55 protein-coding genes (2 of these 55 running past the window's edge) are annotated in these 55939 nt (G+C 63.0%); 18 read left to right on the top strand and 37 right to left on the bottom strand.

The annotated features are described in order from the left end of the window. From ACNAOT_RS20190 to ACNAOT_RS20180, 3 genes are all read left to right on the top strand, one after another. A protein-coding gene (locus tag ACNAOT_RS20190) for a primary-amine oxidase (protein WP_420179148.1) crosses the window boundary here: on the top strand, positions 1-360 show its end. 1626 nt of this gene lie to the left of the window's left edge; the window shows 360 of its 1986 coding nt (coding positions 1627-1986); its start codon lies beyond the left edge, outside the window; it ends in the stop codon at positions 358-360. Positions 361-380: 20 nt separating this feature from the next. Next, positions 381-848: a hypothetical protein gene (locus ACNAOT_RS20185; RefSeq protein ID WP_420179147.1), complete on the top strand. Its 468-nt coding sequence runs from the start codon at positions 381-383 to the stop codon at positions 846-848. A gap of 103 nt (positions 849-951) precedes the next feature. Next, complete coding sequence (locus ACNAOT_RS20180) at positions 952-1764, top strand: hypothetical protein (RefSeq protein WP_420179146.1); 813 nt, start codon at positions 952-954, stop codon at positions 1762-1764. Positions 1765-1768: 4 nt separating this feature from the next. Here the strand turns inward: ACNAOT_RS20180 and ACNAOT_RS20175 are convergent, their stop codons facing one another. The 14 genes from ACNAOT_RS20175 to ACNAOT_RS20110 form a co-directional block, all read right to left on the bottom strand. Beyond that, positions 1769-3082 (bottom strand): Ig-like domain-containing protein, encoded by a 1314-nt coding sequence (locus ACNAOT_RS20175; protein WP_420179145.1) that lies wholly within the window; start codon positions 3080-3082, stop codon positions 1769-1771. After that, on the bottom strand, positions 3079-3807 hold the full coding sequence (locus ACNAOT_RS20170) for an RNA polymerase sigma factor (protein WP_420179144.1): 729 nt from the start codon (positions 3805-3807) through the stop codon (positions 3079-3081). Before ACNAOT_RS20170 ends, ACNAOT_RS20175 begins: the two co-directional genes overlap by 4 nt. 84 nt (positions 3808-3891) lie before the next feature. Continuing rightward, positions 3892-5145 carry a pyridoxal phosphate-dependent aminotransferase gene (locus tag ACNAOT_RS20165; RefSeq protein ID WP_420181202.1) on the bottom strand — a complete coding sequence of 418 codons (1254 nt, stop codon included), beginning with the start codon at positions 5143-5145 and terminating at the stop codon, positions 3892-3894. A gap of 52 nt (positions 5146-5197) precedes the next feature. Beyond that, a complete protein-coding gene (locus tag ACNAOT_RS20160; protein ID WP_420179143.1) occupies positions 5198-6127 on the bottom strand; it encodes a PASTA domain-containing protein in 930 nt (309 codons plus the stop codon). Positions 6128-6181: 54 nt separating this feature from the next. Continuing rightward, the gene (locus ACNAOT_RS20155) at positions 6182-6655 is read right to left on the bottom strand and encodes a hypothetical protein (RefSeq protein ID WP_420179142.1); all 474 of its coding nucleotides are present in this window, start codon (positions 6653-6655) and stop codon (positions 6182-6184) included. After that, on the bottom strand, positions 6648-7184 hold the full coding sequence (locus ACNAOT_RS20150) for a phage tail protein (RefSeq protein WP_420179141.1): 537 nt from the start codon (positions 7182-7184) through the stop codon (positions 6648-6650). The genes ACNAOT_RS20155 and ACNAOT_RS20150 overlap by 8 nt, the downstream gene beginning before the upstream one ends. Beyond that, positions 7177-9828, bottom strand: a complete 2652-nt coding sequence (locus ACNAOT_RS20145; protein ID WP_420179140.1) for a baseplate J/gp47 family protein — start codon at positions 9826-9828, stop codon at positions 7177-7179. Before ACNAOT_RS20145 ends, ACNAOT_RS20150 begins: the two co-directional genes overlap by 8 nt. Continuing rightward, positions 9825-10259 (bottom strand): GPW/gp25 family protein, encoded by a 435-nt coding sequence (locus ACNAOT_RS20140; RefSeq protein ID WP_420179139.1) that lies wholly within the window; start codon positions 10257-10259, stop codon positions 9825-9827. The genes ACNAOT_RS20145 and ACNAOT_RS20140 overlap by 4 nt, the downstream gene beginning before the upstream one ends. A gap of 30 nt (positions 10260-10289) precedes the next feature. After that, on the bottom strand, positions 10290-10628 hold the full coding sequence (locus ACNAOT_RS20135; RefSeq protein WP_420179138.1) for a hypothetical protein: 339 nt from the start codon (positions 10626-10628) through the stop codon (positions 10290-10292). Between the two features lie 35 nt (positions 10629-10663). Beyond that, on the bottom strand, positions 10664-12184 hold the full coding sequence (locus ACNAOT_RS20130; RefSeq protein WP_420179137.1) for a phage baseplate assembly protein V: 1521 nt from the start codon (positions 12182-12184) through the stop codon (positions 10664-10666). Positions 12185-12194: 10 nt separating this feature from the next. After that, positions 12195-12953: a hypothetical protein gene (locus ACNAOT_RS20125; protein WP_420179136.1), complete on the bottom strand. Its 759-nt coding sequence runs from the start codon at positions 12951-12953 to the stop codon at positions 12195-12197. A 1034-nt stretch (positions 12954-13987) separates the two neighbouring features. After that, complete coding sequence (locus ACNAOT_RS20120; protein ID WP_159708998.1) at positions 13988-14467, bottom strand: phage tail protein; 480 nt, start codon at positions 14465-14467, stop codon at positions 13988-13990. A gap of 1 nt (position 14468) precedes the next feature. After that, complete coding sequence (locus tag ACNAOT_RS20115; protein ID WP_420179135.1) at positions 14469-15764, bottom strand: phage tail sheath family protein; 1296 nt, start codon at positions 15762-15764, stop codon at positions 14469-14471. Between the two features lie 32 nt (positions 15765-15796). Continuing rightward, positions 15797-16489, bottom strand: a complete 693-nt coding sequence (locus ACNAOT_RS20110) for a hypothetical protein (RefSeq protein ID WP_420179134.1) — start codon at positions 16487-16489, stop codon at positions 15797-15799. A gap of 116 nt (positions 16490-16605) precedes the next feature. On the opposite strand from ACNAOT_RS20110, the gene ACNAOT_RS20105 reads away from it, so the two are divergent. Beyond that, positions 16606-17016, top strand: coding sequence for a hypothetical protein (locus tag ACNAOT_RS20105; protein ID WP_420179133.1), 411 nt, complete (start codon positions 16606-16608; stop codon positions 17014-17016). On the opposite strand, the gene ACNAOT_RS20100 is transcribed toward ACNAOT_RS20105, so the two are convergent. The 5 genes from ACNAOT_RS20100 to ACNAOT_RS20080 all read right to left on the bottom strand — a co-directional run bounded on the left by ACNAOT_RS20100 (position 16998) and on the right by ACNAOT_RS20080 (position 23766). Continuing rightward, complete coding sequence (locus ACNAOT_RS20100; protein ID WP_420179132.1) at positions 16998-19427, bottom strand: HAD-IC family P-type ATPase; 2430 nt, start codon at positions 19425-19427, stop codon at positions 16998-17000. The two genes, ACNAOT_RS20105 and ACNAOT_RS20100, sit on opposite strands and share 19 nt — an antisense overlap. Before the next feature lie 52 nt (positions 19428-19479). Beyond that, positions 19480-20493, bottom strand: coding sequence for a hydroxyacid dehydrogenase (locus ACNAOT_RS20095; RefSeq protein ID WP_420179131.1), 1014 nt, complete (start codon positions 20491-20493; stop codon positions 19480-19482). Further along, positions 20490-21440, bottom strand: coding sequence for a carbohydrate ABC transporter permease (locus tag ACNAOT_RS20090; RefSeq protein WP_420179130.1), 951 nt, complete (start codon positions 21438-21440; stop codon positions 20490-20492). Before ACNAOT_RS20090 ends, ACNAOT_RS20095 begins: the two co-directional genes overlap by 4 nt. Further along, complete coding sequence (locus ACNAOT_RS20085; RefSeq protein WP_091469977.1) at positions 21437-22369, bottom strand: carbohydrate ABC transporter permease; 933 nt, start codon at positions 22367-22369, stop codon at positions 21437-21439. The genes ACNAOT_RS20090 and ACNAOT_RS20085 overlap by 4 nt, the downstream gene beginning before the upstream one ends. A gap of 83 nt (positions 22370-22452) precedes the next feature. After that, positions 22453-23766, bottom strand: a complete 1314-nt coding sequence (locus ACNAOT_RS20080) for an ABC transporter substrate-binding protein (protein ID WP_420179129.1) — start codon at positions 23764-23766, stop codon at positions 22453-22455. 276 nt (positions 23767-24042) lie between these two features. Here ACNAOT_RS20080 and ACNAOT_RS20075 point away from each other — a divergent pair, with 276 nt between their 5' ends. Both ACNAOT_RS20075 and ACNAOT_RS20070 read left to right on the top strand, forming a co-directional pair. Then, the gene (locus ACNAOT_RS20075) at positions 24043-26064 is read left to right on the top strand and encodes a hypothetical protein (protein WP_420179128.1); all 2022 of its coding nucleotides are present in this window, start codon (positions 24043-24045) and stop codon (positions 26062-26064) included. A 129-nt stretch (positions 26065-26193) separates the two neighbouring features. After that, a complete protein-coding gene (locus ACNAOT_RS20070) occupies positions 26194-27273 on the top strand; it encodes a substrate-binding domain-containing protein (protein WP_420179127.1) in 1080 nt (359 codons plus the stop codon). A gap of 15 nt (positions 27274-27288) precedes the next feature. Here ACNAOT_RS20070 and ACNAOT_RS20065 read toward each other — a convergent pair whose 3' ends face one another. After that, positions 27289-27465, bottom strand: a complete 177-nt coding sequence (locus tag ACNAOT_RS20065) for a hypothetical protein (protein WP_420179126.1) — start codon at positions 27463-27465, stop codon at positions 27289-27291. A 356-nt stretch (positions 27466-27821) separates the two neighbouring features. On the opposite strand from ACNAOT_RS20065, the gene ACNAOT_RS20060 reads away from it, so the two are divergent. Further along, entirely contained in the window at positions 27822-28655 is an 834-nt protein-coding gene (locus tag ACNAOT_RS20060; RefSeq protein ID WP_420179125.1) for an alpha/beta fold hydrolase, read from the top strand. Here the strand turns inward: ACNAOT_RS20060 and ACNAOT_RS20055 are convergent. The 9 genes from ACNAOT_RS20055 to ACNAOT_RS20015 all read right to left on the bottom strand — a co-directional run bounded on the left by ACNAOT_RS20055 (position 28539) and on the right by ACNAOT_RS20015 (position 37948). Then, the gene (locus ACNAOT_RS20055; RefSeq protein WP_420179124.1) at positions 28539-29564 is read right to left on the bottom strand and encodes a CPBP family intramembrane glutamic endopeptidase; all 1026 of its coding nucleotides are present in this window, start codon (positions 29562-29564) and stop codon (positions 28539-28541) included. The two genes, ACNAOT_RS20060 and ACNAOT_RS20055, sit on opposite strands and share 117 nt — an antisense overlap. Before the next feature lie 45 nt (positions 29565-29609). Then, on the bottom strand, positions 29610-30401 hold the full coding sequence (locus ACNAOT_RS20050; protein WP_420179123.1) for a glucosamine-6-phosphate deaminase: 792 nt from the start codon (positions 30399-30401) through the stop codon (positions 29610-29612). A gap of 35 nt (positions 30402-30436) precedes the next feature. Next, complete coding sequence (locus tag ACNAOT_RS20045; RefSeq protein WP_420179122.1) at positions 30437-31405, bottom strand: ROK family protein; 969 nt, start codon at positions 31403-31405, stop codon at positions 30437-30439. Between the two features lie 78 nt (positions 31406-31483). After that, positions 31484-32395, bottom strand: a complete 912-nt coding sequence (locus ACNAOT_RS20040; protein ID WP_420179121.1) for a Gfo/Idh/MocA family protein — start codon at positions 32393-32395, stop codon at positions 31484-31486. Further along, the gene (locus ACNAOT_RS20035; protein WP_420179120.1) at positions 32392-33279 is read right to left on the bottom strand and encodes a carbohydrate ABC transporter permease; all 888 of its coding nucleotides are present in this window, start codon (positions 33277-33279) and stop codon (positions 32392-32394) included. Before ACNAOT_RS20035 ends, ACNAOT_RS20040 begins: the two co-directional genes overlap by 4 nt. Then, a complete protein-coding gene (locus tag ACNAOT_RS20030) occupies positions 33276-34232 on the bottom strand; it encodes a carbohydrate ABC transporter permease (RefSeq protein WP_420179119.1) in 957 nt (318 codons plus the stop codon). Before ACNAOT_RS20030 ends, ACNAOT_RS20035 begins: the two co-directional genes overlap by 4 nt. 29 nt (positions 34233-34261) lie before the next feature. After that, complete coding sequence (locus ACNAOT_RS20025; protein WP_420179118.1) at positions 34262-35548, bottom strand: extracellular solute-binding protein; 1287 nt, start codon at positions 35546-35548, stop codon at positions 34262-34264. 5 nt (positions 35549-35553) lie between these two features. Beyond that, a complete protein-coding gene (locus tag ACNAOT_RS20020) occupies positions 35554-36900 on the bottom strand; it encodes a sulfatase (RefSeq protein WP_420179117.1) in 1347 nt (448 codons plus the stop codon). A 1-nt stretch (position 36901) separates the two neighbouring features. Further along, the gene (locus tag ACNAOT_RS20015) at positions 36902-37948 is read right to left on the bottom strand and encodes a hydroxyacid dehydrogenase (protein ID WP_420179116.1); all 1047 of its coding nucleotides are present in this window, start codon (positions 37946-37948) and stop codon (positions 36902-36904) included. A 133-nt stretch (positions 37949-38081) separates the two neighbouring features. On the opposite strand from ACNAOT_RS20015, the gene ACNAOT_RS20010 reads away from it, so the two are divergent. Next, positions 38082-39218 carry an ROK family protein gene (locus ACNAOT_RS20010; protein WP_420179115.1) on the top strand — a complete coding sequence of 379 codons (1137 nt, stop codon included), beginning with the start codon at positions 38082-38084 and terminating at the stop codon, positions 39216-39218. A gap of 64 nt (positions 39219-39282) precedes the next feature. On the opposite strand, the gene ACNAOT_RS20005 is transcribed toward ACNAOT_RS20010, so the two are convergent. Further along, positions 39283-41295, bottom strand: a complete 2013-nt coding sequence (locus ACNAOT_RS20005) for a hypothetical protein (RefSeq protein WP_420179114.1) — start codon at positions 41293-41295, stop codon at positions 39283-39285. 111 nt (positions 41296-41406) lie between these two features. Here ACNAOT_RS20005 and ACNAOT_RS20000 point away from each other — a divergent pair, with 111 nt between their 5' ends. Next, positions 41407-42063, top strand: coding sequence for a phytanoyl-CoA dioxygenase family protein (locus ACNAOT_RS20000; RefSeq protein WP_420179113.1), 657 nt, complete (start codon positions 41407-41409; stop codon positions 42061-42063). Positions 42064-42082: 19 nt separating this feature from the next. Here the strand turns inward: ACNAOT_RS20000 and ACNAOT_RS19995 are convergent, their stop codons facing one another. Continuing rightward, positions 42083-43015 carry an NAD-dependent epimerase/dehydratase family protein gene (locus ACNAOT_RS19995; protein WP_420179112.1) on the bottom strand — a complete coding sequence of 311 codons (933 nt, stop codon included), beginning with the start codon at positions 43013-43015 and terminating at the stop codon, positions 42083-42085. Between the two features lie 140 nt (positions 43016-43155). Between ACNAOT_RS19995 and ACNAOT_RS19990 the strand changes: the two genes are divergently transcribed. The 7 genes from ACNAOT_RS19990 to ACNAOT_RS19960 all read left to right on the top strand — a co-directional run bounded on the left by ACNAOT_RS19990 (position 43156) and on the right by ACNAOT_RS19960 (position 49927). After that, positions 43156-43899, top strand: coding sequence for a TetR/AcrR family transcriptional regulator (locus ACNAOT_RS19990; protein ID WP_420179111.1), 744 nt, complete (start codon positions 43156-43158; stop codon positions 43897-43899). Between the two features lie 17 nt (positions 43900-43916). Beyond that, on the top strand, positions 43917-44708 hold the full coding sequence (locus ACNAOT_RS19985) for an oxygenase MpaB family protein (protein ID WP_420179110.1): 792 nt from the start codon (positions 43917-43919) through the stop codon (positions 44706-44708). Then, complete coding sequence (locus tag ACNAOT_RS19980) at positions 44701-45621, top strand: DUF817 domain-containing protein (protein WP_420179109.1); 921 nt, start codon at positions 44701-44703, stop codon at positions 45619-45621. Before ACNAOT_RS19985 ends, ACNAOT_RS19980 begins: the two co-directional genes overlap by 8 nt. Positions 45622-45892: 271 nt before the next feature. After that, positions 45893-47755 carry a molecular chaperone DnaK gene (dnaK, locus tag ACNAOT_RS19975; RefSeq protein ID WP_420179108.1) on the top strand — a complete coding sequence of 621 codons (1863 nt, stop codon included), beginning with the start codon at positions 45893-45895 and terminating at the stop codon, positions 47753-47755. Positions 47756-47757: 2 nt separating this feature from the next. Further along, positions 47758-48417 (top strand): nucleotide exchange factor GrpE, encoded by a 660-nt coding sequence (locus ACNAOT_RS19970; RefSeq protein WP_420179107.1) that lies wholly within the window; start codon positions 47758-47760, stop codon positions 48415-48417. A 90-nt stretch (positions 48418-48507) separates the two neighbouring features. After that, positions 48508-49488, top strand: coding sequence for a DnaJ C-terminal domain-containing protein (locus tag ACNAOT_RS19965; RefSeq protein ID WP_091470029.1), 981 nt, complete (start codon positions 48508-48510; stop codon positions 49486-49488). Positions 49489-49498: 10 nt separating this feature from the next. After that, on the top strand, positions 49499-49927 hold the full coding sequence (locus ACNAOT_RS19960; RefSeq protein WP_091470032.1) for a heat shock protein transcriptional repressor HspR: 429 nt from the start codon (positions 49499-49501) through the stop codon (positions 49925-49927). Positions 49928-49936: 9 nt separating this feature from the next. Here ACNAOT_RS19960 and ACNAOT_RS19955 read toward each other — a convergent pair whose 3' ends face one another. Continuing rightward, positions 49937-50401: a hypothetical protein gene (locus ACNAOT_RS19955; protein ID WP_420179106.1), complete on the bottom strand. Its 465-nt coding sequence runs from the start codon at positions 50399-50401 to the stop codon at positions 49937-49939. Positions 50402-50606: 205 nt separating this feature from the next. Between ACNAOT_RS19955 and ACNAOT_RS19950 the strand changes: the two genes are divergently transcribed. Further along, a complete protein-coding gene (locus ACNAOT_RS19950; RefSeq protein ID WP_420179105.1) occupies positions 50607-50909 on the top strand; it encodes a DUF3040 domain-containing protein in 303 nt (100 codons plus the stop codon). Positions 50910-50934: 25 nt separating this feature from the next. On the opposite strand, the gene ACNAOT_RS19945 is transcribed toward ACNAOT_RS19950, so the two are convergent. The 5 genes from ACNAOT_RS19945 to ACNAOT_RS19925 form a co-directional block, all read right to left on the bottom strand. Then, positions 50935-51357, bottom strand: a complete 423-nt coding sequence (locus ACNAOT_RS19945; protein WP_091470037.1) for a hypothetical protein — start codon at positions 51355-51357, stop codon at positions 50935-50937. 87 nt (positions 51358-51444) lie between these two features. Further along, complete coding sequence (locus tag ACNAOT_RS19940; RefSeq protein WP_420179104.1) at positions 51445-52095, bottom strand: CG0192-related protein; 651 nt, start codon at positions 52093-52095, stop codon at positions 51445-51447. A 58-nt stretch (positions 52096-52153) separates the two neighbouring features. Beyond that, a complete protein-coding gene (locus tag ACNAOT_RS19935) occupies positions 52154-53758 on the bottom strand; it encodes an amidohydrolase (RefSeq protein ID WP_420179103.1) in 1605 nt (534 codons plus the stop codon). After that, positions 53755-55260 (bottom strand): sodium:solute symporter family protein, encoded by a 1506-nt coding sequence (locus ACNAOT_RS19930; RefSeq protein ID WP_420179102.1) that lies wholly within the window; start codon positions 55258-55260, stop codon positions 53755-53757. The genes ACNAOT_RS19935 and ACNAOT_RS19930 overlap by 4 nt, the downstream gene beginning before the upstream one ends. Next, positions 55257-55472 (bottom strand): hypothetical protein, encoded by a 216-nt coding sequence (locus ACNAOT_RS19925; RefSeq protein ID WP_364309050.1) that lies wholly within the window; start codon positions 55470-55472, stop codon positions 55257-55259. The genes ACNAOT_RS19930 and ACNAOT_RS19925 overlap by 4 nt, the downstream gene beginning before the upstream one ends. 164 nt (positions 55473-55636) lie before the next feature. Between ACNAOT_RS19925 and ACNAOT_RS19920 the strand changes: the two genes are divergently transcribed. Beyond that, positions 55637-55939, top strand: the beginning of a protein-coding gene (locus ACNAOT_RS19920; protein ID WP_420179101.1) for a LacI family DNA-binding transcriptional regulator. Its footprint extends 684 nt past the window's final position; only the first 303 of its 987 coding nucleotides appear in the window; the start codon lies at positions 55637-55639; the stop codon falls past the right edge of the window.

Raw genomic sequence — 55939 nt, 5'->3', positions numbered from 1 at the left:
GCTACCAAGGACCTGTGGGTCACCCGCTACTCCGACGAGGAGCGCTACCCCACAGGCGACTTCGTGAACCAGCACTCCGGCGGCGCCGGCCTGCCCGCCTACGTGGCCCAGGACCGCGAGATTGATGGTCAGGACATCGTGGTGTGGCACACCTTTGGCCTCACGCACTTCCCACGGGTGGAAGACTGGCCGATCATGCCCGTGGACACTGTTGGCTTCAAGCTCCGGCCGGAAGGCTTCTTCGACCGCAGCCCGGTGTTGGACGTGCCGGCCAGCGCTTCGGGTTTGAGCTGCCACGGTCCTGCCGCGGCCGGCGAAGAGCACAGCGAACACGGCGAACCTGCCGGGCACTGCCACTAAACCGCAGCCCGGACACAGAGATGACAACCATGACAGGACGGGTCCGGGCCTCCGGGCCTGTCCTGCACCCCCGGATCTGCGCAGCCCTCACAGCTGTCTCCTGCCTGGTGCATCTATGGCTCGCAGCCTCGGGACACCACCAGATCTGGGTCGGCGTCCTCATGATCGGCCTGGCGGCCGTCTGCATTCCCTGCACGATTCACATCTGGCGCCACAGCAGAGTCGGTGCACTTCATCAAGTGACCACGTCGGCCTTGGCCATGGTGGGCCTCCACGCTTTCCTGCTGCTGGGAGCGGGCGGTTCCGGTCACGCGCACGCCGGGGGACCGGCGTCGAACGCTGTTGATACCTCCGGCGCGGCGGGACTGCTGTTGGTGATCGGACTGGAAATCACGACGGCGTTACTCGCCGCAACGCTGGTGGCCCGCCTCCGGCGCTCGCGAATGACCGGCGCAGCCGTGGCGCCCCGACCCGCTTTGCGGGCGTGATCACTGGAACTCAACTCATCCCGGTTGCAAGGCTTTGGGAGTGGAGCCAAAGAAGGTCAGTAAGCAACTGCCCATTTGAAATCTCCGGTGCCACAATTGACCCATGGCCGCAGCGTGGTCAATTCGTGAGGGGTTCCTCGCCGGGCCAGACCCGGGTGCCCTGCGCCGCCCGCTGTTCTACGCAGCGTTGGCGGTCTTCACTGTAGTAGTCCTGGCCGAAGTGGGGATGTCCCTCCTGCTGGCCCAGACCGCCGTCGAGCCCGTCTCTGCAGCCGAGGCCGACAAACTGGGCGTTCCGCTTCAAGTTTTCCTTAGTTTGCAGCGGCCGGCCGCCGATCCTCCGGGTGCCGGAATCGGCTTTCTGGCGTTCCTCGACGGGCTGCTGCTGTTCACGGTGCTGATGCTGGGACTCAGCCTGATCATGGACTTGCGAACGTACGGGCGGGTTCAGGGCATCATCACGTTGATCGTGATGTTGCTCTGGGTGATCACGGCTTTCCTCACGGCGATGCTGGCGTTGGCGAAGCTGTTCCTGATGATCGGATTGTTCGTGTCCGCCCCGTTCGGAACTATCGCGTACTTGGCAATGTGGGGGAGCTTTCCCAAAGGCCAGGCGGCCGCGATCCTTGGATTGTTGCTGGTGCTCAAGATCGTCTTTGCGCTGCTGTTGATCCTGAGCCAGCCGAAGTTCCTTAAGGTCACGGGTCTAGTGGTGCTGCTGGTGGTTTCCGCGCTCCTTCAGGTGATCCTGGGGATCATCCACGGATTCCTGCCCGGGCCGCTGGTGTCCATCGGGGACCAGTTCTGGGCGCTGATCACCGTGGTGGTGGCGCTGGTGTGGGCTCTGATCATGCTGATCGCGTCCATCCCGGCGATCATCAACGCCCTGCGCGTGAGTGGTTCGGCGGGGGACTGAGCGGTCAACCGATCTGGCCCGGGGTGGGCGCCAATGGTCCTACGTTGAAAATGACTGGATTGCTCGTTTCACTATCGAGGGAGGCGGTCACACTGGCTCGTCCGTTGCGAAGGCCCCCAACACGACCGGAATTGCTGACGGAGACGACGAGCGGTGGACTGTGGCGCCAGGACACTGGAGCCGTGGTGCTCTTCGTTCCGTTGCTGAACGTGACTGTGGCGGTCAACTGAAGGGTCTGCTGAAGGCCGATGGAGTGCGGTCCCGACGGGCTGATGGTTATGGCCGTCGCTATCGGCTCAACTGTGACGGGCACCGTAGCTGGCCATTCCTTACCTTTGGCGTCGACGCATTGGGAGCTTACTGTCGTCTGTCCATGACCGGTGCCTGTCACCGATCCGGAAGTATTTACACTCGCGATCTTGGAATCCTTTGAAGACCACGTGGCTGTGGTGGCAGGTTGTCGCGTGCCGTCCGTATATGTGATGAAGGCCATCACTGTTTGTGTCTGGGTGTGCTTGATAGACAGAGCAGTTGGGTCGATGACGCACCCGTTTGGCTCTCCCGTTGGAGTGGTGGTGTCCGGGCCGGTGACCGTGACGGCAGCCGTAGCCTGGATGGTCCCTTCCGTGGCGGTGATGGTGGCGACACCTTGGCGGATCCCAGTCACCAAACCATGACCGTCCACACTTGCAATGTCCTTGTTGAGGGAATCCCAAATTGCAGGCTCGTTGCGGTTACCGATCGAATTATCGCTGAAGGTGCCCTGGGCCGTGAGCTGCGTCGTTCTCGCTGCAGGCACTGTGGTGTTGTCAGGAACTATGCGAAGGCTGACGAGGCTCAGGCTGGGGTCAGGATCTACGACCTGAAATTCCAAGTTGCCGGAGATCCCACTATGAGCCGCCGTTATTTGTGCAGACCCTGTCTTGGCAGCGGTGGCAACCCCGGTTGTGGAGACGGCGAGCACCTCCGGTACGTCTGAATTCCACGAAAGACCTTCTCCCAAATCCTTTGTCTCGCCGTTGCTATAGGTTCCCGAGGCCTTGAGATCGACAGTGGCGTCAGGATGGAGCCGCTGGCTTGGAGCCGTGATGGTGATCGATTGCAGAATCATTATGGGATCGGATGAGGCTGCGACAACCGCCACCACAGAGGCGGCAATCATTGCAACCGCAACAACCCCGGCAGTAACCCACGTGCGAATGATCCGCCGACGAACTGTGGACATCCCCTCCGTCAAGGCAAAGCCCAAATCCGCGGGGTGTGTTTGTGCGTCGAGAGAGGCATCGGCCAGTAATCGCTGCCGCAGCGCGTCTCTCATGGCCGGCCTTCCTCCAAGGCCAGTCGTCCGGTTGTTTCCTCGGCGCGTGCCAGCGATCTGCCGACACTCTCCGCAGGACGCCCCGTCATGCCCGCAATTTCACCGACAGTCAGGTTGGCGAACTCGTGAAGCACGATGGTTATCCGCTCCTCATAGGGGAGCTTTGACAAGGGGCTACCGCCCTGCGGCTTAATCTTCGGCCCCGTCTTCGTCTTCGTCTTCGGCGGGTCCTTTGTCTGTATCCACCGCTCATGCTTCCGGAGCAGCTCCACAAAAACGCACAACGTATAGACGCGCAATTGGGGAGTCACGGGTCCCTTCCACGCGCTGGATGCCAAGGACCATGATGCCTCGAGCAGTCTCCGGGCCGTCTCGGGGTTATCGCATAGCAAGTGGGCGCAATATTCCATATCGCCCTTCTGCCGCTCGAAGACGCTGCGCAGTTCGTTTTCGCGGTCCCTGAGTGCTGGGGCGATCTTGAGCGTAGGAATGGGGCCGAGTTCAACTTCCCTGACCATCGGCATGAAAACGCCGGCAACGAGCAGCACGATTCCAGCGCCTACCGCAAGGGGAAGACCGAAGTCCTGCACGCTGTCGGGTAACTCTTGACGCCACGAAGAGAAAACAACCACGGCTGCAACGATGACCGCGATGCCCAAGGCGGCCAGCACAACCCGTAGAGGAGTGAAAGCGCTGCGGATATGCCGCTTTGGCTGCTCGCACATGCTTTACCAGCTTAGGAATTCGCGCGGAGGAGTATCAAACAGATTTTACGTCTACCGATTGGATTTTTGAACAGATTGCAACTCTCAGCGGGAGAATTCTTCTTCCGATATCCGGTTCTCCGGGCGGTTCCGATAGGCAGCGAGGTAGGTGGAAATGCGGCGCACCGCTTCCTCAATGTCTTCCACAGCCGGCAGGATCACAAACCGGAAATGGTCCGGTGTTGGCCAGTTGAAGGCCGTCCCATGCGAGACCAGAATCTTTTGTTCCTGCAGGAGTTGCAGGACGAATTTCTCGTCGGAGGCGATGGGATAGATCTCCGGGTCCAGCTTGGGGAAGAGATACATGGCGCCGGCAGCCGGGACGCAGCTGACGCCCGGAATCGCTGTCAACAGTTTCCACGCCAGGTCCCGCTGCTCGCGCAGCCGGCCGCCAGGACGTATGAGGGCTTCGATGCTTTGGTAGCCGCCAAGGCACGTCTGGATGGCGTGCTGGGCCGGAACGTTGGCGCATAACCTCAGGGAGGCCAGCAGTTCCAACGACTCCCGGTAGGCGGCGGTTACGGTCCGGGGGCCGGTCACGGCGACCCACCCGGCCCGGTAGCCGGGCATGCGGTACGCCTTGGACAACCCGCTGAAAGTCAACACGCAGACATCCTCGGCCACAGCGGCCGTGTGGATGTGGGGCGCGTCGACGTAGCGGATTTTCTCGTAAATCTCATCCGAGAACAGCACAAGATCGTGCTTACGGGCCAGAGCGGCGAACTGCTCCAAAATGTGCCGGGGGTAGACAGCGCCTGTGGGGTTGTTCGGGTTGATGATCACGATGCCCTTGGTGCGCGGGGTGACCTTCGCTTCGACGTCGGCCATGTCCGGCCACCAGTTCTCGTCCTCATCGCAAAGATAGTGCACTGCCTGGCCGCCTGTGAGTGTCACGGCGGCCGTCCACAGCGGATAGTCCGGCGCAGGAATGAGGATCTCGTCGCCGTTCTCCATGAACGCCTGCAGGGTCATGGAAATGAGCTCGCTGACACCATTGCCAATGAAAACATCCTCGACGCCGATGGTCATCAGACCGCGCGTTTGGTAATACTGCGAGATGGCTGTGCGCGCGGAGAAGATGCCCTTGGAATCGCTATATCCCTGCGCACCGCGAAGGTGGTGGATCATGTCCACCACCACTGACTCCGGTGCTTCCAACCCGAACGGCGCTGTGTCCCCGAGGTTCATCTTGAGGATGCGGTGGCCCTCGGCTTCCATGGCTTTTGCAGCCTGGAGGATGGGACCGCGAAGTTCGTAGCGGACGTTCTGGAGTTTACTGGAGTGCTGCATCGGACGCATGGTTGATCTTTTCATGTCACCGCCCCCGCCCGGCAAACCCGTCCGAAAATTGTCACTGGCCGAGCCTGTTGGTGCACAGCTGCGGGTTGCTGAGGCAGATGTTCACTGGGTCCAGGATGATTCTGGACCGTAGCTCAGTCCGTACCAGGACCAGGGCATTGATGTTGACTTTGCTTCCGGCATCCGGGACCACCCCCACCACAACGCACCGCTGGATGGAGAACGGAGGCTGCGCCTGGCAGGTGGAACCTTGGGTGAAGTCCAGCTGAATCTGCGCTGTTTGGAAAGCGGTTCGGGCATCTTCAATCCGTTGGCCCAACACGTCAGGCACGGTGGCCCGAACCGGCACGGCAATTTCCAGATTCACTGTGCTGCCGCGGCCCACCTTTTCACCACCGGCAGGGGTTTGGTTCACTACCGTTCCCTCTTGGGCAGCGTTTTCGACGTCCGAGGTAGTGGCCTTGAAACCTGCGTCCGTGAGGATCTGTACTGCCTCAGCCTGCGGCTTGGTTTTCACATCAGGCACGTTTGCATCCTTGAACATGGTGAAAAGGATCAAGCCAATGGCTGCCAAGAGCACCACGCCACCGATGATCACCCACAACCAGGGGAAGCGCCCGGGTGGTTTGGGTTTTTCTGCGGCGGGCACGGTCAAAGTCACAACATGGGCCTGGTCCGCGTAGTCCTCAGGCGCGTCGTCGGCGGAGTAGGCGATCAACTTCACTGGATAGCTGCCCGCAGTGGCGCCTGCGGTGTCGAAGCTGACAACGTACTGCTCGGTGGCCCCGGCAGCGATGGTCCGCAGCGGGTTGGGGATGGTGGTGTACGTTTTCGACGGCGGATTGGTCACCTGCCCGGGAAAGGCGCCGAGAACCACGCGCTCCTGATCGGGGGAGCCGTTGGTGACGGATGCTGTGAGGGATCCCTTGCCGTCCTTGAGAACAACATCGGGGGCGCTCAAGGTCATGGTGATGGCAGTCATGGCGCAACAACTCCTGGGCTGGCGGTTGATGAAAACGGGGTGCAGTGGGTCATGTCAGCTGGCCTCCTGTAGTTGCAGCACGCAAGGCTCGAGCGCGAGACAGGCCACGCCTAGTTGTCCGCCGGCGGTTCCGAAGGTGACGTCCACGGTTTTGCCCGGGCCGGAGTCTTGCTGAGCCCTCGTGCCTTCGACGAACAATGACACAGTCACGGGATGTTGGGGCGCCAGCCTTGCCCGCTTAGTGGGGGGACCAAAGGAGAACAGTCCCCCGCCGAACTCCTTCACTTCCAAGACGCAGCCACCTGTCACCACCAGCTGCGTATCGGAAACCGAACAGGAACCGCCAGCCACAGACAAATCCGCCGCAGTTAGCTTCGCGGCCAAGGCCGTACCTGGGAAACCGCCCTGCCAATCCCCGGCGGAATCGTCATTGCCTCCGCCGCAGCTGACCCCGAACACCAAAACCAGGAACGCAATCACACCACATAAAATCACCACGATGATGGGTTTCCGATTCTCCTCAGTCACCGGTCCGCACCTCGAGTTCGTCGGTCACATGCGCCGGTTTCACTCCTTTGACGATCCGCCGGATCAACTCCAGTTGCCCGGCAGCTTCCGCCGGGACGTGCACTTTGATGTGGAAAGCGCCCGGGACGGATTCGACGTCGAAACCACCCACCCCCGTTGCGAGGTGCAGGAAGCGGGTGAGCCCGTCAACGGTCCCGCGCCGGGAGGAGAGCTGCGCCGCGGCAGCGATCAGATCCCGCTGTCGCGTGATGGGAACCGCGCTGGAAGCTTCCGATTGGCCCTCCGGGCCAGGGAGCGTCAACCAGTCCAGATCCACCCAACGTGACAAGAAAGGAATCAACGACGACGGCGCGCGGCCCGGATCCGGAACGGTATGGATTTGGTCCAAGACCCGCCGGACAGGCTGTTGCATATCCTCAGCTACGCCGAGAAGGGCCTGCATGGGTGCGCTTGAATCGGCAGCCACTTGGAACACTTCGGGCAGGACTTTGAGGAGTTTGAATGCCTCGAAGTCTGAAGACCTAGCCATTTCCGTGGACCACCTCAATTTTGTGGTCGCCGGAGCAGAACAGCCAAGTATCGGGCAACGTCACGACGTCGTCAACCACCCGGCGGGTGCAGCTTTCCCAAGATAGGGCGTCGTCCTTGCTGCGGAAGACACCTTTGGGTCCTGCAGCCAGCACCAGTACCTGGCCTTCGGCCACAATGGCGCCGGAAACTGAGCGGACGGGCTCGAACCGGGTCCGGTCACGCAAGGGCAGGTTGCAGTTCACGTCCGGCACGCTCCATTGCGCCCCTGACAGGCCGAGTTGCAGGCGCAGGACACCGCCACTTTGTGTCGCGGCATAGGCTGCTTTGCCCATGACGTGCAGACCCCAACAACTGCCGCCGGTCCATCCTGTGCTCAGCTCCTCCCAGGAGTTCATGAACGATTCGTCAAAATCGGTGCGGCCCAGTTCATCGATCTTGAGCCGCAGGCAGCCCGTCCCGGTGCCTTCAGGAACTGCACGGCCGAGCCACACATAGCTCGCGCCGCCGTCGTACTGGACTGTCATGCAGCGGATGTCTTCGCCCGCCGCCTTGACCTGTTTGAAGCTGCCGGCCGTCCCGGCGTCGGGAGAGAGCCACACGCCGGCCGACGCCTCCGCGGCCACCACCACGCCTGTCCTGCCACGGATATCGACGAGGGCGTCCACGGCATAGAAACCCCGATCGGGCTGGGAGGTGTCCACTACGTTCTGCACCGGGATGGCGCCCTGGCTCACTGGAAGTTCATAGAGACCCCGCTCACCGGCCAGCAGCAGCAACGGCTCACCTTGCCGGTCCACCCAGCACAAGTCCGCTATGACGAAACCCAACTCGGATGCCTTGCGCCAGGACTCCCCGAGGTCATCGCTGATGTAAACGCGCGAACCAGTGGCCGTAACGGTGCTGACAGCCACCATGCCCGGGTGCGTTCCGGGGCCCACCCGGCCGGGTGCGGGCGAACGGAACGGCGCGATGGCACGGACGGTTTCCTCCCCATTGGCAGGGTCACCAAACTCTGCGCAGGCTTCCCATCCGTCCGCTGCGTTGGTGGTGCGGAACAACGTGCTCTCCTGGGCAACGAACCAAGTATTATCCTGCCCCTCCGCCTGGACCAAGGCCATGGTGTCCGTGTCCGGGACCTTATCCACCTCCAACGTGACGCGGTCCACGTATTGCACCCCGGGCTCGGCTTCCTCCATGGCCCGGTACAAATTGGAAACTCGCAGCGGTCTACCGAAGCCCGATCCGTAGCTGGAAGAATCCGGGCTCAACGGGCTGATTCCATCGGAGAGCCGCCCCACGATCCGGGACTTCACGGCCTCGGCATCCTCATCGGGACGAACAACGATCCTCGCGTTTACCTGCACCTGCTTGTAAAGCCCCCAACGCACCACAGGCTCGGCACCAACCGTGGAACGCCTGCGAAGATACTGCTCCACTTCGCGGCGCACTTCCTCACGTGCGTACGCTACGAGCTCGGCGGCCTTGAGGGGACGAGCCGCTGTTGCCCCGGGTGCCGCGGTGCCGGCGGCCGTGCTGGTTCCGGGGACAAAAGGCACCAGCACAATTTCCACCTCCCCTGGCCGGGCGAACGCCCACAGTTCCTTGCGCGTGAAGGCTCTCGAACGGCCAACACCCCCGTGCCGCCGGGCAAGGACCTCGTAGTCACGAACCGTGACGGCCCTGTCGCGGGCATGGAAATCCTGTGGAGCACGCCTGAGCGCGTTCTCGAGCGATTCACCATCGCGGCCCCCACTGGCAGGCTCAGGATTGGTGACCTTGGTCCCTGGCACCGGGGAGCGCAAGACCGTAAGCTGGCCGGCCCCGACGTTCCCGCCGGCCCCGCCGCCGCTGCGATACCAAGCGCGAACTTCAGCGCCGGCACCCGGCACCGGCGCCCTTTCACCAGACAACGTACGCGATGTTGGCCCTTCGTCCCACCAAGCGAACATCGCGACGCCGGCACTACGGTCTATCCGCACCGGCACCTCGCCAGGCCTGACGTCGGCAAACGCCTCTACTTCCTGGCAATACCGGAACGTTTTCCCGTCCACAAGCACTGCCTCACCACTGCTCAGCCGCGTCCCTGTTGGAACCTCGACGGCGATTGCCAGGCCCGCGCCGGAGACGATCGGCGCGTTGGGGATCACCAGGCTCTGGCCGGGCCTGCCGGTTCCCGAACCGATGGGAACGGCGTCGTACAGGGTGACATCGGCCGCCGGGACCAGGAGGGTGGTCTTGCCGGGTGCCAAGACGGCAGCCGCCGTCGTCGTAAAGACAGGCTGGGAGGAACCGGGAACGCCGGGCGGGCAACTGACTTGGGTCCCGCGCGGGATGCGGATTTCCTGGTCCGTGGTCCCTGTGCCGGATGTGCGGCTGAATTCCAGCATCGTTTCGGCCGTGCTCGGCGGATACAGGGTTGTGCCCAGCAGGTTCAGATAGACCGCGTAGAGCTTGTCCGGGACGCGGTTGAGCCGGTACATGAGTGTGTCCGTGAGGTAGGCAAAGGCCTCGATGATGGTGATGCCGGGGTCGTGGACGGAGAGGTCTGTCCATTCCGGGGCGATTTGCTGGATGCGTTCGCGGGCACCGGCAACAAGATCCGCGAAGCTGCGGTCATCCAGGTTCGGTACTGGGATACTCATGCTGCACCTCCAGATTCAACGGGCAGGGCGATGGTGATCTCGTCCTCCAACTGGGTGGTCCGGACCCGGTATTTCAACCTGACCTCCAGCACTTCGGGCTCATCCTGCGACCTCGACGCGTCCAAGGACAAGACCGTGATGCGGCGCTCCCATTGCTCCACTGCCCTTGCCACGTAATGGATGGCGAGGCCGGCCGTGGTGTCGTCGGCAGGTGCGAAAACAAGACGATACAAGTGGCAGCCGTACGTTGGCCGGTTCACCCGCTCGCCGGGCCTGGTGCTGAGCAGGAGGAGGAGTGCTTGCCTCACGGACGCAGCGTCTGTGACCGCAGCCAACCTGCCGGACGGCGTGAGCCTGAGTCCGGGGATGCCGGCGGTGGCGTCGAAATCCGGATGGATGAAGGCCACCGACTTGTACCGGGGGGCGCTCATGGCTGGTTCCTTTTCATGGCTGTTGGCATCTCACGAGCCGGCTCCCACCAGCGTTTGCCCCGGACTGCGGACCGTGTACTTGACCGCGCCTGGGGGTGTGCCATTGGTGAAGCCCTCCAAAGTGTCGAGGCAAACCGCTTTGCCGCCTATGGTGACAAACGTTGAATAGCCCCTGATCACTGGCAAAGTCTTTCTGCAGGGCTTGATATTGATGCTGATATGCGGGCACATGGTGATGTCCCTGCCTTGGGGGTCGTTGTCCACCAGAATGGGGGATTCTTTGATGCGCACCCATGCCTGCGAGGGCACGTTCTCCACCTTGCCGTCGTGGCCGCATCGCAGGACGGCTTCTTTGACGAGGATTCTCATGGCTTCCTGGTCCTCACGGCTTTAGTCCTCACAGCTCAGGCCTCCTCGAAGTCGACGGTCTTTGCACGGATTTTCATGGCCTTGCCGGGGGCTTCGAGGACCAGGTCCGTGGCGGCAGTGATCTTGAGCCGGTCCGGTCCGAGCTCCACGGAGGAGCCGTGGCCGTCAGTGAAGCTGACGGTGTGCGCACCGCCGTCGAGCATGATCTGTTGACCGTCCGCGCTGCGGAAGGTGTAGCGGCTATCCCTTTCAGTACGGCTCAAGCTGTCCGGCGTCTGCTCGCTCCCGTAGAGGCCGCCGAGGACGATGGCCTGGGCCGGATCAGTGGCCGGTAGGAGGACCAACACGTTGTCCCCGGGGGACGGCGGGACCACGAGTCCTTTGCCCGGGCCTGCACCCGCAGTCAGTACAGGGGCCCAGCTTGTTTGGAGATCGGGGTAGGCGGGAAGGCTGACCCGGACCCGGCCCCGGTCCTCGGGGTCATCCACATCGGTGACGGTTCCCAAGGTAAAGACGTCCGGCCGCCGTTCCGGGACGGAGCTCGGCGGTCGGGTGGTCAGCGTAGTTTCGTAGCCGGTTCCGTCCAAGCGGTGCGAGGCGCTCGCGATCAGGTAGATCCCCTCGATGTTGGTTGCCACTCCCTTGATCCTCACCCTGCCGCCAGCCCTGAGCCGGGGGTTTCCGTCAGCGACAAACACCGCTGTGACTTGGCCTGCGACCTTTGTGTCCAGCTCGGCCTTAGACAAGCCGTCCGCGAGCGCCTGTGATTCCAGGACTTCGTTGTCCCGCCTCAGATCCCCACCTGCGCCCACGCTGGCGAGTGCTGGATCTGCTGCGACCTGCGCTTTCGCGTCGCTGCGTGTGGCCCCGGCCTGGTGGACAGAGGCGTCGTTGCTGCGCCAGCCATTGGTCTGAGCGCCACCGTAGGCCGGTTCCTGGCTGAGTTCGATTTCCGCGGAATGAAGGGTGGCCCCAAGGGCGAGCTCCAAAGGTTCGCCTTCGCCGTCGAGCCCTGTGAGCCTGAGTGCGCCGTCGTGCACCACGGGGTAGGCACCAACGCGGGCACTTTGTTCTACGAGGAGGCTGAGGTCGGTGCGGGCGCACTGGTACACCTGCCCGAGCCGATCAGCGCCGCCCACCACGTCCAAACCGGTGCCCTCGCACAGTATCCGTGCGAGCCCGGCGAGGTCGACGTCCTGGTGGAGCCGCGTGAACTGGCGTTTCCTAAGGCGGTGCAGGGCGTCGTAGGCCCTGATCCGGATCTCCTGGCCGAGATCCGCGCTGTAGCTGTACTCCACCACGGTTACCTCGCCGACGAACAGCGGTGTGCGCTGCCCGCCGAGCTCAACTCTCAGTGCGTCTCCCGGTGCTGGATCCACGCCGCCCCTTGCTGCTGCTGTGCGTCCGGGGCCGGGACGCCAACTGATGAGGCACTGGGCCGGGCGGGCAAGTGAGCTGAGCACGTTAACTGAGATGATCGCCGCCGTTTCGGCCGTGGTGAGCCTGCGTCGGCCGAGGGTGACGATCAGTTCGGGGAGGCCCTGGACTTGTCTCACGGTGTTGGCCTCATGGTGTCTCACCCATGGGCGGGACGGCGAGGGGGCCGTTGAAGTGCGTGGGGTCGTCGACGCTGTTGTATTCCAGCAGCAGTTTCCATAGCAGGGGTGTGCCGAACGCTGCCACGGACAGCCGCCCCAACTCAGCCGGCGGTACCTCGGGAAGCAACTCACCGCCGTCGGACATGAGCGCGTCCCACTCCGTGCTGCCGTCACCGGTGACGGACAGCGTGTCTACAGGCGGGGCCGTCAAATCCACCGCAGGGAGGCGTTGTTCGAGTTCGTAGTTCTCGCCGCCCTCTTCATCCGCCGCCTGACCGACCCTCACGAAGACCATCCGCATCCAGGACCTAAGGGGTGAACCGTCGGGGGCGAAACGATCGAAACGCTCGGCGACTTCCGTCACGATCCCCGGCACGTTCCATGCCCGGCCCCACACAAACCGGACCGACGGCGGCCTGCGCTGCCTTTCGACTTCGGCACTGTTCTCCGCGAGCGCCCATATTGGGCGGGTCATTTGCCGTACGTCCTGAACATGGAGCGACGCCGGCGCGAGGTCGACGTCGAACAACAGATCCAGCCGTAGCTCAGTGTGGCCACCGCCGGTGAAGAGCAGGGGATCGTCAGCCAAACCGCTGCCGCTCAGTTTGCCGCCCGCACTCTTCCGTGTCTCCACGCCGGCTGACCGCTGCATCACCACCGTTTCCGGATTGAGCAGGCAGCCGAGGTGCTCACCCGTGTCCTCGATGAGGAAAGCGACGCGTTCCATGTCAGATCGCCAATTGTTCGTCGTGGAGGCGGGCCTGGCGGGCGATCACGTGTTCCACGGTTTGTGTCGGGGCGACCTGTGTGGGCTGTGGACGCGGAGCGAGTTCGGGCCAGGTCCCAATGACGGGCGACGCGGGTGCGTGATTCACAACGACGCTCGGGTGCCCTTGGGATGCGGGATGGGTTTGCGGTTCGGGCTGGGGCTGCCTGTGTTGTGGGGTCTGCTCTGCAGGCTTAGTCGGCTCCGAGACGCGCAAAGCAGGCCTCGCAACGGGGGTGGGCGTGTGTTGTGGGGTCTGCTCTACGTTCTCACTTCGTGTCGAAGAGCGCAGATCGGGCCTCGCAACGGGGGCGAGAGTGATGGGCAGGGCCCCGGGGTGAGCCGGGCGAAGTCGCAACGCGGGGGTGGGCGTGTGTTGTGGGGCCTGCTCTGCAGGCTTAGTCGGCTCCGAGGCGTGCAAAGCAGGCCTCGCAACGGGTGTGGGCGTGTGTTGTGGGGCCTGCTCTGCATGCTTAGTCGGCTCCGAGGCGCGCAAAGCAGGCCTCGCAACGAATGGGGCTTCGCTCGACCGCGTGTGTTCTGGGGCCTGCACTACGCTTCTGGAACGAGCCGACAAACGCAAAACGGGCCTGGCAACTGAGGGTGTTGTAGGGGCGGCGGGGGTATCCGCCACGGGGAGGGTTTCGGGAGAAGCGGGAGGTGCAGGTGCAGGTACAGGTACAGACCGAGGAATAGCGCCGCGCGGGCTACTTTGTGGGGCCTGGTTTGCGCCCAAAAGACGCCTAAAGCGACGCAGAGCGGGCCTCGCAACAGGAGGGGCCAGCCCTGCGTTGCGGAGCATCTGAACCCAATGCTCGGGGGCGCCGTCGGTATCAAAGGCGCGAATCGGCGTCGGACTCTCCGGCGAGGTAGCCCCGAAAGTCCCCGAAGAGCCGGAAGCCCCAGGAGCCCGCGAAGCCCCAGACCCGCGCTCCAGCCATGCCGCTGCACCACGTAACTGCCGAGCGGCAGCCCGACGCCAGGAAAACCTCGGCTCAGGCGACGGGAGCGCGGGCATCGTCGAGCTCCAAGCGGTCGTACGCGATGCTGAGGGATTCGATGGCGAGGTCCTTGCCCAAGGCGTCAAGGGGTGCGCCAAACCAGTCGCATGGCCATGCGCCCAGGAGGTTCCAGCGCCGGACTTCCACGGACCCGGCGTCGTTCAGCATCGCGATGGAGACGTTGCGGCGTTCCACTTTTCCGTCCACGGCCTTGAACAGCCACTGGAGCATTTCGGTGGAATCGGTGAGCCCGTATTTCAAGGTCACCGGCGTGTACTCCACCTGCCCCGGGATGACGCGCACTGTGCTGTTCTCACCACCGGAGCGGTAGAGAATGCGGTCGATCTTCAGTCCCAGGCCCTCAACCTTGGTGAAGTGGCCTTGGACGACGCCTTGGATGACGAGCTTGAAGTTGTAGGCCCGGTACGGGTCCACCACGTTGCCCGGTTGTGCGGCAGGTGTCGGGGTTGTCATGTCAGGCTCCTGCGCTTTCCGTCTCGCTGGTGTTGTCCGCCGACTGCATGAGCTTGAAGATCACGAATTCGGCCGGTTTCACAGGTGCGATGCCTATCAGCGTGACCACTTGGCCGGCGTCGCGAACCTCCGGAGGGTTTGTTTCCTCATCGCATTTGACGAAGAACGCTTGCTGAGGCGTAGTCCCGAGCAATGCTCCATCCCGCCAGACGTTGGTCAGGAATGCTCCGATGTCGCGGCGGATCGACTTCCATAAGGTGTGGTCGTTGGGCTCGAACACCACCCAGCGTGTGCCATCCGCCACGGATTCTTTGATCATGTTGGTCAGCCGTCGGACGTTCACGTAGCGGTATTCGCTCGCCTCGGGCGCCTTGGTCCGGGCACCCCAAATCCGTATTCCCTCGCCCGGGAAATAGCGGATGCAATTAACGCCGGCCGGGTTGAGGACCTCTTGCTCTCCGCGGCTCACGCGCCGCGCAAGGTCGATTGCTCCCTGAATGGGCTCGTTGGCGGGCGCCTTATGAACGCCACGGGTAGCGTCAACGCGCGCCCACACGCCCGCAATATGGCCCGACGGCGGTTGTGTCACCTTTTTGCCGGAAACGGGGTCGATCATCACGATCCACGGGTAATACAGCGCGGTGTAGCCGCCAGGGGATTGCGGGGCACCGAGGTCCTCCTGATCTGTGGCGTCCTCAGCTGAGTCCCTTGCGTCTTCAGCGTCGCCGTCAGAGTCAGCGTCCGGCGTCGTGTCCTCATCAGACGACGTGTCTTCGTCCGAAGACGAAGCACCTTCAGGAACTCCCGACGTCGCAGCCCGGGTAAGTGCCCCGACGTCGTCCACTTTCTCAACCGTGTCCAGAATCGCCATGCGGTCCTGGCGAAGCGGGTGTTCAACGTGCGCTTGCAACGCCGCGTACGATTCCGCGTCCGCGTAACCGGGCGCGGCCACCATGGAGATGTCGTCCACGGCCTCAAACAGGGTGAGCCCGGTGGGCTTCGCGGCGGTCCCCGTGAGGCTGCCGTCCTTGCCGATGTTCACCACATAACAACGGCTTCCTCCGTTGGAGAAGAAGCCGTATACAGCGTTCGAAAGCGGTGTACCCGCTGTCGCGTTGCCAACGTATTGATCCACGAACTGTGTCCAGTTGTCCAAGACCCGGAGCTCGTCAACCAGCGCGTCCCCGTTAGGGGCGAGGCCGACGAACCCGGCGATGCTCGTGTTGACCTGCCCTATGGCGCGTGCGCCGCTGGGTACTTCCTGTACATAAACGCCTGGCGCCTGATAGTTCGCCATGATTCGCCCCTCTTCTGCCCGCTAAACGGGTGCTAGGTCCACCGGATGATGACCGGCAGGCTGCTGGTGCTGGCCGAGACTTCCCTTTCGGTTCCGTGGACAGCCACGGCAAAGTGCTGGAGTTCATCCGTCGAGGCCAGGACCTCAAAATGGCCGGTGGCATCGCTAACCGCGGCCGTGGCGGAGGAATGGGCGTGAATGTACGCGTCAGGGATGCCTTTGTTGTGGACGTCCACCAGGCGTCCGTGGATTCGGCGGGCAACACCCGTCTTGGCGACGAGTGGCTCCAGGACTGGGGGTCCTGAGGGTTCTTCGAAACGCAGGGCAACAGGGATGCGGACCAGGAAGCCCAACCCTTGCCGGATGGCGCCAGAGTATTCTTCCGGGCGGAATTCACCCGTAGACACCACTGAGTATTGGCTGTGACGTTCCACGGCCAGCAGCAGCTTTTCCATGGTGTCGAGCTGCCCAGGGCCGTGGCATTCCACCGCCACCCGAAGTTCAAGGTCCAGGACGGGTCCGTCGCGCCGTGACCTGCCCACGCGGTTCAAGGTGACGGCATGAACGGTAACGGGAGCGTCCGGTGGGGGTACACCTGCAACTGGGGAGCCGTCGTCGAAGCGCACATGCTCGGGAGAGATGGCGTCGGAAAGTACCCCCAGAAGGTCGGTCAACGACGAACGCACATAGCCCACGGCAAAACCCAGAACTCGAAAGGTGACCACTAATGCAACTGGGACTAGGTTACTCCCGCTAAAGTGCGTAGTCACTGGGCAAAGACGGGTAATTCCATTCGGTTGAGGCCGCGGTGACCGGTTGGTCCCTCGTCTATGCTCAGTTCATGACGACGGGGGAGAGCATTAGACGGCCCGGACTGGTGACGTTCTCGGTGGTGCTGATGTACATCGGCGGCATCGCCCAGATCATTCTTGGGATCCTGACGATTTTCCTGCGATACACCCCGGAGGCCCAGTCCGGCGGCATTGCCCTGCCCATCACTTTGCTCGGTGCAGGCATGATCCTGTTCGGCTTGTTGGTGATCGGGCTGGCCTCCGGGGTAGCCCGGGGGAGTGAAGCTGCCCGTCGGGGTGCAACAGCGGTGATGCTGCTCGGTCTGGCCTTTGCCTTGGTGGATCTCATTGTTGCCGCGGACGGAGACTGGTCTGCCGTCATTGTTCAGTCCATCGCGACCGTTGCGGTGGTTGTTCCTCAGTGGGTGGGGCGTGGTCGCCGCTACTTCGAGGCGTGCTGAACCAATGCTTGCTGGGCGTCACGGTACGCCACGCGGCGGTGAACAAAGCGCACGATCTCGATCAGGGCGATGCAGGCCACGGACGTTCCCAAGACCAGCAGCGCCGTGGGGAGCGTCGGATCGGTGAACTGTAGGAAGTCGCGGGCGATCGGCACGGAGTACACCAGTATCAGCCCAATCATCATCGCCCCGATGACCAAGCCCTTGAAACGGGTGACCGGGCGAGAGAGCACCACGAGGATCCAGATGCCAATGATCGTCAGGATCAGGGTGGACCCGGTCCGGATTTCGGCTTCCGGAATCTGCAGGTTCGCGGCAAGGCGGGCGTAGGAGGCAAGCCCCAGCGTCACGGAGACGCCTGCCGGCACGGCGAACGTGAGCGACCGCCGCAGGAAACCCGGGATGTAGCGCTGGGCGTTGGGTAGCAATGCCAGGAAAAACGCAGGAATACCGATGGTCAAGCCATCAGTCACGGAGAGTTGCCTGGGAAGGAACGGGAAAGGCAACAGGAGGATGCCGAACGCGATCGCAAGGAAGGTGGCGTAGGCGGTCTTCGTGAGGAACAGCATGGAGACGCGCTCAATGTTGGCAATCACTTGGCGGCCCTCAGCAACCACGCTCGGCAGGTGGGAGAACTTCCCGTCCAAGAGCACCAAACGCGCCACGGCCTTCGTAGCGGCGGCCCCCGAATTCATGGCCACACCGATGTCCGCTTCCTTGATGGCCAGGGCGTCGTTCACGCCGTCGCCTGTCATGGCCACTGTGCGGCCGGCAGACTTCAGCGCCACGACGATCCGCTTTTTCTGGTCAGGGGTCACGCGGCCGAAGACCACGTTGTTGTTGATGACTTCCATGAGCTCTTTGTCATCAACCGGCAATTCGCGTGCATCGAAGCCGTGGGGTGCATCGAGCCCGACTTCCCGGGCAATTGCGGCGACCGTTTGCGGGTTGTCACCGGAAATGATCCGGACATCCACATCCTGTGCTGCGAAATAGGTGAGTGTCTCGGCAGCGTCGGGACGGATGTTCTCCTTGAACGTCAGAAGCACCACGGGGACAGCGTCCGCCGGAACAGTCTCATCATCAGTGGGTGTGCCGTGTGCAAGGACCAGCGTGCGCCGGCCGGTGGCTGCGAGCTCGACGGCTTGGGTGGCGAGTTTTTGGAGCAACGGATCACCGGAGGTTTTTGCCGGGAACACCATTTCAGGGCCGCCGAGAATCCACATCCCGTCTTCGAAGATCACCGCGCTCCATTTGCGCGCGGAGGAGAAGGGCACCCGGTCAAGCGGGAGGCCGGGCGTCTCATTGAAGTGTCCGTCGAGGCTGCGGGCCGTTGCGTTGGCATCCTTCTGCACCCCGTACCAGGAGAGCACGGACTCCCAGCCAGGACGGTTTGCAAGGGGATGCGCGGCGTCGAAAACGATGTCGCCCTGGGTGAGCGTTCCGGTCTTGTCGAGGCAGATGATGTCAATGCGCGCCAGCCCCTCCACGGCAGGTAGCTCCTGCACCAGGACCTGCTGACGGGCGAGCTTCACCGCCCCTACGGCGAAGGTAATACTGGTCATCAGCACCAGCCCCAAGGGGACCATGGCGACGACGGCGGCAATAGTCGCCGTCGCTGCGTCCCGCCACGCTCCACTCGCCGAGGCTTCGGCCCACCCACCCTGGGCAATCATCTGGGCATTAAGAACCAACAACGCCACAGGACCTACGAACCAGGTCACCCACTTCAGGACCCGGTCAATGGAGGAACGGAGCTCTGAGGCCACGAGCGAGAATCGTTTGGCTTCGGCGGCGAGTGAGTTCGCGAAGGAATCGGCTCCCACCCGATCCACCACCGCTGAGCCTTCGCCCGCAACCACAACGGAGCCGGACAACACGCGGTCCCCGTCTTCCTTTTCAACGGCGTCGGATTCGCCGGTCAGCATGGACTCGTCCACTTGGAGTCCGCGTGCGCCGGTCACCACCCCGTCCGCGGGCACCTGATCTCCGGCCCTCAGGACAAGGGTGTCGTCCAGTACAACGTCGTCCAAAGCGATTTCTGCTTCTGAGCCTTCGCGCATCACCCGGGCATGCGGCGCGTTCAGGAGCGCCAGACGGTCCAAAGCCCTCTTTGCCCGGTACTCCTGGACGCTGCCGATCACCGCATTGGCAACTGCACTGAATCCGAAGAGCGCGTCCTGCCAGCGGCCGATAGCGAACAGGACAATGAAGCAGGCCAGGATAATGCCGTTGAACAGGGTGAGCACATTGGCGCGGACGATGCTCCACACGCTGCGGCTGGTGTCTTGGACAAAGGCGTTGGTTTGCCCTGCGGCCACCCTCTCGGCAACCTCGGCGGTGCTCAGTCCCTGCACCGAGGACCCCACAAAACGGACGGCCGCCGCCGTCAGGTCTTTATCGTTTGGCACTCATGCCCCCGTTGTTGAGTCGGTGGAGCGATGGGACTGAGTATGCCAGCCGTTAGGCCGTGAAGGCGAGGTCCTTTGCGTGAAGCCTGTGGCGGAGTGGTTCGCCCCGGGAAAGACGGTGTGCTTCTTCGATGGTGCTGACGGCCATGCGCTCCAGTTCCATGCCCAGCGAACCCGCCAAGTGCGGCGTCAGCAGCACATGAGGATGGGAGTAGAAGCCCGAATCCGCAGGAAGGACCCAAGGAGTGGTGACATCCAGGACGGCGTAAAGGTCGCCTTCCTCGATGCGTCGAAGCAGTGCGTCCTGGTCCACCAGTTCACCGCGGGCGGTGTTGATGAACGTGGCTCCGGGTTTGAAGCTGGCCACCAGTCCCTGATGGATCAGGTTGCGGGTGGATGGGAGCGACGGCGCGTGGAGGCTGACGACGTCGCAACTGCTCGCGAGTTCCTCCAAGGAAACACGTTCGACGCCGAGCGCGGCTGCCGCGGCATCGTCCAGGAAGGGGTCTGCCACCACTATTTGGACGTCGTAGGACTTCAGGAGCCTGATGACGTGCTTGCCGATCCTGGACGCACCGATGATGCCTACTCTTTTGCCGAAGTTTCCCATGTCGGGGAAAAGCTGGTCAGGCTCAAGTTCGGTCTTCTCCGAGTGCAGTTTCCGGGCAATCTGCAGCACGCGCTTGTTGGCCAGAAGGATCATGGCCACCGTATATTCGGCCACGGGGATGGAATTGGCGTCCGCAGCCGTGCTGATTTCGATCCCTCGTTCCCAGCACTCATCGGTGACGTGATGCTTGACCGTCCCGCCGGCGTGGAGGACATGGGTCAAACGCGGGGCTGCGGCCAGGGCTGCAGCATCGAGCTTTGGGCAGCCCCAGCCGGTGATGAGGATGTCAGTCACGGCAAGCAGTTCCAGCGAGCGTGGTGACGTGAACTCTTCCATGGGCTCCGGGCTGAGCAGCTGCAGTCCGGGGGACAAGGTCTCCAAGCGACGGGCGGGAAAGACACGGGATACGACGCCGGGACCCATGGCGAGCGCGACGTTCAGTTGGGTTGTGGTCACTTGACGCTCCCTGCAGTGAGGCCGGACTTCCAGAAGCGCTGCAGCATGATGAAGGCCACCAGCAGGGGAAGGATGGACAGCAGCGAACCCGTGATGACCATGGGCGTGAACTCGGGCTGCGGCACCGAGTAGCCCTGCCAGATGGAAATCCCGACGCTGACGGGCAGCAACTGCTGGTCCTGGAGCATCACCAGCGGGAGCATGAAGTTGTTCCAGACACCCACGAACTGGAACAGGGCGATGGTGATGTAGCCGGGCATCATCATGGGAAGGCCCAGGGAGAAGAAGGACCGGATGGGGCCGGCGCCGTCCATGCGGGCAGCCTCGAGTGTTTCTGCCGGCACGTAGCTGGCGGAGTACACCCGGGTCAGATACACGCCGAACGGGTTGCAGAGCACCGGGATGAGGACGGCCCATATGGTGTTGGTCATGCCCACCAAGGAAGCCAGGAGGTACATCGGGAGCACTGTGGCTGTGTTGGGGATCAGGACGCCAACCAAGACGAAGCCGAAGAGCGAGTCCTTCCAACGGAACTGGAACTTGTCGAACGCATAGCCTGCCATTACCGAAATCAGGCTGCCCAGGACCGCGCCCACGCCGGCGTACATCACGGAGTTGCCCAGCCAACGGAAGAAGAGCCCGCCGTCCTGGTTCGCCACGGCTGCGATGTTCTCGAACAGGGAGAAGCTTCCCAACGCGTAGGCGCTGGTGCCGTAGAGATCTGCCGCGTTCTTGGTGGAAGCGAACACCAGCCACAGAACCGGGACCACCATGTAGGCCGAGCCGATGATCAGGAGCCCGTTGACGGTGAGCTTGCTGGCAAAGCCACCGCTGCGGTTGGAACTGCCCCGGTTTGAGCTGCCGCGGTTAAACCGGGATCCGGTGCGGCGTGGAGCTTGCTTGGAAGGAGTGGTGCCGTGGGAGCGGGAAAGTGTGGGGGTGCTCATGATTTGTTCATCCTGGAGCTGAGGCGGGTGACGGTCAGGGACAGGATTGCTGCCAGCCCGGCGATGATGACGGAGGCGGCCGCCGCTTGGTTGAGGTTGTGGCGGATAAAGGCCGCGTCATAGGCCCACAGGTTGGGCACCCATGTGCTGGTCACGGAGGCTGTGGCCTTGGAGATGATGGACGGCTCCGTGAAAAGCTGCAGCGTGCCGATGATGGTGAAGAGCATGATGACACTCAACGCCGGCAGGATCAGCGGGAACTTGATGCTCACCGCAGCCCGGATCTCGCCTGCCCCGTCCACGCGTGCGGCTTCCAGGATTTCCCGGGGCACGGCCTGCAAAGCGGTGAACAGGATGATGACGTTGTAGCCGGTCCACTCCCACACTCCGATGTTCACGATGGACGGAAGGACCATGTGGGCATCCAGGAAATTGATCTGGATGCCGCCACCTTGGAGGGCCTGAACCAGCGGGCTGATGCCAGGTGTGTACAGGTATGCCCAGATGAGTGCCGCAATGACGCCCGGAACCGCGTGGGGAAGGAACACCAAAAGCTGGAACAGTTTCCGGGCCTTGGCCACCGATGCATCCAGCAGCAGTGCAAAGACCACAGCGCCACCCACCATGCAGGGAATGTAAATCAGGCAGTACAACCCAAGGCGGGCGATGCCTTCCATGAACGTTTCGGACTGGAACACCTGCACATAGTTCTCAAGTCCGACGAACACGGTCTTGGCTTCCCCGAAGCCCAGGCCGGACTTCTGCTGGGAATGGAAACTCAGCACCAGGGAGTAGATCACCGGTGCGATCATGGCGATCGCGAAGACCGCGAAGAAGGGGACCAGGAACAGTGCGGCAGTCCGTCCGCCGGTTCCCGCCAGGGCGCGGCCGCGGCGGCGCACTGTGGTGGTGAGGGCCTGGGTGGCCATGGGATTCTCCTAGCTGGGAAGGGGCCTGGGGGACGAGGCCCCTTCCTGTGGGGCTACTCGGTGAGCGGCTGTTCCGTACGGAATTACTCTTTGACGGAAAGGCCGTTTTGCTTCAGGCTGGCCACGGTGGCGTCCTGCGCGGTATCGACGGCGTCATGGATGGTGCCGCCGGTGGTCAGCTTGCCGTAGGCATCCTTAAGGGCAGTGTTGGTGATGTCCCAGTTGGGCCCCCACTGCCAGCCCGGGGTGATGGTGCCGTAGGCCTTGTTGAAGACCTCGTAGATGTCGTTGCCAAAGTAGCTGGAGTCGTATGCCTGCTGGGCTACCGGCGTCAGGCCCGGGAATGCGAGGAACGCGGAACCGGTGTTGCCACGGGCCTTGATGGCTTCCTGGCTAGTGGTCAGGAACTCCACGAACTTTGCGGCAGCGGCCGGGTTCTTGCTGCTCTTGGTCACGTTGAAGCTGGATCCGCCATAGAAGGCACCGGACTCATTGCCCCAGGTGGGCAGTTCGGCAGCGATCCACTGGCCCTTCTGGCCGCTGGCCTCCGTACGCTTCTGGATGCCCGTGGCGCTCCAGTTGGCGCCGAGCACACCCACTACGTTGCCATTGGCGAGGTCCAGGCTCCACTCGTCACTGTAGGCCTGGCTGACCTTGACGATCTTTTGGTCAATCAGCTTCTGCCAATAAGAGGCAACCTTCTGAGTAGCTTCATCATTGACGCCTATCTTCCAACTGTCACCCTCGGTTCCGAACCACTTGGCGCCCGCCTGCCACGCCAATCCGGCGCTCGCCGCTACCTCGTTGGGGTTGAAGCTGGCCAGGTAGGAGTCAGGGACTGCGGCCTTGAGCTTCTTGCCGGCCTCTTCGAATTCGTCCCAGGTTTTAGGGACCTCGACGCCGGCCTTGGCCAGCATGTCTTTGCGGTACCACATGAGCATGGGGGCTGCGTCGTACGGAAGTGCGTAGGTCTTCTCACCGAACTGGACCAAGGCCTTGGTCTCGTCCGAAAGTTTGTCGACTGATTCGGTCTTGTTGATCAGCCCATCGAGCGGAATGACCTGGCTGTTGCTGACGAACTGCGGCAACTGCGGGTATTCGATGGTAGCGACGTCCGGGCCGTTGCCTGCCGTGATGGCGGTGGAGAGCTTTGCGTAGCCGCCGTTGGCACCGTTGGGGATGGTTTCGAAGCTGACCTTGATCTTGTCCTGGCTGGCGTTGAACGCTTCAGCCACCTTGTCCATGCCTGCCAGCGAGGACCAGAACGTGATGGATCCGGCGGGGTCTTCTGTAGGTGTGGGAGCTGCCGCAGGGGTGGGGCCCGTGCCGCAGGCGGCAAGCAACAGAGTGCTGGCGGCCAAGCCAGCTACTCCGGCGAAGAGATGACGACGCTTCATGGTGTTCTCCTTTGAAGACTTGCGATGCGAAGAAGGTTTGTGTGGTTGGGGCCACATGCGATGGGTCCATGTAACCGTGCCGGTTCGAACATCTACAAGATTTCAAACATTTTCAAACATGCCTGAGCGGTAAGAGCCTCCCTTTTGTGAAACTAGCGTGACGTGCCTTGTCCTACTTCTGTTTGAACGAACAGAAAAGCTGGACCTCGCTCGATTGCCGCTGCTATGAATTTTGGACACCCAACCCATTCCCACTACGGAGAAGCAGGCATTTCAATGGAGAAATCGAACATCAGCAGACGGTCAGTCCTACAAGTCGGCGGAGCGGCGTCGCTCGCCGCGGCCATCGGGCTGGCAGCCGGCCAACCGGCGTCGGCGTCCACCCTCCTGGGTTCCAAGCCGCAGGCGACGGAAATCCTGGACCTGGGCCCCGGCGTCGTACAGTTCTCCCTCATGAGCGGGCTGCTGGTGGGCGAGACGCTCTACATTGGTTCGCGGAACCTGGATCCGGTTCGTGTGGTGGCGTTCCACGTTCCCAGCGGCAAAGTGACCGGCGTGACCGAGCTGGAGAACGGTTACGCGATCCAAACCTTGGCCGCTGACGCCTCCGGCCGTTACCTGTATGCCGGCGTCCTGCAGAACAGCACGGGCCCCAAGCCAAACCTGTTCCGCTGGGACCTGTCCAACCTGGGCGCGAAGGCCACACCGATCGGACGCATCGGCGACCGCGACGTCCGGGACATGAGCGTGGCGCCCAACGGCCGCCTCTACGCGGTGGGCGGCGGCAGCGGCACGGCACCGGCCCTGTGGGAATACGATCCCGCCACCGGACTGGTCAACAACTTGGGCGTGCCCGACGCCGGTGCCACCCTGGCCCGTGCGGTTGCGGCCACGGATTCCACCATCTTCTTCGGCGCCGGCAGCACCCTGGCTGGAGGAGGCAACGCCAGTCGGGCCTGCCTGTACGCATACAACCATGCAGCCAGGACCTTCACCAACGTCACGCCGGCGGAGATGGTTGCGGACCCCAGCATCAGGGATCTGGCGATCGTTGGTGACAAGGTCCTGGTGAGCTCTGCCGCTTCTACCTCCACCTCAAAGATTGCCGCCGTGAGCGTTGCCAATCCGTCGTCCTATGTCGCGGCTGCATCTGTTGGGAAGACCGCCAAGAACTTCGCGGCGATCGGGGACAAGGTCTACTTCGCCAACGAGGCCGGGCTCCTGGCGTACTCGCTGACCGGCAACAAAGTCTCATCAGTGCCATACCAGGGGCCGTTCCTTGGTGAAATCTGGGGCGTTGATGCCTTAAACGGCAAGCTGTTGGTCACCTCGGCGTTCGGATTCGTGGCCGAAATCGATCCCGTCTCCGGGGCGTACAAAACTACGGACCTTGGCGAGGCCGGGGCGCCGTCGGACGCGCAGGAAGCCATGGGGCTGGCGGCCGGAGGTGGCCTGGTTTACGTGGGCGGCAACGGCGTCATCTCGCGGCGTTCGCTGAAGGACGGGCAGGTCACCAACATGACCGTTCCGGGCGAAGCGAAGGACGCCGTGGTGGTGAATCAGGTTTTGTACACGGGCCAGTACAGCTCCCAGGGCATCTGGAGTTATGACCCCCGCAACGGACAGCCCATCAGGCAGGTGGCAAAGTTCTCCTCCGAACAGAACCGGCCATTGGACGTCCACTGGGACGAGGTCAACAAGCTCGTCCTGGTGTGCGCGCAAGCCGACACTGAGGGCGGCGGCTCGCTCTGGACCTATGACCCCGCCACGGGCAAGTCCGGGTTCTTCCTCAACCCCGTAGACAAGGTGCAGTTGGTGCGTGCAGTAACAGCGCACGACGGCGTCGCCTACCTTGGCGGGGGACGGCCCGGTACCGAGGGACCCGGCACCGTTGTGGCCATGAACCCTGTGACGGGCAAGGAACTGTGGCGCCTCGATCCGGGTCTGGGGGCTGGTGTGTCTGCGTTGGCGGTGCAGGGAAAGTACCTTTACGGGATCGTGCGAACTGGCCGTGTCTTTGTTATCGACCTGCCCAAGCGCACGGTGATCCACCATGCCGACATCAGCTCGGTGTGCACGGGATTCGCGGCCTTGGTCACCAACCGTGGTGCCGTATACGGTGTCTCGGACACAGACGTCTTCCGGTTTGATCCGAAGACATTTGAGCTTGCCACGGTGGTGTCAGACATCAATGGCGGCTGGTACAGCGGATCGCACATCACCAACGACGAAGACGGCTACCTGTACACCATGCGCGGCCGCAATGTAGTGCGGATCAACGACCACCCACGGCGGTAGGTGCCCGGCGTTGCGGGGCCCGCTCTGCGCTCTCTGGCGAGTGTTTTACGCGCAGAGCAGGCCCCGCAACGCACGTGCATACGGTCACCTATGCTTATTTGAACACCAGGACTTGCGGAGAGGGTGGGCATGCTCAGCGGCGAACGCCACGAGAAGATTCTGCGTGAGCTTGAAATGCGGGGAACCCTGACGGTCAACGGGTTCGCGGAGAAGACCGGCCTGTCCACCATGACCATCCGGAGGGACCTGACTCAGCTTGCTGCCCAAGGACTGCTGCGCCGGGTCCATGGCGGTGCGGTTCCCGTCCCCTCTGAACGGCAAGGCGACACCGTCCACAGAAGAACCCGCCAGCCCCTCGCAACCCTCGGCCTCATTGTCCCCACCACGGGCTACTACTTTCCTGAGGTCATCCGTGGCGCCGAGGCCGCAGCTCGCGAATTGAATGCGCGCCTGATTCTGGGGGTCAGCAACTATTCCACCGAGGACGAGCACCGGCAGCTCCAACGCATGGTGGCCAACTCTGTGGACGGGATTCTCCTAGCCACGGCCGGCCCTCTTGAACCCGGTTCGCCCACCTTCGACTTGCTGTCCGGCCTACGTATCCCCGTAGTGCTCGTGGAGCGTTCAAGCCGGGTCTTCGAATCCGTAATGTCCGATCACAGCTATGGTGCCGAGCTTGCCATTGAGCACCTCGCATCCCTGGGCCACCGCAGGATAGGGCTTGCCATTGCCACCAGTCCCACGGCCCCTTGGCTCCGTGAAAGCCACGAGCGCATGGTGGCCAAGCTCGGCCTCGAAACTGATGCTCCCATCATGGAATACGTGAGGTCAGTGGTGGGTGCGGGCAACAACCAAAAGGAGTTCGCAAAATTTCTGAAGGATTGCCGGAGCACTGAGACCCACGCTGCCTTGGTACTCCCGGACGAGGAAGCCATCACGCTGATCAACCTTGCCGAGGAAGCGGGCCTGGACGTACCGGAGGACCTGGCGATCGTGGCCTACGACGACGAAGTTGCGGACCTCGCCCCGGTGCCTCTAACGTCCATCGCCCCGCCGAAGCGGGACGTGGGGCATGCCGCCGTCGCCATGTGTATGGAAAGGCTGGGAGGGAAACCCGGCTCGTCGGTCTCTGCAGCGCTGCGGCGCGTAAGCCTGGCCCCGAAGCTGATCATCCGGGAGTCCACGGTGACGGGGGAGGACGCGGAGTAGGGGGCTGGCTTCAATCTACTCGCGGAGGTACTGGCGGAGCCCGGGGATTGCTAAGTCCACCTTGCCGTAGCCGGCCGACTCGATCAGGCCCGCAGCGATGAGCCTGTTCCGATACTTGGAAATGACGTTGGGCTTGGCCTTGAGGATGGCGCCGATTTGACCAGCAGCAGATGGGCCTTCCTGGAGGGCCATCGCGTCGAGGAACTCGCGGTCTCTTTCTGAGATGTCCGACAGCGGGCGATACCTTCGGCTTCGCTCAACATGACTGTCTTGCCGATGCCTCTTGAACCGGTGATGATGGTCAGAAGCCCCGGTGCTCCGGAACCCTGCTGCAAGCCGTACTCGAACTCGTCCAGCAGCCCGGCACGCCCCACCAGCTCGGGAGGCGTGGCTCCGGCAGTCGGCTTGAAGGGATTCTGCATACACCCTCCTTGGGTGAAACCGGGTGAAACTGGTTAAAGTGGTGAAACTCCTGCCACCACAGGCCGACCCTCAGCTGGAAGCAAGCCTGGCGCGGGAAAGGGGATATCAAGAGCGGAGGACAAGCGATGGACCAGCCAACACCATCCCCGGAGACCGGTTACGCAGAGATCAACGGACTACGGATGTACTACGAACTCCACGGTTCCGGTGGCACGCCTTTGCTGCTCCTGCATGGCGGGCTGTTCGACATCGAGCAGCAATTCGGTGCGCTTATCCCGGCCTTGTCAGCGGATCGCAGGGTTATCGCCACGGACTTCCAAGGCCATGGCAGAACCAACGACATCGACCGCCCGTTGAACACCGCTGACTTGGCCTCGGACGTCGTCGGTCTTCTGAAACATCTGGGCGTTGGGGAGATTGATGTCTTCGGCTTCAGTGTTGGCGGGGCAGTTGCACTGCATCTGGCGATCAAGCACCCCCAGCTCATCCGGAAGCTCATCGTGTCGTCGGTGTCGTTCAACCCCGACGGCGATCGCGGCGGAAACGCTGAGGCTGTCACCGAGATGACCGTGGACATGATCGCGGGAACTCCCATGGAGCAGCGGTATCTGTCGGTCTCTCCGCACCCTGATCACGAGCACCTGCAAGGACTCTTGACCAAGCTCGGCGGCTACGACACCGGTTCAACCGGATGGACCGATGACGAGATACGCGGAATCCAGGCCCCTACCTTGATCACGGTGGGGGACTCAGACATGGTCAAACTTGAGCACGCGGTGCGGTTCCTGCAGTTGCGCGGGGGTGACGTGAACGGTGATTTTGAGGGCGTGCCCGCGTCCCAGCTAGCGGTCTTTCCAGGCACTACCCACTTCTTTGGGCTCGCCAGGACCAACCTCGTGCAGGACGTTGTGACCACATTCCTGGACGCACCGCCGCCATCCGGCTGGCAGGACCAGTAGCAAACAGAAGCGTTCGACGGCGGTACGCACCCGCCGTCGAACGCTTCTGTTTGTCTGTTCTAAAGTGCAGCCGGAACGGCAAGCGGGGGCGTGCTGCGCACGTCCCCGCACCACAATCAGGGCCACGACTGCGATCAGCATGTAGATCGTGTTGGCAGGGCCGGCCAGCATGACGAGCGGGCTCTGGGGGCCCGCAGCGGCCTGGTCGATCCCGCCCGTGGACAGGAAGAGCGTGGGGTCGTACAAGGCGTGCAGAATCATCGGCCAAATCAGGTTTCCGGTGACTCGCAGGGTCAGGTACATGCAGATGCCAAAGCCGAAGGTGAACACCACCGTCATCAACACGGTGACGATCGGCATGCCCGACAGTGCATTGGCCGAGTGCAGGAGCGCGAATACCAGCGATGAAAGCACCATAACCACCCACTCGGACTTCCCTGAATCGCGGAGCATTTTCACCACGATGCCTCGCGTGAGGATTTCCTCCGCGAAGCCGATCAGGAGGCCGGTAATCAGTGTGATGACCACGACGGATACCTGGTAGCTGCTGTAGTTGATGCCCAGGAAGCGCAACACGATGGCGGCCACCAGGAAGAACGGCGCTGCCCACATCCACCAGTTCCCCTTGACTGGCTGCGGAGCGAACAGCGGTTTGAACCAGCCCACGGAGTACACGAACGCAGCCAGGGCCACACTGCCAATAATTAACGAAAGCGTCAGGCCGACGAAGACGCTCTGGGGTGTTCGGAAGATATCTTCGGCGACAACTTGGTCGCCCGCGATGGTCCCGATCACCAGGCCAGCGCCAAGGTAGATCGCCATATAGAGGACGGTCAGCAGGATGGCCCGCCACCAACCACCTTTGTCCCAGAATGCTTTCCAACGTGACGGATGGACGGTGTGGTCCATACGTGGCCCCCTTTCACTGCGAGTCGGGGAGCGTTCTGCCCCCGATTAGAAACCTACTTCATGCAGGTCCTGCGCCGACCGCCAGGCGTGCCGGTAGTACGCGGCGTGAGCCAACCCCGCGGCGGCCGCTTCGTCGATGATCACTGTGGCCCGCGCGTGCTGCTGGATCACTGAACCGGGCACGGCGGATGAGACAGGTCCTTCCAGCGCGGCTGCAACGGCCTGCGCCTTGTTTGCTCCGAAAGCCAGGAGGACCAACTGCTTCGCCCGGAGGATGGTGCCCAGACCTTGGGTGATGCAGTGGGTTGGCACCTCGTCCGGGGAATCGAAGAACCGTGCGTTGTCCTTGCGTGTTTGTTCGGCCAGTGCTTTGATTCGGGTGGTGGAGGCCAGGGAGGACCCGGGTTCGTTGAATCCCACATGTCCGTTGGAACCGATGCCCAGGATTTGGATATCGATGCCCCCGGCTTCCGTGATCATCGCTTCATATTCCGCTCCGGCCTGGGTGACGCCCGGGCCAGTGCCTCGCGGCGTGAATACGTAATCCGGATTGAGGCCCAATGGCTCCACTACCTCGCGGGTGATCACTGAACGGTAGCTCTCCGGGTGCTCTGGCGGGACGCTGAGGTACTCATCCAAAGCGAAGCCACGAACGCGGGAAACATCGATGGGACCTTCCGCAACTGCGGCCGCCAGCGCAGCGTAGGTGGTCAGTGGCGTGGAACCAGTGGCCAGGCCCAGCACGGTGGCGGGATTCGTGGTGATCTGCTGCGCAAAGATGGATGCAGCGACGCTTCCGGCCTCGGTGGGGTCGCGGACGATGATGACTTCTGCCATAGGTTTTCCTTTGAATAACTGGTGAAAAAGCGTAGTTAGTCGGCGGCGATCGCTGCACCGACAGCGCCGACGGGCAGCCCCTGCGGGACCAATTGAACACGGTCCCCAAGCGCCAGGCCGGAAAGGAATGGGGAGGGAGCACTGAACCGGTCGAGTTCCCGCTGGATACCGCTGAGAAGTGGCTGCCCCAGGGCGTTCAATCCACCGCCGATGTAGATGGCAGCGGGGTCGTAGGTCAGCCCAAGGATTCGAATGGCTGTGGCAACACCTTCGAAGAATCGCTGCTGAACAACTTTGGCGACAGGGTCGCCGTCGAGCGCTGCCTCAAAAAGTGAGACGGCGGGCCACTGGCCGGGGCCTTTCCACTGACGGGCAATGCCCGACCCCGAAGCGATGAGCTCCAAGCAGCCCTTTTGGCCGCAGGGACATTCCTCGCCCTGCAGCCCTAGGGGGAGGTGCCCGATTTCGCCCGCAGCTCCGGACGTGCCACGGACCACGACGCCTTTGCTGACGTAGCCCGCCGCCAGCCCGGTGCCGAGATTGAGGTAGGCGCTGGAACCGGAGGCGTCGCCGTCGGCCAGCAAGTAGTGGGCTCCGATGGCGGCAGCATTGACGTCGTTCTCCACCACCGTACGAAGTCCGAGTTCGGCTTCCACCAAGCTACCGAGCTCCAATCCGGCAACACCAACGTTCACGGCATTGGCTACGTACCCGGACTCCGTATCGACCGTTCCTGGAATTCCGATGCCCAGCCCGGACACAGTGCAGTTCGCCAGGGTTTCAGCGCCGCGCAACTCGTCGAGGACGCCGAAGAGCGAGCTGAGAAGCGTTTCATTCCCGAACCCGGTGGGACGGCGGACAGTGTACAGAACCTTGCAGTCCTGATCGATGGCGACCGCTTCTATCTTGGTGCCGCCGATGTCGACGCCGATCCTCGCCGTTTGCGTAGCCGAGGGCTCAGCCGAGTGCGGGACGGCCAAAGCGGGGGTGGAGCTTAGTGTCATCAGTGATCTTTCGGGGTTGAACCCAAGTAGGTAGCAGCAGATGCCGTTTAGCGTGCTCAAAACGGCATCTGCTGCTACTTAGTTGGGTGAGAGGGGGACGGGGGTGCCGGATGCCAGGCTCTTGTTGGCGGCTTCGACGATTGCGACGATGCTGAGAATTTCGGGAAGAGGCACGTTCGGTCTGCCCGTCCGGCACGAGGTCACTAGGCCTTCCAGGAGTCCCACGAGCATTTCTTCGCGGGCCTCGATGGAAAATTCGGAGCCTGCGTCGATTCGTCCGGTTGTGAAGGGGTGCCAGTCTGCTGCTCCGCCCAGATGTGCCTTACGGCCGTCCCCCCACGCGACCGTCACGGAAGTGGAGCCTGAACCGCTTCCAGGTCCACCGGCGTCGACCGTTACTGCCGCCGGGCCGGCGCCGAGCGCGGCCACAGCAAGGTCCACCAGGTGCACGCCGTACCAGGCCAGGCCAGGGTGGCCGGGCTGGGTGGGAAGGGGGCCGTCCAGGGAAACAGAGTAGTACCGCCCTCCGGTCAGCGCCGCCTGGAACTCAGGTGTGAACCGCTTGGGGGACCCTGCCAGGACCAAAGCGCCGGAGGCCTGCGCCTGGGCGAGCATGGTGCGGGCTTCCGAGAGAGTCGGAGCGAAGCGGGTGTCCACGTAAATCGGTTTGCCGTAGCGGGCAACACGCTCAAAGTAGCGGGGGTGCGTCCGCGCATCGGAGGACACAATCAGCAGGGCGTCGCAGACCTCGGCCACGGCCTCGGGAGAATCGCACATGGTGACACCCAGCCCACGCACCTCGTCCGCGAAGTGGTCGATGCGGTCACAGCTCAAGGGAAAGTCCGACGCCGATTCCCCCTTCCAGGCGTGCGTCACCATGCCGCCGGGGACCACGCCGTCGGAACCGTTGCCGAAGAGCCGCGTAAACGACGCCGCGTGCGGGGAGTCGACGCCGATGAGACCGAAACGGAGGGGCGCAACAAGCGTCATCCCTTCACCCCGCTGTGCGTGATGCTGGCGACGATGTGTTTCTGCAGGAGGGCGAAGATCACCAGGCACGGGATGAAGCTGACCAGCGTTGCGGCCATGACGTTGGACGTGGAGGCTGTCTCGGTGTTCAACGTTGCCAAACCGACGGTGAGTGTCCTCGCGGTGTCCGATTGGCCCACTACCAGCGGCCAGAGGAGATCGTTCCAGTGCCAGAGGAAGACGAAGATGGCCAGGGTTGCCAGGACGGGACGGATCAGGGGGAGCACGATCTGCCAGAAGGTCCGCCATTCGCCGGCACCGTCGATGCGGGCGGCGTCGAACAGTTCCTCCGGCATGTCCCGGACGAACTGGCGGATGAGGAAAATCGCCTGGGCGTTGGCCAGAGTGGGCAGGATCAGGCCCCACAGGGTGTTCACGCCGCCCATCTTGGAGATGAGGATGAAGGTGGGGATCAGCGTGGCCTGAACGGGTACCATCATGGTGGCGATGATGGCCCACAGCAACGCGTTACGGCCGGGGAACCGCTTGCGGGCCAAGGCATAGGCGGCCATGGAAGCCGTCAGCAGGACAACCACCACGGACACCGCCGAGTACAGGAACGAGTTCCAGAGCCAGAGCGGGAATTCGCCCACGTTGAAGATGCGCACAATGTTGTCCAACGTCAGAGACGACGGCAACGCGTATGGGATCGTGGGGGCATCCTCCGGGGAGAGGGCCAGCACGGCAACGGCAATCAGGGGCGCCACCGTGAAGAGTGAGATCACAGCCAGCACCCAAGTCAGGGTGCGCTGGCGGCGCTTTTCGGTGCTGCGGCGGGGGCTGGGTCCGGTGGTGTGGCCGGGAGTGCGCCCGCCTACTGCGGGGCTGGAAACGGTGGCAGTCACTTGGAGTCCTTACCTTCGAAGAAGCGCTGCTGGATGAGCGACAGGATGAGGACGATGACGAACAGCACCACGCCAATGGCCGAGGCATAGCCGAAGTCGAAGAACTTGAATCCTTCATCGAACAGGAAGTAGATGAGGCTGTGGCTGGCCCGGGCGGGTCCGCCTCCAGTCATGACGTAGATGGTGTCGAAGACCTGGAATCCGACGATTGTCTCGATGACCAGGACAAAGAACACCACGGGCTTCAGCAGCGGCAACGTGACGTACCAGAACGATTTCCAAGCGCCGGCCCCGTCAATACGCGCAGCCTCGTGGACTTCGGCCGGTTGTGCTTTGAGCCCGGCCAGGAAGATCAGCATGGAATAGCCGAAGCCTTTCCATACGGACACCACGGCCAGGGAGAGCAGGACCAGCAGTTGGGGCCCGGACGTGAAGGGGACGGGGCCCATGCCCAGGCCAACCAATGCGGCATTCAGCGGTCCGTCCGTGGAGAAGATCCATGTCCAGATGATGCCGGCCATGACGAATGAGCTGAGGTACGGGATGAACAGCAGGGCCCGGAAAGTTCCGGTGAACCTGACCAGTTTGTCCAGGAGGACGGCGCCGGCCAGCGATACGGCGATGATGAACGGGACGAAGATCGCCACGTACAGGAACGTCACCTTGAGGCTTTGCCAGAAGTTGGGATCAGCAGCCAAGCGGGTGTAGTTGTCTGCGCCCAGGAATTCGAAGTCGCCGTTGAGGCTGTACTCGGTCAGGCTCATGGCGCCGGCCCCGAAGATGGGGAGGAACTTGAAGAGACCGAAAATGACCAGGGTGGGCAGGACGAAGAGGATGCCGGCCAGTGCCTCGCGGCTACGGGCTTTCTTGGCCCCAAAAGGCTTGAGCGGTGGCGCCGTCAGCTCTGGATGTCGGCCGGCCAGCGTGGTTCTGGTGCGGGTGTTTACAGACATGGGGTGACCAATCGGTGGTTGGGCTGGACTCAGGATGTCGAGCGCTGCAGGATGCCGCGGGCTTCTTTGGCAGCACGGTCAAGGGCTTCCTTGGCACTGACATCGCCGCGGAGGGCAGCTTGGATGTTCGGTGCGAGGGCGCCCATGACCTGGCGTGCAACCGGGGACGGTTCGCCGGGGTTGGCGGACTTCAGGGCCTCGGCCATGGCGAGGGAATCGGCGTCCGTGCCCAAAACGGCGGCATCTGTCCGCGTGGGCAGGTTGCCGGCAGCGGTGTTGAGGGCCTTCTGGGACTCTGCCGAACTCAGGTAGCTCATTACCTTGTAGGCAGCTTCGCGGTTTTCCTTTTTGTTGATTGACGTCAGCGCCAGCAATCCGGGGTTGCCGTACGTCGCCTGGACCTTGCCCTGCAACGGAGCACCCAAGGCAACGTTTTCGGCACCAAGCGCGGCCCGCATCTGCTTCAGCTCCGGCAGTGACGTGGTGGCCCGCATTGCTGCCTTGCCCGTGGCGATCGGTGCACCCTCAACCTTGGGGCCGTCCGTGGCGGCATCCGCGGGAAGTCCACCGAGTTTCTTGAGGTCGATCAGCAATTGCAGCGCCGAAACGCCGGCCTCGGAGTCGAAGGCGATGTCCTTGGCGTCATCGGTGAAGACGGTTCCGCCTGCCTGCCACAACAGGGGATAGAAGGACAGGTTCAACGTCTGTTCAGGGCTGCCGGCGTAATCCATCACGGCGATGCCCTTCTCCGCCAATATCGGCGCGGCGCTCCGGAGATCGTCCCAGGTCTTGGGCAGCGGCACTCCTGCGTCCGCGAAGATCTTGGTGTTGTACGCCGTGGTGTTGATGTTTTGGAACAGCGGAACGCCGAACACCTCTTTGTCGAACGTTGCCGCTTCCAATGTGCCGGGATAGAAGCTGTCCTTGTCCTTCTCAACGGCTTTGTCCACCGGCAGCAGTCCGCGAACGTTGCGGTAGGTAGCTGCCTGGTCGGGCGTAATGAGTACGACGTCGGGTCCCGAGCCTGCGGCCAACGCCGCCGAAATCTGGGCGTCCCGCTTGTCGAACGTCTGAAGCTCAATGGACAGGTCAATTCCCGGATTCGCCTTCTCGAAGCTGGCCTCGGTGTCCTGCCAGAACTTCTTGCTGGCCGTCTCGTCCTTGATGACCGGATACATCCAGAGCGTCACCTTGCCGGTGGCCTGGCCGCCGTCGGACGTTGTAGAACCGGCGGAACCGCAGGCAGTGAGCGCCATAGCGGCGGTGACGACGGCGGCTGTCGCCAAAGCGGTGCGGTGCATCTTTCGAATGAACATGGTAGCTACTTTCGGGTGAGGGTGGCTTCTTGGATCGCGCTGAGCGCGAACTGATGGCGGCTGGCTGCTACAGGGGCGGTGAGGAGGGGGTCGCCGCATTCCCGCATCCAGTCGAAGAGGGCAGCGGAGAGATCCCTGAGGATCTCCGACTGCTCCGGATGGGCGGCGATGTTGTCCAGTTCCTCAGGGTCTGTGGTGAGGTCGTAGAGCTCCGTCGCCGGGCTGGTGCCGATGGTGGGCCCGCCAAGGTCCGCCGGCAGGCTGCGGTGGATCCAGGATTGTGTGGGATCCATGGCGCGTGGTGCGTTGGAAAAGTTGACGATCAGTTTGTGTGTGGATGTCCGTACTGACCGTTTGGGGTCGTAGTACGTGTGGTAGCTCAGCTGGCTGAAACAGTGGCTTCGCGTGGCCTCGCCTGCTTCGACGGCGGGCCGCAGTGTGGTCCCGGCGAGGCCGTCCGGAGTCGGCAGTCCTGCCAGGTCAAACAAGGTGGGCAGGACATCCACGTGACTGACGATGTCCGGCATGCGTCGCCCGGACCACGCCGGGTTGCCGGGATGCCGAAGCATCAGTGCAACGCCCAGTCCGGCGTCGTACAGGGTGCATTTGGCGCGGGGCAGGGCAAGCCCGTGGTCGGTGGTGAACAGCACCAGCGTCTGGTCGCGGAGGCCCAGCGAATCGAGTTCAGCCAGGATGCTGCCGGCGCCTTCATCCATGTGTTTGACCGCGCCTTGGAGCTCGGCGATTTCCTCGCGGGCACCGTCGTCGTCCACCAAATGGGCCGGAACAGTATGCCCCAAGGAGACGTCTGGTTCCACGCCATCGGCAAGGAAACCCATCACCCCCGGGCGGTCCCTCGCGGAGGGCACCCGGTGCGGCTCGGTGAAACCGACCTGCAGGTAGAAGGGCCGGTCGCTGCCGGACATCCGATGCAGGGCGTCAGTGGCGCGGTCCACGACGACGTCCCGCGCGCCTCCCGTACGGGCGTGGTCGAAACCGAGCCGGCTGGCCACAACGTCGTCGGCCAAAACCCGCGATTCATGGTGCACGCCGACGAGCTCGGTTTGGTAGCCGGCGGACTTCAGCCTGTAGGCGATGTGCTCTTTCGGCTCTTTGAGGTCCCAGCCGAACGGCTCGTGCGTCAGCCCGAGAACCCCGTTGCTCTGGGGATACGTACCGGTGAACAAGGAGGCCCGGGCCGGGCTGCAGTGGGGAGCGGTGGCGAAGGCCTGCTCGAAAAGCACTGACTCCCCGGCCAAGGCGTCCAAGTGCGGGGTTGAGACCGTTTCCACTCCGTACGTGCCCAGAAAACGGCCGAGGTCGTGGCAGTGGATCAAGAGGATGTTGCGCATGTCAGCCCATCCTTTCGAGGTCGGTCCGGGTGAGGGCGTGTTCCATGGGCTGACCGCTGATGAAGCGGCTTAGTTCGTCAACGACGATGCCGCCGGCCCGGCGCCGCGAGTCAGCGGTGGCGCCGCCGAGGTGGGGCGTGAGGAGCACGTTCGGCAGGGAGCGCCAAGGATCATCCACGGGAAGGGGCTCGGCGTCGAAGACATCCAACGCAGCGTCAATCCGGCCCGAGTGCACCTCTTTGTAGAGGGCTTCCATGTCCACGATGGTGGAACGGGCCGTGTTCACGAACGCTGCCCCATCCGGAAGCAGGGCGAGTTCGGCAGCACCGATCAGCCCCACGGTTTCGCTCGTGGCGGGGGCGTGGATGGCGACGACATCGCTGTTTGCCATCAAGCCATGCAAGGAGGCGGAGCTGGCCTTAAGGGGATCCCCCTTGGGGAGATACGGATCATAGACACGTACCCCTGCACCGAGTGCCCGGCAGGCGTCGATATAGCGGCGGCCTGTCCGTGAGGCGCCGACTACGCCGATGCGGGCGCCGGAGATTTCACGGGCCCTCGGGACGGTGCGGGCATCGTCCCAGTTGGTGCCGGAGCGGAGGCGGTGATCGAGCTGGTGCACCCGGCGCAGCAGGCTCAGAGTGAAGGTGAGCGAGAGTTCCGCGACGGCCGGGGCCATGGCTGCGCCCGCTTGGGAGATGGGGATGCCGGCGCCCCAAAATGCGTCGCTGACAAGGGCGTGCAGCGATGACGCGGCGTGGACGACGCATTTGAGGTTCGGCGCCGCTGCCAAGTGTTCGGCGTCGAGGCGGGGGAAGCCCCAGGCCGTGATGAAAATGTCTGTCTCTGCTGCCGCCGCGGCGAAAGCGCCCAATGACTGGAGCTGGGCCGGTGCGATGGCGGTTACCTCGCCCAGCTGGTTCAGTGCAGCGTGGGTTTCCGGGGAGATGAAGGCCGCCCGCTCCGCGTCCGGGATGCTCAGGAGAATCCTCAGCCGGGAGGTGGTGGGTGGCGGTGGTGTCGATGCAACGCCGTTGTTGATGTTCATGGGTTGAGATTGCCAGTTTCAATATCTTTTGTCAATGACTAAAGTAAGTATTATGGAAAGTGTGAAAGCAACCGCGCTACGGATGCCAGAATGGGTGGGATCCTTTGCCGCGCAACAACAGGAGCCACCAGCAATGAAGCCACGTGCAGGCAGCAAGGCCCTGATTCGTGAGATCAACGAGGCTCTGGTGCTCGACGTCGTGCGGACCCAATCGCCCGTCTCCCGGGCCGCCATCACTGTTCAGACCGGCTTGAGCGCTGCCAGCGTCACCGGAATCACGGGCAAGCTCATCAACTCGGGCCTGCTGGTGGAAACCGAGATCGCACCCAGCACGGGCGGTAGGCCAGCCCGTCTGCTCGAACTCGGCCGCGAAGGCGTTTTCGCCGCAGGCGTGAGGTTGTCCGCCACCGAAGCGCACGCCGTCGTCGTGGATTTGCGCGGTGACGTGGTGGCCACGCACAGCGAGCCGTTGGCATCCACGGAACCTGCCGAAGCCGCAGCAGCCGCGGCGCGGGCTGTGCGCGCTGCTGCAGGCGGCAAGGAGCCCAGGCTTATTGGTGTGGGGGCGGCCGTATCCGGCGTCGTGGACCAGGCAAGTGGCCTGGTGCGGCACAGCGGGGCCATGAGCTGGGCTGACATCGCATTCCAAGAGCTCCTCGAAGAAGCCGCGGACCACCCCGTCATCATCGACAGTTACGTCAACGCCTACACGCGCGGTCTGCTTTTCGACGACGTCTTTAAAGGCCGCGAGATGCTCATCTTCAGCGTCGGCACCAGCCTGGGGGCCGCCGTCGTGGTGGAAGGCCGTATCCAGCGTGGCTTCAACGGTTCTGCAGGGGGCTTCGCTCATTCGCGGGCGATCACTGGACCAGGTCCGGCCAGGCCCTGTCACTGCGGCGCGGACGATTGCTTTGAGACCCGCGGCAGCCTGTGGGGCATGCAGCGTGAACTGGAGAGACGTGGCCAGGACAGGCGGCCGGACCCCGGCGTCGACTCCGCACTGATTGCCGACGCAGCCCTGCATTTGGGCATTGGTATGGCGAACATGGCCAAGGTCCTGGGCCCCGGACAGGTGGTGGTCGGGTTCGCTCCCGAAGCCGCTCTGGGAATGTTTGCCGAGCAGACCAAGGATGCGTTTTTGAATCAGTACAGCCATGCAAATACTCCGCCTCCAATATTTGATGCATCAATTGCAGATCCGGTAGCGCTGGCCCGAGGTGCTGCGTGCTCGGTACTTGCAGGGCTGTTCACCGCCAGCCCAACTGGGTAGCAGCAGATGCCGTTTTGAGAGCTCAAAACGGCATCTGCTGCTACTTACTTGGGTGCTACGCGGGTTAGCGCCGCATAGTTTGCATCGCCTGCTGATCGTCGATCCGGACGAGGTTGGGCCCCCGGAGTGTGTACAGCAGCCCGTCCTCGTCGGCTGTGATGTGCGGTCCGCTGTACCAGCCTCCGTTGATGTCTGCCACAACAACGGACACCGCGAACGTGACGGGGTCGATGCGGAAAACGGTGGTGTCGGACACGCCGTAGACGATTCCCCGGCTGACCTGGAGGGCGCCGAAGTCGGTGCACACGCTGCTGAGGTCACCCCGGTGAACCACTTGGCGGGTGTCCAGGTCGATGACGAAAAGTCCGGCGGCCTTGCGGGACATGCCATAGAGGATCTTGCCGTGGATAGCCATTGCCGCGATGCCTTGCGGCTGCCCGGGATCCAAGCGCCACAACTCCTGGTTGGCCACAGGGTCCCAGGCCACCACAGTGCTCCGGGGACCGGTGGCATAGATGTTGTCGCCACCCAGGTAGGCCACTCCGTCCTTCGTTGCCACGGCGCGGACCATCTGGAGGGCGTCAATCGGGTTGACCTTGGTGATGACCTGCGTGGTGGAAGGTTTGTAGGCAGCGAAGCAGCCGCCACCGCCGGTGTCGTTCTGCGCGCCGGCTATGACCAGCCCGTTGACGGCGTCCCAGCAAACATCCAAGGGACGGTTCTGACCGGCCGGGAGTGCAGCCACTTGGTAGGGAAGTTCCCCGGTGGAAGGATCGTAGGAGTAGATGCCCCTGGAGTTGTACTGGCCCGTGTACAGGATTCCGCCTACCACCACGGCATCTTTGGCTTCTCCTGTGGCCCGGAGATAGGAAACCTGATTCGTAGCCAACTGGTGACGCGCTATGGTCCCGGTGCCGCCCACGTACACGTCGCCGGCGCCTGCCGCCAGGCCCATGCACGACTGCGGTCCGCCGGGTGCGCCCGCCTCCGTCAGGTCATGCTTGACGGCCGTCTTCGCCACGGGATCGATCTCAATGACGTCGTAAGAGGAGACTGTGAGTGCTTTGTTGCCATAGACATCCAGGCCCCACATGGCACCGACATCTTCCGTGAGGATCTGGGTGATCTTCTTGGTGACCATGTTGTAGGACCACACGCCCGGCTCCTTGACGAAGAAGACGTCGTTGCCCAACTGCCTGAACATGACACCGGTCTTGGCTATGACGGTGTATTGGGAATGGTTGGCCAGGTTGATCAGCACGGACTTCCCGGGCCCCTTGATACCGACTCCGAGCTGTCCGTTCAGCACGCTCAATGAAGTCACCGAGACCCCGGTTGCTACTTCGGCCGGGAGGATGTTCGTGGACGTCTTGGTGGTCCGATCGAACGCAAAGAGACGCGCTGGACTGGAGCCGTTGCCGCCGCCCAAGGTGCTGCCGGTGCCGAAGTACACGTGGCTGTCAGTAGCGGCTACAGCCTGGGCGATGGTTGCCCCGGGATCCGGCACACCCCAACTGGTCATGGCATTCGTTACTGGATCGTATTCCCACAGCGAAGGGGCGCTGGTGGTCAACCCGCCACCGGCAACGTAGACCTTGCCGTCCGGGGCTATAGCCAAAGCCCGAATGTCCCGGTCTCCTGTTTCGCCGACGCCCACTGCAGGAACGTTCGGTGTGCTGAGGTCCCAGCGGTAGAGGTTCGGCTTTCCATCAATCCCGTCGCGCAGAACACCTGCGTACAGGTAGCGGCCGGTGGAGTCAGCGGCAAGGGCCTGAATGCTGTAGCCGGAACCGAGATCGGTGCGGTAGGTAACTTTGCCGGTGGGGAGATGGAACCCTATGACCCGCACAGGATTCAGGTTGCGGGATCCGATGTACACGGTGTCGCCCACCAGCAAGGAACTCATGAGGGAAAACTGGACGACGGCGGGCCCGAGGTCGGTGATCAGCGGCGCCGAAGTGTTAAGCGGCCGGGCGGCTTGGGCTGCGCCGGATGACATTGCTGACAGCGCTACGGCGAGTCCGCCGATGCCCCCGGTCTGCAGCAATTGACGGCGGTTGATGGCGAAAGTGGACATGGAAGAGCTCCTCATTGAGTATCCCGTGGGGGTGGCTTTTGGTGCCTCCAGGACGTTCCGGATACGTCCCGTGCACTTCCCTCAGGATTTCAGCCCCGGACCGCGAAATCCATGATTCGAACATTTTCAGACATTCGCCGCCCGCTCAGTGCGCTGATGCTCGCGGCGGAAGCCGCTCGGCGAATAGCCGGTCTTCCTGGCCTTTTCGACCACATTGTTCCGGGTCCGGAGTACCAAGCCTTGTGCACTTCGCAAGGCATTGCCGACTGGTTTGCGTGGTTCCTCGGAGACGATGTCCATCTGCACCGACGGAAGATCATTCGCCACACCAAACCCGGGGAAAGCGGAATCGGCACGGCGACGCAGGCCCATTATGACCTGGTCTATCTCCGCGAAGGCAGCGACCGCGTGCTCTCCATGTGGATTCCCTTGGGCGATTGCCCGCGGGAGCGTGGCGGCTTGGCTTACCTCGAGGGCAGCCACCACTGGGTGATGAGACAGGAGCGTGAGGGAAGCCTGAAGATGCCGGCCGCCTCCATCACTGCAGACCTCCCGGGACTGGCGAACGAGCGCGATGCCAGATGGCTCGTGACGGACTACGAGGTTGGGGATGTTGTGGTCCACTCGGCACACATCGTCCATGCGGCCTTGGACAACAAAGACCGCGGCGGCACCATGCGCCTGTCCACTGACATCCGTTACCAACGCCTCAGCGAACCGATCGATTGGCGCTGGCAGGAGCACTGGAATTACGACGATGGCCTCTAGCCCGCCGTCCGGCGCGTCCTTAGCTGGCCTGCCGCGCAGCGTCGCGCCACCACGCCACGGTGGCCGCTGCTGCTTCCGCCAAAGGAGTGGGTTCAAGGCCCAGCAACCGCTGGCTTTCGGAGGAGTCCATGACGAACGGACGCTCGAACTGGTACAGCAATTCGGCCAGCTCGCGCATGTCCGTGGAGAAAATACCCGCCACCCGCAGCACCCAACCGGGCACGGCGCTCACTTTCGGGGTGGCCACCCCTGCAGCGTCGGCGTAGGCTGCGGCAACTTCGCGCTGAGTCATTGGCGAGCCGGTGGGCGCGTGCAGCACGGTGTTCCAAAGTTCGGGCTTCAGTGCTGCGGCGATCATGGCCGCTGCAAGATCCGGGACATAAGTGAAGGAGTGCGGCCGTTCGGCGCTTCCGATTGCCTGGATCGGCTTGCCTGTCAGGACCATCGGAACCATCCGTTCGCCGGCATGGGCCATTTTCACACGAGGCCCAAAGAAGTCTCCTGCCACGACGCTCACAGTATTGGCAGCGTGCGCCTCGCGCGCTTTAAGCAGTTGGGTGCGGATGCCGCGCTTGCCGCTGGTAGCTTCCCGGGGGCTCGATTCCGTCATGAGCCGGTCCGGCTCACTGTACGAGTACAGGCTTTCGGGGAAGACGACGACGGCGCCCGCGGCTGCCGCTGCATTCATCACCACTTGCTCGGCTTGAGGGAGTTCGGCGGCCCACGCCGATGCCCGGTAGGCGGATCCGTGAATGCAATGGAAAACTGCGGTAGCGCCCTTCAGCGCCTCATCCAGCTGTGAAGGATCGGAGACGTCAGCCCGTAATCGTTCAACCAGGGGATGCTCCGGGCCACCGCCGGATCGCGTTAGGACGCGTACCTGATGCCCTTGGTGAGCCAGTTGTTCCGCGACAGTGTAGCCAACCGGTCCTGCTCCTGTGACGACGTACATGGTGTGCCTTCTTTCAGGGCTGTTTGCGTTTGAAAAGCGAGAGCAGTGCTCTCTCAATCAGCATGTAGGGGTCGAGCCGAATTGTCAAGAGCGGTGCTCTTGTTTGTTGACAGTGCTCTCTGTTGTGGCAAGCTGTGAACATGACTCCAGCCGAACCTGCCGCCACCAAGAGCAAGGGAAAGCCCCAGACTCCCCGCGAACGTGCCCGCATTCAGACCATCGCCGACATCGTTCGGATCGGCCGGGAACACTTGGCCCTCCACGGCGCCGCCGCTCTTTCCCTGCGTGCCGTCGCAAGGGATCTTGGCGTCGTTTCCTCGGCGGTTTATCGCTATGTAGAGAACCGCGACGAACTCCTCACGCTCCTGCTGGTCGACGCCTACAACCAGCTTGGCGACGACGTCGATGAAGCTGTGAATGCCGAGGCGGAGGATGACTTCGCGGCGCAGTTCACGGCGCTGGCTAACGCGGTGCGTACATGGGCCATCCGCGAACCGGCCAGCTATTCCCTCCTATTCGGCAGTCCCGTCCCGGGGTATCAGGCGCCAGGTGAGCGCACTACCGTCCCTGGTACGCGGGTCATCGTTCGCCTCGTCGGTATCTTCGATGCCGCCTACCGGGCTGGCGCGCTCAACGACGCGGCGAGTCCCGCCGTCGTGATTCCCGAAGGGTTGGCCGCAGACCTGGCAGCCATCCGGGGCGAGATGAATCTCGCCGCACCTGACGCAACCTTGGCGCGGGGTGTCCTGGTGTGGACGTCCGTGTTCGGGGCTATCAGTTTCGAGGTTTTTGGGCAGTACGGACGCGATACTTTCGCCGCGCGCGATGACCTGTTCGAGCATCAGCTGAGCGTCCTTCAGGGTGTCATGGGGCTCCGAGGCTAGGGCGCTACAGTATTCAGATGGCTCGAGGACTTGCAGACATTGGTGCGGAGGGCGTCCTTCTCGCCGGTGCGGGCCGCGCAATCCTCCTTCAGATTGCCGACCCCCGGGTTGGCCACGGAGTCGCGGACCACAGCGACTTTGCCCACCGGCCGCAGGACAGGCTCCGGGCCACGCTGACCTATGTTTACGCCGTGGTTTACGGCACCGAAGAACAGGTCGCTGCGGTGCGCCGCGCCGTCAATCGTGCCCACGCGCCGGTTCGCCGGAACGCCGACGAGGCTTCATACGGTTACAACGCCTTCGACGCCGATTCCCAGCTTTGGGTTGTCGCCACCCTTTACGACACGGCAGTCACCGTCTACCAGCAGGTTCACGGACCGCTCGACGACGAAACCGCCGACCGCATGTACGCCGACTATGCGCGGATCGGCACCGCCCTGCAGCTTCCGCCGAACAAGTGGCCCGCTGATCGTGCCGCCTTTGCCGCGTATTGGGACGCGCATGTGGCAACGTTGCAGCCAGACGACAAGGCCCGCAAAATCGCCCAGGACCTGCTCTACCCGGCCGCGGGACCGGCCATGATGCGCTTGGCCATGCCGCTGGCGCGCTTCCTCACGGCGGGCTTGTTGCCTGAGCACCTTCGTGAGGGTTTCGGATTCGACTGGGGTCCCGTCCAGGCCCGGCGCTTCGCGTGGACCATGCGTGTGGTGGGGCATATTTACCCCCGGCTGCCGCAGCGGATCCGCCATTGGCCGAGGGATTACTACCTGGGCCGACTTAAGCCACGCGAGACGCCCCATCATGCGTAACTTCACCTCGGTTGAGCAGTCCATTGATGACGCCGCCCACCGATACTTGGACCGGCCCCGAGCCGGCCCGTTGCGGGGGCGGCTCACGGAATTCGTGGTCTTTGGGCTGAAGCAGGCCTGGGCTTGTGTGTTCGGAGCGGCGTTACTCGCAGTGATCATCGCAGCCCGTCTTTGGTATCCGGATAACGCCGGCCTCGCCCGGAACGACTTCCTGACCATCGCCGCCGTCGTTATTCAAGTGCTGATGATTAGCTTCAAACTCGAGACGCTGCGGGAGTTGCGGGTGATCCTGCTGTTCCACGTGGTGGGGACGGTGATGGAGCTGTTCAAGACGGACGTCGGGTCGTGGGCCTACGAGGCGGAGGGCGTCCTGCGGATCGGGGCCGTGCCGTTGTTCAGTGGTTTCATGTACGCCGCTGTGGGTTCTTATATGGTGCGCGTGTTCCGGCTGTTCGACCTCCGCTTCGACCGCTACCCCCGCCGTTGGATCACCGCCCTTGTGGCTGGTGCGATCTACGTCAACTTCTTCTCGCACCACTACATCTTCGACGCGCGCTGGGTGCTGCTGGCCGCCGTCGTGCTTGTCTACGGACGGTGCGTGATGCACTTCCGGGTGTTCCGGCGTCGTTTCCGCATGCCCATCCTGGTCTCGTTCCTGCTGGTGGCGCTGTTCATCTTGTTCGCCGAGAACATAGGCACATGGTCGCGTGCCTGGCTGTACCCGAACCAGCTGGAGGGCTGGCAGGCGGTCTCAATCGACAAGCTCCTCGCGTGGTTCCTGCTGATGATCATCTCGGTGGTGCTGGTGGCCTGGGTGTACAAGCCGGAGCCGCTGGAGGCCACCCAAACCGCTGACGCCACGCAAATTCGCGCAGGCCGCCCGAATTTGGGTGTCACCAGTCGTTCGGAGTGACGCCAATCCGTCTGCGCGTCGGCAGACTTGGCCAGTTCACCATCGGCGAAACCAGCCCTCAATCCGCGTGATTCGGGCATTTTTCAGTCGGCAAATGAGAAAGTTGAGCGTGCTTCACTCAACTTTGGATTGACTTAAATCTGAGGCTGAGTACAGTTGAGTGCAGAACGCTCAACTAGCCGATTGTTGAGCAGGCTTCCGGCACGTAGACCGCCCAGCGGACCGTTGTCAGGTGCAATCTCCAACATCGGCCATTGAAAGGAAACAAGATATGTCACGTGCAGTAGGTATCGACCTCGGAACCACCAACTCCGTGGTCTCTGTTCTCGAAGGTGGCGAGCCCACCGTTATCGCCAACGCAGAAGGCGGCCGCACCACGCCGTCCGTCGTTGCGTTCTCCAAGTCCGGCGAAGTCCTGGTCGGCGAAATTGCCAAGCGCCAGGCCGTCAACAACATCGACCGCACCATCGCCTCCGTCAAGCGCCACATGGGCACCGACTGGAGTGTCGCCGTCGACGACAAGAAGTACACGCCGCAGGAAATCTCCGCGCGTATCCTCATGAAGCTCAAGAACGACGCCGAGAGCTACTTGGGCGAAAAGGTCACCGACGCTGTGATCACCGTTCCGGCATACTTCAACGACGCCGAGCGCCAGTCCACCAAGGAAGCCGGCGAAATCGCAGGCCTCAACGTCCTCCGCATTGTCAACGAGCCCACCGCGGCTGCACTGGCATACGGCCTGGACAAGGGTAAGGAAGACGAACTCATCCTGGTCTTCGACCTCGGTGGCGGTACCTTCGACGTCTCCCTCCTCGAGGTTGGCAAGGACGAAGACAACTTCTCCACCATCCAGGTCCGCGCAACCGCCGGTGACAACCGCCTCGGTGGCGATGACTGGGACAACCGCGTTGTCGAGTGGCTCCTGAGCCAGCTCAAGATCAAGGGCATTGACCTCTCCAAGGACAAGATCGCCCTCCAGCGTCTCCGTGAAGCTGCAGAGCAGGCCAAGAAGGAACTGTCCTCCTCCACCAGCACCAACATCTCCCTCCAGTACCTGTCCGTCACCCCCGACGGCCCGGTTCACCTGGACGAGCAGCTGACCCGTGCCAAGTTCCAGGACCTCACCAAGGACCTGCTGGACCGCACCAAGAAGCCGTTCCAGGACGTCATCGCAGAAGCCGGCATCAAGGTTTCCGACATCGACCACATCGTTCTCGTCGGTGGCTCCACCCGTATGCCTGCCGTCTCCGAGCTCGTCAAGGAACTCGCCGGCGGCAAGGAGCCCAACAAGGGCGTCAACCCGGATGAAGTTGTGGCCGTTGGTGCCGCACTGCAGGCCGGTGTCCTGAAGGGTGAGCGCAAGGACGTCCTCCTCATCGACGTCACCCCGCTGTCCCTCGGCATCGAAACCAAGGGTGGCGTCATGACGCACCTGATCGAGCGCAACACCGCTATCCCCACCAAGCGTTCCGAGACCTTCACCACCGCTGACGACAACCAGCCGTCCGTGGCCATCCAGGTCTTCCAGGGCGAGCGTGAATTCACCCGCGACAACAAGCCGCTGGGCACGTTCGAACTGACCGGCATCGCACCGGCACCGCGCGGCGTTCCGCAGGTCGAGGTCACCTTTGACATCGACGCCAACGGCATCGTCCACGTGTCCGCCAAGGACAAGGGCACCGGCAAGGAACAGTCCATGACCATCACCGGTGGCACGGCACTCTCCAAGGACGACATCGACCGCATGGTCCGTGAAGCCGAAGAGCACGCTGCTGAGGACAAGGCCCGCCGCGAAGCTACGGACACCCGTAACTCCGCAGAGCAGCTCGCCTACTCCGTGGACAAGCTCATCGCCGACAACGACGACAAGCTGCCTGAGGAAGTCAAGACCGAGGTCAAGGCCGACGTCGACGCCCTCAAGTCCGCCTTGGAAGGCACCGACGACGCCGCCGTCAAGACTGCGTTCGAGAAGCTCCAGGCTTCCCAGACCAAGCTCGGCGAAGCCATCTACTCGCAGGCCGCCGCAGCTGACGCTCCCGGTGCCGGTGCAGAAGGCGCTCCCGCCGGTGACAAGGCCGCTGACGAGGACATCGTCGACGCCGAGATCATCGACGAAGACGAAGCGAAGAAGTAGCCATGCCTCACCACGGCAACGAAGCAGAGCACTCAGAAGGCAACGAGCCGCGCAAGCCCGTGATTCGGGACAACCGCAAGGTTGACCCGGAGACCGGCGAAGCGCGTCATCCTGACAGCGAAGCTACAGCTCCCACCGAAGGCAACGCCGCTCCTACGGACGGCGACGCCCTCTCCCAGGCTGAGGAAATCCTCAACGGGGTAGAGGTGCCGGCCGAGGAATCGGTAGCCTCCGGTGCCGCGGCTGAAGCCCAGGCAGCGGAGCTCCGCAACGACCTCCTCCGCCTTCAGGCTGAGTACGTCAACTACCGCAAGCGCGTCGAACGCGACCGCGCCGTTGCAGGAGAGATGGCCGTCATCGGCGTCCTGAACTCCCTGCTCCCGGTGCTGGACGACGTCGACGCCGCCCGCCAGCACGGTGACCTCGAAGACGGCCCCTTCGCCGCCATCGCCACCAAGCTGGAGAACGCGCTGAAGACGTATGGACTGGAACGCATCGCGGATACGGGCGTCGAATTCGACCCCACCATCCACGAGGCACTCATCCAGCAGCCCGGCGAGGACATCGAGGTTGACACGGTCAGCCAGGTGCTGCGCTCCGGATACCGCTCAGGTGAGCGTGTCCTGCGTGCAGCCCAGGTCATCGTGGCTGTCCCGGCTTAGTACCCCTCGCGAGATGGCAGTTCGTGACAGTGTTTGAGTAGAACATTGGCGCGAACTGCCATCTCGTTCCCCAAACGAAAGGAAACGCTCTTGGCCAGCCAGGACTGGGTTGAAAAGGATTTTTACGCGATCCTTGGTATCGCCAAGGACGCCTCCGACGCGGATATTAAGAAGGCTTACCGCAAGCTTGCCCGGCAGTACCACCCGGATACGAATGCCGGGGATGCTGCTGCGGAGAAGAAGTTCAAGGACATTTCCGAGGCTTACTCGGTGTTGTCGAGTCCTGAGGACCGGCAGCAGTATGACGCCATCCGTGCCATGGGCGGTGCCCGGTTCGCTCCGGGTGCTGGTGCCGGCCGCGGTGGTGCCGGAGCTAATGGCGGTTTCGAGGACCTGTTCGGCGGCTTGTTCGGCGGCGGGCCCGGTGCCCGTCAGCCTGCTGGCGGCGGCATTCCTCCGGAGTTCGCCGACCTGTTTGGCGGTGGTTTCGGGGGAGCCGGCCAGACCGGGTTCCAGCGTGCACCGCAGAAGGGCGCGGATCGGACGGCCACCACGTCCATCTCGTTCGCCGGCTCCATCAAGGGGACTACGGTCAGCTTGCGTGAGAGCAACGGCAACGTGATCGACGTCAAGATTCCTGCCGGCATCAAGGACGGGCAGAAAGTCCGTCAGCGCGGCAAGGGCAACGTTGGCCCTGCCGGCAATGGCGACCTCATCATCACGGTGAGCGTGAAGCCCCACGACTTCTTCCAGCGCGACGGCGACAACATCCGCATCCACGTGCCCGTCACGTTCGCGGAGGCGGCGCTTGGCGCCACCATTGAAGTGCCAACGCTCGACGGCGACACCGTCAAGGTTCGCGTCCCGGCCGGCACACCGTCAGGCCGGACACTGCGGGTCAAAGGCCGGGGTGTGAAAACATCCAAGGCGACTGGCGACCTGCTGGTGACCATCGACGTCGCAGTTCCGCAAAACCTGAACAAGGAAGCGGAAGAAGCCGTGAAGGCGTTCGCTGCCGCAACCACCGACGCGAACCCGCGTCACGATCTGGCCGCGAAGGCCCGGTTGTAAGGAGGCGGTCATGGCCATCGACGTCAACCAGCCGATCTTTGTCATCTCCGTAGCTGCGGAGCTTGCCGACATGCATCCGCAGACGTTGCGCCAGTACGACCGCCTGGGCATCGTCTCGCCCAGTCGCGCGCCCGGCAAGTCCCGCCGCTATTCTCAGAACGACGTCAACAAACTGCGGGAGGTCCAGCGCCTCTCGCAGTCCGGCGTCTCTCTTGAGGGCATCAAACGCATCCTCGACCTCGAAAACCAGGTGGCTGCGCTGCAATACCGCGTGGCTGAACTGACCGAGGAACTGTCCCGTCGTCGCTCGCCACTGGATGCGCGCATCTTCGCTGCAGGCGCAGCAGGCGACGTCGTCAGCCTGGCCCGCGGTCAACGGCCTCGGGCAAGGTCCCAGGCTGTTGTGGTGTGGCGGCCGCGGCAGGGCGAGAACCTGTAGCTTCGGGTCCTACGGCAGGGTCCTGTCCCAGCTCACCACCACGCGGGCAGCACCCTCTTCGGTTCGTTCCACGTTGGTGACGATCTGCGTTTCCCTCGCTCCCATGTCCCGGATCTGCTGTTTGTAATCCTCGATGTGCTCCAGCAGTGACTCTTCAGTCCATTCGCCCGGCCGCATCCTTGTGGAGATTTCGACAGGCTCTTCAGGGACCAGGATTTCCGCCGGCTGTGCCACATGGGGTCGCGAAGCGTCAGCGGGCGACGTGTCCAGTCGCGAGGCTCCCCTTGGCTCGTGCCTACGGTTCCGGACCGGCTCGGGCTCTCCCGGCGGAACCAGCATGCGGAAGCCGAAAATTCCACCCGCTATGCCCGCGACGAGGCCCGCGGCAATGAGCCAAATGGCCCTTCCGGGTCCGCGGCGCCTGGGAAAGGCTTCAGTAGTGCTCGGTGCTTTCTTAGGCCTTCGTCGTGCCATGGCGATTTCAACTTTCCAGTCGGCGGTGAGTTCCGTGCTCGTGGTTCTTCAGAATCCTGCCCTTCCATCGTAAGCATGCTTAGGACCGTTGGTAAGAACGGGGCATCGGGCAGATAATGAAGGCATAGCACGGCAAGCAGCGCTCGTGCGGATGTTCTGAGCATCGCCGCAGGTTGCGGCCCTGCTTGTGTGGTGAGGAATTCCGATGTCGTTGTCGGATGAAGAACGCAGGAGCTTGGAAGAGCTGGAGCGGGATCTCGCTGCAACGGATCCCGACCTCGCCTTTGAGCTGAAGTCGGGCCGCCCGCGTGGGGCGATAGCCCGTGCGGTTTCCGGCGCACTGGCAGTTCTGATCGGCTTTGTCCTGGTCATTGCAGGGATCGTCACCCAGCTTGTGATCCTCGGTGTTGCGGGCTTCTTGCTGGCCAGCGGCGGAGCCTATTGGCTTTTGGCCGGAACCTCGCTGCGGAGACGCATTGAAAGGCGCGACGACGACCCGGCCTCTTGACGGGGCCGGCGTCGCGACTGACACATTAGGGCACCGGAGGAACCGGAGGCTGGACTGAGGTTTCCGGCTGCTTGGCAGGCTCGGGTTCGCCCGGGGGCAGCATGGTCCGCCAGGCAAACACTGCGCCGGCCCCCACTATGGCGGCAGCAAGGGCAGTAAACCATATGGCTCGGCCGGAGCTGCGCTGCGTGGTCTTCCGGCTGAGGGCCTGGGTGGCCTTCTTGACTGCCCTGGTAGCGGTCCGTTTAGCTTCCTTGGCGGCCTTCTTGTTGCCGGTCAGAGTGAGCATCACGCCTTGGACCACTGAAGGGACATCGGCATGGTTGATCCGTGCCAAAGCCCACCTCACCACTGCATCTGTCTGGGCGGACTTGCCCTCCGTTGCATGGGTTACCCACTCACGGGCAAGGTCCTGGGCCGCGGGAATGATGCTTTGCGCTTTGTACATGATGAAACCCCTCACGTAGTTAGACGGCGTCGTTGTCAGCCTACGCCGGTGCTGCGGTGACCAACAGATGCTCCCCGGCGTCGACGGTTAGTTCCGAACCACCGACGCCAGCTCCACCGATTCCTCCAGCCCTGCCCACTGGCCGTTCAGCGTGAGTTCGCTGTGAAGCTCGGGGGCTGCAGCGGTGTTGGACGAAGCATCAGCTGCCACATCCAGGACCCGGGCAACCTTCAGCCGCAGCCCGCCCGCGTCAATGATGGTCACGCCGCTACCCGATACCGGCGCCGAGGCACTCAAGGCTGGGATGCCGCCGTCGAGCTTTCCGCTGCCCTTCACGGTGACCGTGCTGGGACGGGGTCCCAGCTCTCCGTCGACAATGAGTTCGGCCTCTTTCTGGCCAGTCAGGATGGCGGTGGCCAAGGCCTTGACATAGATGGGGTCCCCGCAAGCGTCGTAGACCCAGCGCTTGCCCAGGACGGAGTGGTCCATGGTGCCGATGAGCCACTCCTCAGCGCCGGCCAGTTCGTAGCTGCGGTAGCTGAGGGGAACTTGGTAGACGCGCTCCCCGGCGGTGACGATGTGCGTCTCGAGGCCCACTTCGCCGGCGGGATCGTCAAAGCGGTAGGCGCCAATGAGCTCCGGGGAACCATCCTGGATGAACCAGGGCTGCTTCGGAAGGTAGTCAGCGATGAGTTCGAGCTTGGACGGGGACAGGGTTGCCTTGTGAATGATCGCCATGCTCCCCAGCCTAGGGCAGGGTGCAGGGGTCCCGAAGCCCGGCACCCTGCCCCGGCAGCTAGCGCGTAGGCAGCCCGCTCACGAACGTGGCCACCACGGACGTCCTGGCCAGTTCTTCCGGTGTGACCAGCAGGGGATCCTGCTCGAACACCGTGAGGTCGGCCAGCTTCCCCACGCTGATGGTGCCCGTTTCCGCAGTCAGGCCGGCAGCGGCCGCGGCATGGCTCGTGTAACCCTCCAGGGCCATCAGGGCGGTGAGTGCCTGCTCCGGTTGGACCGGCTCAACGTCCGACCGCTCAACCGGCCGCCGAAGGATTGAATCGGCCATCATTGCCCGCGGATCGTACGGTGTGATGGGCCAGTCTGAGCCCAGGGCCACGGTCACCCCGGCTTCCCGAAGATCCCGGCACCGCCATCCGCGGGCGGCCCTTTCGCCGCCTAGGCGGACGGACCAGTTGTCCGTGCGGTCGGCACGAGTGTGGTGCGTGCCGTGGACCGGCTGCATGCTGGCCGCGACACCGAGTTCGGCAAACCGGGTCACCAGATCGTCGGGGATGGTCTCGATGTGCTCGATCCTGTGTGCGGCCAAACCCCGGGAATCCCCGGCGGCCTCAAGCGCATCAAGGACGTACCGGACCCCTTGGTCACCGATGGCGTGAGTGGCTGTGGGAATGCCGCGCTCTACAAAGAACCTCAGTGCTTTCTGGAAGTCCTCGGGATCAGTCCATACCGATTCATGGTTCTCGCCGTAGGCATCAGGTTGTTCCAGCCACGCCGAACCGTTGTCGATGGTGCCGTCGATGAAGAACTTCACTCCTTCCACCCGCCACCGCCTGCCGCCCGTGCCTTGCAGCGCCGCAGCTTTCTCGAGCTCGTGCAGCGACGCGCCGGCATGGACCATGGGGGAGAAGCGCAGCCGGAGGGGAAGCTCGCCCGTTGCCTCAAGATGGGCGGCGAGTTCCCCCGACCCCTCCGCATAGTCCATGACATGCGTGGAAGTGATTCCGACGGCGGCCATTCCGTTGAGCAGCTCGTCCAGCCTTTCGGCGCGGACGTCAAAGCTCTCCTGCGGGAGGGCTTTCGTCGCCAGATCCATCGCGCTGAACTCGACGAGGTAGCCGGTGGGCGTGCCCTTGTCGTCGACGTCTATCAGTGACTCGTCCGGAAAGTCCACCGGACCCGTGATCCCGGACGCGGCCAACGCCGCCGAATTGACAATCGCCGAGTGGCCGTCACGCATGCGCAGGAACATCGGCACCGGGCCGGTGGCGTCGTCGAAAAGGCAGCCGCTGAAGCCGATGCCGGTGAAGAGATTAGGGTCCAGGCCCCAACCGATCACCCACTCACCGGGCTCGGCAGCCGCGGCGGCGTCCCCGATGATCCGTTGCACCTCGTCAAGGGGACCGAGGTCCGTCAACTGCAAGCCACGGGCCAGATCGAGGCCGAAAACCACATGAGTGTGGCTGTCGTTCAGGCCGGGGACGATCGTCGCGTCACCGTAGTCCAGGACAGTGGTGCCGGGTCCGCTAAACGGCTTCAGTTCTGAAAGGGACCCGACGGCGGCAATCCGGCCGTCTGTGATCGCAAGGGCGGTGGCGGTTGGCAGGTCCGGGTCCAGCGTGTGGATTCGGCGTGCCAGGACCATGGTGTCTGCGACCGTCACGTCAGTGCTCCTTCACTCATGGGTTCCTTCTTCTTCAGTCCCTCGAAGAGCGAGTCAACGCGGGCCTGTTCTGCGGCGGGGGCTGGCTTGACGATGGAAACCACTAGGTAGACAGCGAGGTTGACGATCAAACCGGCCACTCCGGAGGTCAGCCCACCCAACCATGGAATCGAGAGGGGGCTTGGGTACATGAGCTCCAGAACGGCTGCCACCAGGATCCCCGAAACCATCGCGGCGTTGGCAGCAGCCGCTGTCCCGCGGCGCCAGAAGATGCCGAGCAGGAGCGTAGGGGCCAGTTGGCAGATGGCCTGGTAGGACACAAAGGCCACCGCGATCAGGCCGGAGACCTGGTTTGCCATCAAGAGTGCCGCGCCGGCTGAGATTAGGGTGATGGCGGCGACGGCGATCTTTGCACCCTTCGCGGATTCGATGCGCTCTTGTTTGCGAACGCCGATCACATCGTTGGCCAACTGCGTGCCGACGGCCTGCAGGTTGGCTCCGACGTTGCCCATGGTGGCGGCCACAACACACACGCCGGCAATGGCAACCATGCCCGCTCCGCCGATACCCGCCAGGATGAACCACACGGTGTCCGGGGCCTCGGAAACACTCGGGATACTGCTGGCCAGGAGGCAGACCGTGGTGAGCGCGGCTGAGAACAGGAACATGATCGGTGCTGCCTGAACGGCGGACTTCTGTACCGTTTTGGGGGTTTTGACGCTGAACATCCGGACAAAGAGGTCCGGCCAGCACCAAGCGCCCATCATTCCGGTGAAAATCAGGGAGAACAGGTAGAACGGGCCCGCTGCGCTGCCTGGACCGGGCAATTGGAGCAAGCTGGGCGATACCTCGTTGACCCCATGGCCATTGGTAATGAGCCACACCAGGAGTCCGAGGATCACCAGGAAGCCCACCCCGTAGGCGAAAATCCCTTGAACCATGTCGCTGATGATCAGGCCGCGGGTACCCAGCTTGACCGTCCAGATCTGGCGGGCGGCGATGAAGAGCACACCGATCACCACAGCCACGTATGGGGAAACCTGCCCAAAGGACAGGGTGGAGAAGACGAGCCCTAAGGACTGCATCCCCAGAACAACCCATGGAATGGAGGCAAGGACGCCGATGAGGGCGGCGATGACCCGTACCGAGCGTGAGTTGTAGCGCAGGCCGAGTAGATCTGCCTGGGTCCGGAGATCGTGGATGCGACCCCACTTGTTCACCGGGGTGCCGAGGAAGAACATCAGCACCACGCTGAGCAGCGAGTAGGACAAGGAATAGAAGCCGATGGCGCCGGCACTGGCAGTGAGACCGGCGAAGGAAATGAACATGGTGCCGGCAAGCCAGGTGTTGAGGAATGCCATGGTGCCGAACCAGGAGCTGAAGGAGCGGCCGCCTGTGGCGTATTCGCTCATGGATTTGTCCGCCCGCCGGCTGCGGTTCATGACAACCACCACCAGCACGGTGAACAGCAGAATGGCTCCGTAACCGATCAGCATATTCATGGCGTTGCCTCCTCATCGGTATCCCTTGTGAACCACAGGGCGAAGAGGGACAAGGTCACCAAGGCGTTGGCCACGAGAAAGTACCAGATGGTGGATTGACCGTCGCCGAATAACCAGTGCACGGGTGGGGCGAGTAGGAGCAGGATATCGATCACGAAGATCGTCCTGCGTATAGTGCTTCGGCGGTCCGAAGTCAGGACAGCTTGGGACATTGGGGGATCCATTCCTCCGGGCGTCGTTGGCCGGATGTAAGCGAAGAAGACGATTTGCGGGAACGTTCCCGCAAATAAAAGTGTGGGACGTCACAGAGTCGATGTCAAGGGCTTCCCGAACATCATGGAAGCACCCTTGCCTGGGCGCCGCCTAGGATGAGGTCATGGCGAGAACCCGGGCAACCATCATGGACATCGCGCGCGAGCTCGGCCTGTCCAAGACCACAGTGTCCAGCGCATTGGGCGGCTCCGGCCGTATCTCCGATGAGAAACGCGAACTCATCCAGAAAACTGCGGACCGCCTCGGCTACGTCACCAATCGCGCCGCCCGCAGCCTGCGCGTCAACCGGATCGGCGCCATCGGCCTCCACATACCTCCGGTTGCCCGCAGTCTCGCTTTTTACATGGACTTTGCCTTTGGCGTCACGGAGGGCGCGGCTGCTGCTGACTACGACGTCACTCTTTTT

It is taken from the genome of Paenarthrobacter sp. TA1.8 (genome assembly GCF_048595705.1).
Classification (GTDB): domain Bacteria; phylum Actinomycetota; class Actinomycetes; order Actinomycetales; family Micrococcaceae; genus Arthrobacter; species Arthrobacter nitroguajacolicus.
The sequence above is the reverse complement of the archived record's forward strand: the minus strand, read 5'-3'. Positions and strand labels throughout refer to the sequence as shown.

Excerpts from the sequence above, each read along its gene's own strand:
- ACNAOT_RS20020 (WP_420179117.1), bottom strand. The coding sequence starts at position 36,900 with ATGCGCAACATCCTCTTGATCCACTGCCACGACCTCGGCCGTTTTCTG.
- ACNAOT_RS20030 (WP_420179119.1), bottom strand. The coding sequence starts at position 34,232 with ATGTCTGTAAACACCCGCACCAGAACCACGCTGGCCGGCCGACATCCA.
- ACNAOT_RS20135 (WP_420179138.1), bottom strand. The coding sequence starts at position 10,628 with ATGAGAATCCTCGTCAAAGAAGCCGTCCTGCGATGCGGCCACGACGGC.
- ACNAOT_RS20160 (WP_420179143.1), bottom strand. The coding sequence starts at position 6,127 with ATGACTGCCATCACCATGACCTTGAGCGCCCCCGATGTTGTTCTCAAG.
- ACNAOT_RS20025 (WP_420179118.1), bottom strand. The coding sequence starts at position 35,548 with ATGTTCATTCGAAAGATGCACCGCACCGCTTTGGCGACAGCCGCCGTC.
- ACNAOT_RS19955 (WP_420179106.1), bottom strand. The coding sequence starts at position 50,401 with ATGGCACGACGAAGGCCTAAGAAAGCACCGAGCACTACTGAAGCCTTT.
- ACNAOT_RS20085 (WP_091469977.1), bottom strand. The coding sequence starts at position 22,369 with ATGGCCACCCAGGCCCTCACCACCACAGTGCGCCGCCGCGGCCGCGCC.
- ACNAOT_RS20010 (WP_420179115.1), top strand. The coding sequence starts at position 38,082 with ATGAAGCCACGTGCAGGCAGCAAGGCCCTGATTCGTGAGATCAACGAG.
- ACNAOT_RS20045 (WP_420179122.1), bottom strand. The coding sequence starts at position 31,405 with ATGACACTAAGCTCCACCCCCGCTTTGGCCGTCCCGCACTCGGCTGAG.
- ACNAOT_RS20140 (WP_420179139.1), bottom strand. The coding sequence starts at position 10,259 with ATGAGCGCCCCCCGGTACAAGTCGGTGGCCTTCATCCATCCGGATTTC.
- ACNAOT_RS20105 (WP_420179133.1), top strand. The coding sequence starts at position 16,606 with ATGACGACGGGGGAGAGCATTAGACGGCCCGGACTGGTGACGTTCTCG.
- ACNAOT_RS20065 (WP_420179126.1), bottom strand. The coding sequence starts at position 27,465 with ATGGCCCTCCAGGAAGGCCCATCTGCTGCTGGTCAAATCGGCGCCATC.
- ACNAOT_RS20185 (WP_420179147.1), top strand. The coding sequence starts at position 381 with ATGACAACCATGACAGGACGGGTCCGGGCCTCCGGGCCTGTCCTGCAC.
- ACNAOT_RS20015 (WP_420179116.1), bottom strand. The coding sequence starts at position 37,948 with ATGAACATCAACAACGGCGTTGCATCGACACCACCGCCACCCACCACC.
- ACNAOT_RS20000 (WP_420179113.1), top strand. The coding sequence starts at position 41,407 with ATGATTCGAACATTTTCAGACATTCGCCGCCCGCTCAGTGCGCTGATG.
- ACNAOT_RS20150 (WP_420179141.1), bottom strand. The coding sequence starts at position 7,184 with ATGGCTAGGTCTTCAGACTTCGAGGCATTCAAACTCCTCAAAGTCCTG.
- dnaK (WP_420179108.1), top strand. The coding sequence starts at position 45,893 with ATGTCACGTGCAGTAGGTATCGACCTCGGAACCACCAACTCCGTGGTC.
- ACNAOT_RS19970 (WP_420179107.1), top strand. The coding sequence starts at position 47,758 with ATGCCTCACCACGGCAACGAAGCAGAGCACTCAGAAGGCAACGAGCCG.
- ACNAOT_RS19990 (WP_420179111.1), top strand. The coding sequence starts at position 43,156 with ATGACTCCAGCCGAACCTGCCGCCACCAAGAGCAAGGGAAAGCCCCAG.
- ACNAOT_RS20165 (WP_420181202.1), bottom strand. The coding sequence starts at position 5,145 with ATGCGTCCGATGCAGCACTCCAGTAAACTCCAGAACGTCCGCTACGAA.
- ACNAOT_RS20175 (WP_420179145.1), bottom strand. The coding sequence starts at position 3,082 with ATGAGAGACGCGCTGCGGCAGCGATTACTGGCCGATGCCTCTCTCGAC.
- ACNAOT_RS20080 (WP_420179129.1), bottom strand. The coding sequence starts at position 23,766 with ATGAAGCGTCGTCATCTCTTCGCCGGAGTAGCTGGCTTGGCCGCCAGC.
- ACNAOT_RS19980 (WP_420179109.1), top strand. The coding sequence starts at position 44,701 with ATGCGTAACTTCACCTCGGTTGAGCAGTCCATTGATGACGCCGCCCAC.
- ACNAOT_RS19950 (WP_420179105.1), top strand. The coding sequence starts at position 50,607 with ATGTCGTTGTCGGATGAAGAACGCAGGAGCTTGGAAGAGCTGGAGCGG.
- ACNAOT_RS20125 (WP_420179136.1), bottom strand. The coding sequence starts at position 12,953 with ATGGAACGCGTCGCTTTCCTCATCGAGGACACGGGTGAGCACCTCGGC.
- ACNAOT_RS19940 (WP_420179104.1), bottom strand. The coding sequence starts at position 52,095 with ATGGCGATCATTCACAAGGCAACCCTGTCCCCGTCCAAGCTCGAACTC.
- ACNAOT_RS20050 (WP_420179123.1), bottom strand. The coding sequence starts at position 30,401 with ATGGCAGAAGTCATCATCGTCCGCGACCCCACCGAGGCCGGAAGCGTC.
- ACNAOT_RS19930 (WP_420179102.1), bottom strand. The coding sequence starts at position 55,260 with ATGAATATGCTGATCGGTTACGGAGCCATTCTGCTGTTCACCGTGCTG.
- ACNAOT_RS20115 (WP_420179135.1), bottom strand. The coding sequence starts at position 15,764 with ATGGCGAACTATCAGGCGCCAGGCGTTTATGTACAGGAAGTACCCAGC.
- ACNAOT_RS20005 (WP_420179114.1), bottom strand. The coding sequence starts at position 41,295 with ATGTCCACTTTCGCCATCAACCGCCGTCAATTGCTGCAGACCGGGGGC.
- ACNAOT_RS19925 (WP_364309050.1), bottom strand. The coding sequence starts at position 55,472 with ATGTCCCAAGCTGTCCTGACTTCGGACCGCCGAAGCACTATACGCAGG.
- ACNAOT_RS20060 (WP_420179125.1), top strand. The coding sequence starts at position 27,822 with ATGGACCAGCCAACACCATCCCCGGAGACCGGTTACGCAGAGATCAAC.
- ACNAOT_RS20120 (WP_159708998.1), bottom strand. The coding sequence starts at position 14,467 with ATGACAACCCCGACACCTGCCGCACAACCGGGCAACGTGGTGGACCCG.
- ACNAOT_RS20070 (WP_420179127.1), top strand. The coding sequence starts at position 26,194 with ATGCTCAGCGGCGAACGCCACGAGAAGATTCTGCGTGAGCTTGAAATG.
- ACNAOT_RS20040 (WP_420179121.1), bottom strand. The coding sequence starts at position 32,395 with ATGACGCTTGTTGCGCCCCTCCGTTTCGGTCTCATCGGCGTCGACTCC.
- ACNAOT_RS19985 (WP_420179110.1), top strand. The coding sequence starts at position 43,917 with ATGGCTCGAGGACTTGCAGACATTGGTGCGGAGGGCGTCCTTCTCGCC.
- ACNAOT_RS20075 (WP_420179128.1), top strand. The coding sequence starts at position 24,043 with ATGGAGAAATCGAACATCAGCAGACGGTCAGTCCTACAAGTCGGCGGA.
- ACNAOT_RS19945 (WP_091470037.1), bottom strand. The coding sequence starts at position 51,357 with ATGTACAAAGCGCAAAGCATCATTCCCGCGGCCCAGGACCTTGCCCGT.
- ACNAOT_RS20170 (WP_420179144.1), bottom strand. The coding sequence starts at position 3,807 with ATGTGCGAGCAGCCAAAGCGGCATATCCGCAGCGCTTTCACTCCTCTA.
- ACNAOT_RS20145 (WP_420179140.1), bottom strand. The coding sequence starts at position 9,828 with ATGAGTATCCCAGTACCGAACCTGGATGACCGCAGCTTCGCGGATCTT.
- ACNAOT_RS19960 (WP_091470032.1), top strand. The coding sequence starts at position 49,499 with ATGGCCATCGACGTCAACCAGCCGATCTTTGTCATCTCCGTAGCTGCG.
- ACNAOT_RS20090 (WP_420179130.1), bottom strand. The coding sequence starts at position 21,440 with ATGAGCACCCCCACACTTTCCCGCTCCCACGGCACCACTCCTTCCAAG.
- ACNAOT_RS20055 (WP_420179124.1), bottom strand. The coding sequence starts at position 29,564 with ATGGACCACACCGTCCATCCGTCACGTTGGAAAGCATTCTGGGACAAA.
- ACNAOT_RS19995 (WP_420179112.1), bottom strand. The coding sequence starts at position 43,015 with ATGTACGTCGTCACAGGAGCAGGACCGGTTGGCTACACTGTCGCGGAA.
- ACNAOT_RS20180 (WP_420179146.1), top strand. The coding sequence starts at position 952 with ATGGCCGCAGCGTGGTCAATTCGTGAGGGGTTCCTCGCCGGGCCAGAC.